This window comes from Nostoc sp. (assembly GCF_036916985.1).
Taxonomy (GTDB): Bacteria; Cyanobacteriota; Cyanobacteriia; order Cyanobacteriales; family Nostocaceae; genus Nostoc.
In genome coordinates this window covers 57,672-111,673 of record NZ_JBALFD010000037.1, presented here as the reverse complement: position 1 = coordinate 111,673, position 54,002 = coordinate 57,672, and the positions used below count along the sequence as shown (strand labels likewise).

Sequence of the window (54,002 nt, the reverse complement as noted above, 5' to 3'; positions counted from 1 at the left end):
GGTCAACCAGGGCTAAACGGACGTGATGGCGTTGACGGTCACAACGGTGTTGATGGTCAACCAGGGCTAAACGGACGTGATGGCGTTGACGGTCACAACGGTGTTGATGGTCAACCAGGGCTAAACGGACGTGATGGCGTTGACGGTCAACCGGGAACTAATGGCAAAGATGGAGTTGATGCAAAAGTGGAGTTTTCAACAATTGATGTTCAAGTTTTTGACAGTTGCGATACTTCTACTAAGCAGCCAAAATTCAAAACTGAAACGATTCAAGTGATTCAAGGAACTGAAGCTCAAGAATTACTTAATTTTCAAAGAACTGCTCAAATTGAAGCACAACAATGTAGTCAAACTGAGTATTATTCGGCTGTCCCAGAATGGTGGCAGATTCGTATAGAGGCAGGTAGACCACAAATGATATTTATGTTTGCACAAAAAATGGAAAACGGGAATTTTGGCTCACCTAAATACCCTTTGACTATTCCTCATCCTATCGTACAACATTACTCTACTTCACCTTTACCAGATTACAAAAAAGGACAGTATGAAGCACTCTTAACCTTAAAAGATAATTCCAAATTAATTATTAACGCTTTCTCTGTTGAAGAAGCACAAAAAATGCTTGATGCTTGTAAAGCTTTAATCCAACCAGAATATTTAGAAGGTGCAATCCAGCGCCCAATTGCTCCTCGCAAAGGGCCTGAATTATTAGAAATAGATGTTATTGCTAAACGGGCTGAATATTTTTCTACAGGCTTGAAAAATACAAAACCTGACTGGATTGATAGTTTTACGTAAAATTACTAGAGAGGTGATTGCTTTGGATAAACTTGTACGGATTTTTGGAAACTGTTATAGACCCTTATAGCGTTCAGCGAGAGTTAATATTTCGCATAGAGCCGGATAATTTTAGGTATGCTCTAAAACCTTATGTATCAATATTTTTCAGCTTTTCATGTGACAGCATGATAACAGATGTTGAATTAGAGCTAATAAAAAATATATGCCACGCAAAAAGCAGCGTTTTGGAAAACTGCATCAGACTCTTAAAGAAACTAATTATTCAGCAACAAGCGGAGCGGCTGGAGAATACCTGAACTATCTCAAGGGAACTAACAAACTTACGGTTGACCGCAAGCCGGATGCCAAATTTTTGAAAATTTTCAATGTTGGCGTCACACCTTTTGGAGAAGAACCCAATACAGGTTCAGGTGCTATTACTGCTATACAAGCCAGTATCACTGTGCAAGGGGATAATATTAAATCCCTATTTAGTGCAGCAACTGATGCTGCTTTTGGAATTGAGCGTGATTTTACTAAAATGCTCATTGATGCAAGTTTTTATGCGGCTGAATGCATTATTACCGTTGTTCCTACGGCTAGTCTTGCTCAAGCAAAAACACAAAAGCAGTCAAAAATCACTAAAAGAAATTACAAATCTTACGCAGGGGTACGCTCTGGTTCTGTTCCTTACGGTCGCACTACCACTGTCCCCGATGCTCAGACTGAAGGCGGCACAGCTACAACTCCAACTCTGGCAACCGTCAGTGAAGAAGATGTTCGCAAGTCTTTAATGGACGTTCTTAAAAAAGGCACAGTTGGCGGTCAATACACTGTTCTGGGATTACATTTTATTCCAGAAGAATTTGTTGAGGTACGTAGCTTTGATCGTGCCAAACCAACTGGTTCTAACTTGGCGACTGGTATTCCTGCTAGCTAATCTTAAATAAATAACCAATGAATATAGTAGCTAATCGACAAATCAGACAATGCTTCTCTGTGATTATTATTCCTCACAATCCACAGCAAGAGATGCAATCAGCTCTTCAAGCATCAATGATTGTCGACGAAGCTACTAAAGCAATGATTCGGGGGGATATTTCTCCCGATGATTTGCTAGAAATGGTTGAACCATACCTTGATGATGTCGATGAATACATTCAAGAGGTTGAAGACAATCTCAACGAAATTTATTTAGGAGATTAATTATGTCAGAAGAAAACCAAGAGAATCAACCAACTAAAAACGTTCAAGCATCTAAACAAGTTAGTAGTGAAAGTAGTGGTGAATCTTCCTCTACTCCTACACCAACACCTCAACGTAGCAAACGGCGTCGCAAACCTGGCGGACAAAATATTAGAGAAGCTTAAATATGAATTGGGTAGAAGTCAATAACATTGTTTTGAGTAATAGTTGGCAACTTCTTACCCAATCTCTTGTTGAGGGGAACTTATTTCGGGTAAGTCAAACTTGGGATATTTATCCTCAAGGGGCTAAGGCAATAATAGCTCAATCTTTAACTAATGAGCATTTTGAATTTTACAAGGTTAAAAGTTTTTACCCTTCAGATGATGTCAAAATTTTAGATTTAACAATTCCTACTGATTTGATATCCGCTGGATTCACTAGTAGATATTTAGTAATGAAGTTTTACAGCAGAAGACAATTTACTTTCAACTGGAATATTACTGTAGAAAAATTGATAGTTTAAATGCATCTTCATGAAAGCTATACAGGTAATAAGCTGTTATGCTGTCTATTTTACAACTTCACTTCATGAAAGTTAAAAACATATTGGCTGAAATTTTACAGTAACATTCAGTTTATCCTCAACTGCAATGTTGCTACAAAACGTCAGTTCTCAGGAGATTTTATGCGGATAAATGTTTCTACTCTTTTTCGAGTTATCACGTTGATTGCTCAAGATGTTGTGGCTTTTGAAGCTCAACAAGCTTCCGATAACAAAGTTTCGACTTTACCCTCTGAAACACCAGCGACCAATAGTCAAACTCCATCTCAATAAATAGGAGCAATTGCAGAAGTAATTATAGTTTATTTCTGCAATTGAACAATCAAATGGATCTTCATAACTCAGTTACTTTTGTGGTTGGACTAATCACAATATTCTCTGCTGTTTATAAACTGGCTCAAGTCGAGTCAAGCATAAATAGTAAAATTGCTAATTTAGAATCAAGCATGAATTCTAAGATTGCAAATTTGGAAGCAGCAAACTTTATTACAGTTGATAATTTAAAAGATAAGCTGAACGATAAACTTATTAATTTAGATAGAAAAGTAGATATTCATTTACAAGATTACACTAACTACAAAGATGCTCTTCTTTTGCAGCACAACAATCTTTTTGATGCCATTAAGCACAACTGGAGCAAGACTGAAAAGCTATTTAATGCCGAAAGGCAAAAACAATAATCTTTATGGCTGAAATTAGTAAACCTCTTGATCAAGAAAGATTGCGGCTGACCTTGGAACAGTTGCAGATCACGTTAGATCAGCTGCACATCAAGCTTGAGCAAATAATACAGATTAATCTCGTTCGGTACAGTCTTTTGGAAGAACGTATAAAAAAGTTAGAGTCTTGGCAGAGCGATCGCACTTCCTAGCTCACTGGGGATTCTGGGGTTCACTCCTAAAAATTATAAATCCCCCGCAAACTCGCCTTGCAGGGGATACACTGATGTTTAGACTATTGGCAAATTTTATTAGCTAAAGCCGCACTTCCAACGACAACTACTTTTCCACACTCTGAGCCATTTTTAAAAATTTTGATTTCTACTATACCCTGATTAACTGTTGCTCCTGCCGCAGAAATCAGGGTATTTTTTTGAGCGGAAAATTTAACCTTATAAGGAAGTATTGTTGTAACCTTTTCTACTCTCGAAGGTGTGCTAGGACTTCTGGAAATAATGCCATAGCTACCAAATAACTTGCTTCCATTAGTTCCACTCCACTGAATCTCATAAGTGTCTGAACCAAAACTCAAAAGATTTGACTGCATTATAGGTCTGTATCCTACTGCTAGCAGTATGCCTGCCACTGTTAGCCTTGCTAAGTAGTTTTTCATTTTGGTGAAAATTGTAAGTGCAAGCCTAACTTACCCAGTTACCCTTTTATTCTTGCTGGGGATTCACTCTAGTAATCTAGAGATTCCCTTAAGGTTGCAACATAAAGCAGGCATAAAAGTAGTTTAAAAATAACTGGCTGTTAACCGTGGTGGGAAAGCTATCCGCAGTCTCCTAGATTAGAGATAATGTTTCTATCATCAGTAATTCTCTATCATCTATGAACTCAAGCCATACCCAAGCTAGTAACCTTTGAGGAATTTGTCGATTGGCTACCCGAAAATCGACGAGTACGCTACGAATTACATAAGGGAGAAATTGTTGAGATGGCGCAACCAGTAGGGGAACACGAGGAAGTTAAAGGATTTTTGACAATAAAACTTAGTGCTTCAATTGACCGATTAAACCTCCCTTACGTTATCCCCAACCAAGCTATTGTTAGACCCCCTGAAAAAGATTCTGGTTACTTTCCAAATGTGTTGGTGCTAAACCGTGCAAATCTAGAAAACGAAAAATTATGGAAAAAACAATCTACCGTTAGTTTGGGTGCATCGATACCTTTGGCAATTGAGGTTGTATCAACTAACTGGCGAGACGATTACCATTTAAAATACGCTGATTATGTTCGCGTAGCGTCTCGAAGAGAAGAGATGGGTATCCTGGAATATTGGATTGTGGATTATGCTGCCTTGGGTGGGCGTAATTTTATCGGTAATCCCAAACAACCGACAATCTCTGTACTGTAATTTAGTTGATGGGGAATATCAGATCAGTAAATTTCGAGAAAGCGATAGCATTGTTTCTCAAACTTTCCCCGAATTGAATCTTACCCCAAACCAGATTTTTCAAGCTGGTTTAAATTCGTAATTCCTAATTCCCGAATACTGAATCGATCTCTAGTTAATTCCCCCCATTTCTGGAGGGAATATGTCGTCACAAAACTAACTAGATACTGAATTAGCCGTTTCCGAAGCCTTCTCGGCTGGTGGAAAGCCACCCATACGAATTTCAGAAGTGAAAGAAGTGATACTAAATCCACCAAAACTCTTGAGGACATTTACCCGCATTCGTAAATTGGGGCTAGCAAACCACAAGCGTTCCTCTGACGATATAGTTTCATCCTCTGTACTTAGGATCAAAGCACCGTCACTGTCAATTTTATAGCGTCCGGCAACTGGAGTTTTATTGGCATCAACTATTTCTCGCAGTAACTTACCTTGGGTGGGATTATCCGCATCAGGTACGGAAACTAACACAGTTGAACCACTATGTTTCACTTGATCCTTTTCTGTTGTGCCGTTCCAGGTAATTTTGGTAGCAGAGGAAGCAGAACTGGGATTAATTTTATACTTTTGACACAGTTTGATCGCTTCTGGATCATCTACTGCCAGCGTCTCAATGATGATGTCTGACTTGCTATTTTCCGATTGGTTAAAAGCCAAATGTTGACTAGTACGATGAGAAAACCATTTACCAGCGCTTAACTGAAAAAACTCTTCAATATTCATGAATGAAATTACCCTGCATCAAAATGCTAAAATTCCGACTTAATTATTATTAAAAGGTAGCAGGAGGTTTTAATATTAAGCTTGATTGCCTATTTCCTCAAGCTTCTTGAGGCCAATCCTGGCTGCCTCAGCAACGTTGAAATGATTGTCTTTTTCTAGGTATTTTAAAGCTGAGACACTCTTGGAAGTAGGAAGATTTCCCAAAGCTTCTGCCAAACGCTGCCTGACTAACCAATCATCTGATTGGGCGAAGCGCAGGATTTTATCTACAGACTCGATGTCTTTAATTTCTCCCAGCGCAGAGATTGCAGCTTGCTGCAACACTACTTCTTTACTATCTAATGCCTGAAGAAGAATTTGACGGGCACGAGGGTCTTTAATGTTACCTAAAGAAACAGCCGCACTGAAGCGTACTAGCCAATCAGTATCTTCATAGAATGCCCGCGATAGCGCCTCAAAGGCTCTAGCATCACCTAAATATCCTAAAGCACCGGCAGCATCGGCACGCATACCATAATCTGGGTCATTTTCGAGAATTTTTACCAAAATTGAATAACATTCTGGTGTCGGCTTGATTCCAAGGGCAAATATTGCCATCGATCGCAGTTGCAAAGATTCGTCGTCTAGTACCTTTTTAATCAAAGGGACTGCATCCTCAGGGGGAACATTACGCAGATTAGCAAGGGCTACCATGCGATCGCGTAAATTCGGACTTTCTAACTGAGTAGAAATTTCTTGTAAGCTTAGAGCTGCCATTTAGTTCAAAGCGTTTTCTTTACTTATCTTAATTTACCCGATCCGTTCATCAGGCTGTCGCCTAGTTAAGTAGGAGTTTGGCTACTTGACAAAATGCCTCAATTATGGTTGAACTGGGGATTGGGGACTAAGATTTGAATGAGGATTCAGATCCAAACCAAATCTTAAAAAAATTTCTTCTCAGTACCCAGTACCCACGACTTGACACATTTCACCCAAGCATTAGATAAGGCGATCGCATCTGGCAAAATTACACCATGCGAAAATCAGCTAAAACTGCCCGACAAAGACGTTAATCTCCCACAGCTAATTGTTGCTGCGTAGGCGTAGCCCGTCGTAGACATCGCAAAAAATATTGCCAAATAATTGTAATAATATTTAACATAGTCTAGGTTGTGTAATTTAGATTAACTATCGCAAAGAAATTATCTCGGAGTGAGTAGAATGACAAATACAACGAGGCAAGTCTTTTACGGATTAGTTACCCTAGAACTGTAGACTACGTTTTCAGTCTTGAGTTACTTCTGTATTTTGCCTCTGAGGCATACGAATCTAGACCACACTAAATCCTTCATTAAGAGCTCCCACAAATCATAATGTCTGTGATTGAGAAGAAAAGAACTCGCGATCTGCCCCAAATTAATGAACGAATTCGCTTCCCAAAAATTCGGGTCATTGACACTGACGGTGCCCAGTTGGGAATTATGCCCCCACTGGAAGCAATACATCTAGCAGAGGAAAAAGAGCTAGATTTGGTGCTAATCAGTGACAAAGCTGACCCGCCGGTTTGTCGGATTATGGACTATGGCAAATACAAGTTTGAGCAGGAGAAAAAGGCACGGGAAGCCCGGAAAAAGCAACACACCGCTGATGTCAAAGAAGTTAAGATGCGCTACAAAATAGAAGAACACGACTACAATGTGCGTGTTAAACAAGCAGAGCGCTTTTTGAAAGATGGCGATAAAGTCAAAGCGACTGTGATGTTCCGGGGTCGAGAAATTCAACACAGCGACCTAGCAGAAGATTTGCTCAAGCGAATGGCAACTGATTTGGAGCCTTTTGGTGAACTTCAACAAGCGCCAAAAAAAGAAGGGCGAAACATGATGATGCTCATCTCGCCCAAAAAATAATTTTCTAACTGTTTAATAGACCAAGTTTGGAAATCCCCTGGCTATACAGTCAGGGGATTTTGTCATTTTTTGTTTGGATGTAATTTCGCTGGGGAGTGAGTTTGGTTTACTGTTCGGTTAAGTCAAGAGACGCGATGAATCGCCGTCTCTACAATAATCAGACACGATGAATCGCATCTTTAGCGATCTAAAATTTTGATCAAAAAACCTTAACCGAACCGACCCCAGAGTGCTTTTTTAGGCAAACCTATGCAGTATAGAGGGAGCTAAAACAATTTAAATTTATCTCAAATCGATAGTCCTGAAGGCTGAGTGGGAAACATAATACTCAGTCGCTCAGGACTTTTGCTATTTCCAGGAGATGGGGTAGAAATCAATTCAAAATGACGCTCTCTGCGAGACGCTAAAAGCGTAGCTTGCTTCCCTGTAAGGGTACGCTGACTCGCTCTAAGCGTTCGCGCAGCGTCTCGTAGAGAAGCCATGCCGTTGGCAAAGCCTCTCGAAGAGAAGGCTTTACGCTGCGCTAGCAAAATTAAAAGACTCCTGCCCCCTACGGTTGAGCTATTCTGCCTCCTGAAACGGTGATACTACCAGAAACTAAAACTGCATGGAACTGAAAAATTACTGGTTGGCTGCAAATAAAAGTGTTCTAACACGATTACTACAGTGGGTGAATCTCCGGCCAGAGGAGAGCGAACGAACTCAGCTAATGTTTCTTTTTTACACAACCGTATGTGTAGGATTACGGTGGGCAGAAGACAGTACGGTGGCGCTGTTTTTGGATGAGTATGGGACTCATCTGCTGCCGTGGATGTATATTGCTAGTGCTGCGATGAGTGCTGGACTAGTTTTTTTATACTCTTGTCTGCAAAAGATGTTTCCCTTACGTCGGGTGATTGTGGCGATCGCACCCTGTATGTTAGTGCCATTAGTTTTACTAATTGTATTACGTTGGGGGTCTCATTTTTCCTACCTGGCAGTTATTTCGGTATTTCTGCTGCGGCTTTGGGTAGATGCACTTTATGTAGTTAACGACCTCAACATTTCTATCGTCGCCAACCAACTATTTAACATTCGGGAGATTAAGCGAACTTATCCATTGGTGAGTAGTGGTCTGTTGGTCGCAGATGTAATCAGTGGCTTTAGTTTGCCTTGGTTAGTACAATACACTACCCTAAATAGGATTGTCCTCATCTCCTGTGTAGTGATTTTATTCGGATCGGGGATTTTATTCTATTTAACTCATCACTATCGAGCAGCTTTTCCTGAAACCCCACAAAGACTAATTCCTGAAGAACAAGCTTCACGTCAGCGTTTCATTAAAAGTCCACTGAAACGGTATGTCTGGCAATTGTTTGCCTTTGTTGGTCTGTTGCAAGTTATTGGGTTGTTAATAGACTTTCAGTATTTGCGCGAACTCCAATCCAATTTGAACGACCGAGAACTCGCCAGCTTCTTAGGTTTATTTGGCGGGATGTTGGGACTGTGTGAGTTGTTGTTGCAGTGGTTTATTTCCAGCCGACTTATCGAACGAATGGGGGTATTTTTCACTGCTACACTTTTACCAATTACCGTTGGTTTTTCACTACCGGGTGTGCTGATATTGCTGCATTTAATTCCAGCCATCCAATCGCAAAGCTTTTTTTGGGGTTTGGTAATTGTTAAATTCTTTGATGAACTTCTGCGCTACACCTTTGTGATGAGTAGTGGCCCCATCCTGTACCAACCGATTCCAGAGGGAATACGCAGCCGGATGCAGACTTTATCTGGTGGAACCGCCGAAGCGATCGCCACAGGTTTGACAGGAGCGCTAATTTTTGCAACTCTATTATTCTGTGGACGGTTTGTACCTGTATCACTGCAAAAATGGGTGTTAGTAGCAGAAACAATGCTAATCGCTGGCACTTGCTTAACAGTAGTTTGGGAATTGCGATCGCGCTACGTTGAACTGTTAGTCTTGAGTGTGGCGCGGGGTCACTTAAGTGCGACCAATATGGGCTTACGATTCTTCAAGCAGGGAGTAATCAAAGCTTTGGCAGAAAAAGGCAGTGAGGCTGATAAACGCTCTTGTATTGAACTTTTAGCCCAAATGGATTCCCAAGGATCTGCCGAAATTTTAGCACCTCTACTAGTCAAGTTAACCCCAGATTTGCAACGCCAAAGTTTGGAGGTGATGCTGACGGGAGGTGCAAATCCGGCTTATCTAGCCGACATTCGTCCTTTATTAGAACAATCCCAAGAAACTAGCCCCGAAGTTTTTGCCTTAGCGCTACGCTACGTTTGGCTGGCTGAACCAAATCCCAATTTAGGCCTCCTAGAAGAATACCTGAACCCCCGGCAAAACTCACTCATCCGCGCCACCGCCGCCGCTTTAGTCTTACGTCAGGGAACGCCGATGCAAAAGGTAGCAGCTACCCAAACCATGCGCCGGATGCTGACTCATAAGCAAGAACGCGAACGGATAAATGGAGTTAGAGCGCTGAGAGAAGCAGTTTATTTGCAGGCGTTGCGGATTCACATCCCGAATTTATTACAAGATGAGTCATTACGAGTGCGCTGTGCTGTCTTGGAAATGATTGCAGCAACTCATTTAGAAGAGTACTATTCGGCACTGATTGCAGCACTTTATTACAAATCAACCCGCAGTACAGCAATGTCAGCCCTAACGCGACTAGAAAATGAAGCTTTAGAAATGCTGTTGCGGTTAGCTACGAATATTTACAAACCAGAAGTAGTGCGGATGTATGCTTGGCGCACCATTGCTCAAGTCGGCACTCAAGAAGCTTTGGATACTTTATGGGAAAATTTGGAGACATCCTGGGGTACTACAAGGGATCATATTCTTCGCAGCTTACTAAAAATACACAAACAACCAGGAATTAAAGGTTTAGTAGATCGATTTTATGAAAGTCGGGTAGAAAATTTAATCAAGCAGGAATTAAAATTTTTAGGTGAAATTTACGCCGCATACATTGACTTCCAAGCAGTAGACCAAAAAGAAAATTATCAATCTGGTGAGAAAATTGTGATTGTTTCTGAGTTACTGCAACGCGCCCTTTTAGAATTGGAATTGGATGTTAAAGAGCGGGTGCTACTATTATTGAGACTACTTTACTCGCCAGAAAAGATGCAGGCGGCATCCTTCAATCTGCGATCGCCCTCAGTGGTAAACTTAGCGCGGGGGTTAGAAATCTTAGAGCATACGGTAACTTTGTCTTCAAAGTCTTTATTGCTGAATATTTTAGATAACCGACCCCAGTCAGAAAAATTGCAACATCTGATCGAAGCCAAGGTCGTAGAATATGAGAACATGGTAGTTAGCGATCGCCTCCACAGATTGCTGATGTTGGGTAATTTCCTTTCTGACTGGTGTCTAGCTTGTTGTTTTCATTATGCTCAAGTTACCCGCATCCGATTGACCAGTTCTGAGATATTAGTGAGTTTGCGTCATCCAACCGGCTTTGTTAGAGAAGCTGCGATCGCATACTTAAATATGGTTTCACATCGCGTTCTCCTGCAAATTCTCCCCCAGTTACAGAAAGATACACATCCTTTGGTAGCCACTCAAGTTAAAGAGTTGCTCGAAAAATACCAATTCAAAAATTACAATTTTAAAGGAATGGACAATCAGAAAAACTAAGAATTCAGAATTCAGAATAGTTAAAGAATCAGGATAACAGTCATTGAGCATAGAGCATTGGTCTGACTTTTCACGGTATCTGGAAAACCTCTCTTCTATTTCTCTCTCCTTGTAGGCTACGGTGTACACACATCTTTGTATAAAACCAAAATCGTTGAAGATCCCCCTAAATCCCCCTTAAAAAGGGGGACTTTGACTCTGGTTCCCCCTTTTTTAAGGGGGGTTAGGGGGGATCTAAACGCTGTGAGGCAACTCTCAAAGACTTGTGTGTACACCGTAGCCTACAAGGAGAGAGACTTTGAAATTTCCCTCTTCCCGTTTCGGGAAGGGGGCTAGGGGGTTAGGTCAATCGTTAGCTTTTCCACATGACCTGAATTGTCAGAGCATTGGTAAGTCTAAACAAATGACCAATGACGAATTCATTTATTAGCTGCAAGTTTAGCAAGTACCCCACTGTACGATCCTTGTTAGCCTAGAGAGTGAAGTGAAGGAGTATTAAGAATATTCATGTACGTACTAATTGGTGGAGCAGGCTTAGTGGGCTTAAGTTTGGCGCAAAAGCTGGTAGAACTAGGACATACTGTTGCTGTAATTGATATTGATCCTATCGCTTGCCGCTACGCCCGTGAACAAGTGGGAGCAATGGCTTTTGAAGGCAGTGCTGTGAGTACAGAAGTATTGTTAGAAGCTGGAATTCGCAAAGCTGGTTCCTTGGCGGCGGTTCTGAGAAGTGATGCCTTAAACTTGGCAATGGTAACTCTTGCGAAACACTACGGTGTAACCCATATTTTAAGCCGGATGCGCCACCCAGATTTTGCCGAACCGTTGCGGATAGCTGGAGCTAACCACGTTATCAGTACTGTTGAACTATCAGTTTCAACAATGGTGAATGCCATTGAGTATCCACAAGTGGAATCAATGATGCATTTTGAGCAGGGACAGATTGAGGTTCTGAAACTTTCCATCCCCAACAATTGCTATGTTGCTGGTCGTAGCGTTGCCGAAATTGCTCAGGATTCCCAATTTCCTAGTGGTTCGCTAATTATTGGTTATCAATCCCATCCCCACGAAGATTTGATAATTCCTAACGGTAGTACAATACTGGAACCTCATTCAACTGTGCTGATTGTGACTAAACCAAGATGTTTACATCAAGTCATTGATTTTATTGAACAAAAATGTTGAGCGCAGTTCCTACCTAAACTGTTTATAAGAAGAATTCAGAACTCAGGAGTCAGAATTCAGTATGAATTCTGTACTAGTGGGTGATAGCGTCGGCGGCAAGCGAGTATTTTCGAGTCGCGTCTGAATATTGGTTAAAAGCGAGTGGAATGGTGGGCGAACAAAATTAAAATATTCTCGCCTTAAAACTCTATCTCTTTATGGGTAGAGTATTCTGACTCCTGTTTTATTAGGTAGGGTTAGCTACACATTTAACAAATAAAAAAATTGGTGAGTATTGATGAAGCCGTATCGATATATTTATTTAGCGATCGCTATTATTCTGGCATCTTGTGAATCCACAAATATTCCACCCAAGTCACAACCTAGTGCTATTCAAGCAACCCCAGTGCAAAAAGCAGTGACGCTGGATAAGAATTTTAAGATAGCTAGCGGTCAAACTCTTTATGTTCCAGTTTATTCTCATATCTATCATTACAATCGCCAGGAGATTTTTGAGTTAGCAGTTACACTCAGTATTCGGAATACAGATTTGACCAATCCGATTATTATTACTTCTGTACGCTACTACAACTCAGAAGGAAAATTAGTTAAGAAGTATTTAGAGCGCCCCATTCAACTTGATGCCCTGGCTTCTACAGATTTTTTTATCAATAGAAATGATAGCAGTGGAGGTTTAGGCGCAAACTTTATTGTTGAATGGGTAGCCCAAACAGAAATATCCGAACCCATAGTAGAGGCAGTCATGATTGGTACTGACTTTCAACAGGGAATTTCCTTTGTTAGTCCAGGTAGGGTAATTAAAAGCCAAAATAACGATCAGCGATCGCCTTTAAAATAATTCGTAATTCCCTCGTTCCTATGCTCCGCATGGGAATGCATTCATTGAGTCTCTGACTCAATCTCTTGCTGGAGGCAACACAATCCTAATCAGCCAAAGCTCAGAGGTTCATTCACAAAGCTCAGAGGTTCATCAACGAAGCTCAAAGGTTCATTCACAAAGCTCAGAGGTTCACTCACGAAGCTCAAAGGTTCATCAACGAAATTCAAAGGTTCACTCACGAAGCTCAGAGGTTCATTCACAAAGCTCAGACTATCCCCAGTCCCCAATCCCTAATCATCTTCCAATTTCAACAATTGTTCATCAAGAGTTTGTATCCGTCCACGCACAATTTCTTCCGAGAGAATTCGCTTCCGCATTGCCTCATTGAGCGCTCCTTTTTCTGCCAAGAGTAAACGTCGGCGAATAGCTTCAAGTTTACTGCTCTTGCCACTTCTACCTTCCACCTCATCAGGACGACGATTATATAGTTCCCGTAGCGTCTTTTCTGCACCGGCAATTCGCACCTGATAAGCTGAACGCATCTCCTCATAAACCGCTTTTGGTAACACCCCTGATTTCAACAGACTATCTAATTCATCTTGTGCTGCCTTACCCGTCATCAATTGGGCTTGTAATTCTTCAACTTGCTGTTGAACTTCCGAAAATTTGGATAATTTTAAGCGTTTTACCACCCAAGGTAAACTTAAACCCTGTCCCACTAAGGACACCAGCACACAGCCGAAGACTATAGCTATCAAAACTTCTCGTCCTGGCAGTGTCGTAGGTAAGCTCAACGCCAGAGCCATTGAGAGGGAACCTTTAATGTTGCCTAAAAATAGTAAATGTTGCCAGCGCAGTGGAATTGGGCGGTCAATCCAACGAATCCCTGCTAGCAACGGATAGACTGTAAGAACTCGCCCGACTTGATAAGCCAAAACTGCAAGTAGAATTGCAGGTAAAGTTCTCCAGAGCGTTACCAAGTTTATTTCTACACCAATCAACAGAAAAATAAAGGTGTTGACAGTAAAACTGGCATATTCCCAGAAACTCAACAAGGTAATGCGACTAGAAGCAGAAGTATTGCGAGAAAGTCCTAAATTCCCGAAAATTAATCCAGCGACGACTACAGCCACGGGGCCTGATACACCAAGAAATTGCCCAGCTTGAAAAGTTCCTAATGCAACTGCGACTGTCAACAAAAGACTGCTAAGAGCATCATCTAAACGGGCGAATACAGGTATACTCAAATAGCCTAAAACTAACCCGACAACGCAGCCTCCTAGAGAGATAAATAGCAGTTGTTGGATTCCCTCTAGAAATGTGAGTGAGCCTGTTGAATATACTTGCACAATCAGGTTGAAGGAAACTAGGGCAGCAGCATCGTTAAATAAAGTTTCTCCTTCAACGATGGTAGAAAGCCGGGATGGTACTGGTATATCCTTAAAGACGGCAATCATGGAAACTGTATCAGTGTTTGCCAGAATTACTCCGACAAATAACGCAGGTATCCAATCCAGCCCCAGCCCAAATTTCAACAGGACAGCAATAATACCACTAGAAAGCACAGCCCCAGGCCCAGCTAGTAGGGCAATTGGTTTAAAGGTGCTGCGTAGGCGGCTGACATCTGTATTAATACCAGCTTCAAAGATGAGAATTGGTAAGAAAAGATCCAAAACAAGGGTTGGACTTAAACCAACTCGACGAGATAATAGCTCAGTAATTGGCAAACCTGCTAATACCAAACCCGTAACATAAGGGATTCCCAGCCGTCGGGACAGCAGAGCGACACCTGTAGCAACAAGTAAGAGAATAATTGAAACTTTGACTAATTCTGTAACATCCACTATTACGTTTTAGAAAATTAATTTGACTTGACTGATAGATTCTCCCCTCATTCATGCCAAATTAGCAACTTGAGAATGTAGATTCGGGACTGAATGGGGCAGTACCTCGCTACTGTAGTTAGGCAATTCCAGCAGTTAACCCAGAGTAAAGGCGATCGCTACTGCTAATATAAAAATTTGTAGATAAATCTAGACAATCTTTCCTCTAACCCTCAGTATTAACATCAAACAGCGATCGCCTTAATCTTTTTTAAGACTTCCCAATCCCAATCCCCAGTCTATCGACATTCAAAAATATCGGTGAGCGCGATGCCAAAAATCATCCTGCATCAATGGGAAGTTTCTCCCTTTTGTAACAAGGTTCGTAAGATTCTTAAGCACAAGCATCTTGCCTATTCTGTTGTCAACTATAACGGTCTGCTGGCGGTGGCAGCTTCCCGATTGTCATCTGTGGGCAAGCTTCCCGTGATTGAATACGATGGTGAGAAGATTCAAGACAGCTCGGAAATTGCAGAATTTTTGGAAGCCCGACATCCAGAACATCCACTTTACCCAGCAGATAGCAAAGATTTAGCACAAGCCTATTTGTGGGAAGACTGGGCAGATGAATCATTGTACTGGTTTGAAGTATATTTTCGCTTCCGCTATCCAGATGCTCTCCAGTTAGCGACTAGCTTACTATGTAAAGGACGATCAAAGTTTGAGCAAGTAATTTTTGCTCCTCTAGCTCGCTACACCTACGAAAAGCAATTGAATGCTCAAGGAATTGGTCGCATCGACAAGAACCGCGTTGAAAAAAAGTTTTTCAACCATCTCGGCAACCTTGATACTATCCTCAGTCAGCAAGATTGGTTAGTGGGAAGCCATCAGAGCATAGCGGATTTAGCTGTCGCTGCACAAATAGATGAGATACTTCGCACTAGTCCGCTTAAAGAGCGGATTTTGTCATATTCTCATGTCAAATCTTGGTTTGAACGCATCCAATCGTAATTTTGCAGGTTGTTTTTCTACAATAGACATCATGATATTTCTGAATGTTGATGAGTCGAGGAAATTGAATATCTGGAGATAAATCTAATAATTTGATTAGGGATAATCGATGATTTTTAGTGAACTCAGCTAAAGGTTTATATCCCCAATATCCTGTACAACTACCCAACAAAACTATAGTTAGTATTATCCAAAGTCTATGTCTAATCCCTCTGGCCTGTCGATAATCGGGAACCCCTTGGATTGCTTCGATTAAATTCATTCCCAACTTTCCTCTGGTTTTGGTGTTTTTCTCAAGGAATCATCCTTCCATGTTATATTTTCTCTCTCGACAATTAATCCACCCTGCTGACTTGAAAGTGCTGAGTGCTGAGTGCTGAGTAAAAATACTAGTTCCCAGTCCCCAGTCATTCTTTCATTCAAGGCTGTGAAACTTGTTTGATCAGGACTGCCTTAATAAGGGGGGCAAAAAGCTCGTAAAGTCCCCCCCTTATTAAGGGGGATTTAGGGGGATCTAAAACGTTTTGCTACGGAGAAGAGGCCTTTTCAAATATCCTCTTAACCGAATCGTATTGAGAGTCTCCTGATTTGCAAAACGAGATGTATCTTTTGGTGAATGAACCTCAAAGCTTCGTCGATGAGTCTTTAATACTCGCCCACGAGTATTAAAGACTCTCAATCAGGAATTAGGAATTGCAAGGTTGTTATTATACCCATAGCCGCGTGTAATCTGCCGCCTTGCCCCCAATTATGCTCACCATACCCCGACATACCAGCAAGCTCCCTGTCTTTTTCCTTTTCTGTTTCACCCTACTCCTGACTCTCTTCCTCTGTCTACCTTGGGTAAATGCTGAAGAAAAACCTAAGCTAGAAGCATGGCAGATTAACGGTTTTATCGCAGCCCTAAAAGACCCAATACCCGAAGTCAGGGCTAAAGCAGCAGAACACTTGGGTGAATATCAGCTAGATAACCCTAAAACCCAGATAAAAAACTATGATGAGCTTGTAAAACAGTTTGTCAAACAGTTGCAGGATAAAGATTCAGCAGTTTCCCGCCAAACAGCGGCACAGGCACTAGGGCAGATGCAAGCCAAGGAACAAGCTCCACAAGTTGTCCTACTGCTCAAAGATTCTGACTCTGGTGTCCGTAATGCAGCAGCACAGGCACTAGGGCAGATGCAAGCCAAGGAACAAGCTCCACAAGTTGTCCTACTGCTCAAAGATTCTGACCCTGATGTCCGTAATGCAGCAGCACAGGCACTAGGGCAGATGCAAGCCAAGGAACAGGCTCCACAACTTGCCCTCCTCCTCAAAGATTCTGACTCTGGTGTCCGTAAAGCAGCAGTACAGGCACTAGGGCAGATGCAAGCCAAGGAACAAGCTCCACAACTTGCCCTCCTCCTCAAAGATTCTGGCTGGTATATTTGTGAAGCAGCAGCACAGGCACTAGGGCAGATGCAAGCCAAAGAACAAGCTCCACAACTTGCCCTCCTCCTCAAAGATTCTGACTCTGGTATCCGTGTTGCAGCAGTAAAGGCACTAGGGCAGATGCAAGCCAAAGAACAAGCTCCACAATTTGTCTTGCTGCTCAGAAATAATGACCCTAATGTTCGTGGTGCAGCAATAGAAGCACTAGGGCAGATGCAAGCCAAGGAAGTAGTTCCACAAATTGTCCTGCTGCTCAAAGATTCTGACCCTGATGCCCGTTATGCAGCAATAGAGGCACTAGGGCAGATGCAAGCCAAGGAAGTAGTTCCACAAATTGTCCTGCTACTCAAAGATTCTGAAGTCTATATCCGTTATGCAGCAATACAGGCACTAGAGCAGATGCAAGCCAAGGAAGTAGTTCCACAAATTGTCCTGCTGCTCAAAGATTCTGACCCTGGTGTCCGTATTGCAGTAGCACAAGCACTAGGGCAGATGCAAGCCAAGGAACAAGTTCCACAAATTGTCCTGCTGCTCAAAGATTCTGACTCTGGTGTCCGTAAAGCAGCAGCAGAGGCACTAGGGAAGATGCAAGCCAAGGAAGTAGTTCCACAACTTGTTCCACTGCTCAAAGATCCTGACTCTGGTGTCCATAAAGCAGCAGTAGAGGCACTCACGAAACTAGGGCAACAAGATTTGCCAGTTGTTGTGCAAGTTCTAGATTCAGTTCACTTTTATCCTTCTGAGATTGATCAATTCAGGTTTTTAGCTCATTTTTTGGGAGGTGGTGAACCAGAAGTAGAAACTCTTATGCAATGGGTTGGTAAGCCTAAAATACCACCAGAGAAACCGACATATAAAGAGGGAGTGGAAGCACTGAAAGTTTTCCAGGAAGCCTGGAAAGATTGTAATTCTCTGTCAGATATGCGAAGAGAACTAGCAGAACAAATTTCCGAAGTTGCCACTAACAAAAACATTCCTTGGAGATTACAAGATATTGGTTTATTGCAAAGCCATTACAACAACCTCAAAAAAGTCAACTCCACCAATGCTAATGCGGTGCAATCAGCAATAGATAATTTGGAAGGGTGGCAGTGGTTTATCAGTAGCAGAAACACCATCCTCATTCATGCTCTCTTTTGGCTAGCCCTGATCTTTGCCTACCCCAAATTTCCCCAAGTCCAAGCCATCTTCTTCTGGAACCCTTGGGTACGCCGGATTCTCGGCGTGGGCTATGTCGGCTTTCTCCTCACCTGGTTTCCACCCTTCCGCCGCAAATTATTTGAACCCTTCAAACCTTCCCTATTAGCCGACGCCGGCTTAGATAATTTTTATGAGCAATCATACTTCCCAGAATCTCAAGTCAAAGTTCCCCCTTCTGGAGACATCCAGCCAATTACCGCAGCCTTACCCAGTATTCAAGGACAAATTATCTTAGAAGGCGATTCCGGCTTAGGCAAATCGATGTTTCTCCGTCATCTGTTGCAAAACTCCCAGCGCATAGTCGTTTATCTCCCCGCCCAAAAATGTCATAAAGGCGTAATTGAAGCCATCCAAGACAAGCTACACGGTCAAGCCCAAGATGCCGGCTTCCTGAAAAACCTGATTTACAGTGGCGCGATAGATATCTGCATCGACGGACTCAACGAAGTCACCGCCGAAACCCGCGCAAAAATCTGCCAGTTTGTCGAAAGCTATTTCCGGGGCAACATTATCATGACAACCCAGCCCCTAGAGTGGACACCACCCTCAACAGCCAAAACTTACTACTTGCAGCCCCTTGAACAACAACAAATTCAAGAGTTTTTGATCTCCCGTCAGCCGCGACTCCCTAAAGATGCCAAAATTCAAGGTGCTGATTATGCCCAAGCCAGCACCAACTATTTAACAGAAGTCCTCAAAGACCAGCAATCCCAAGAAGAGTTAGATGCTGTCCGCCGAATTCTTTCCAATCCAATGGATCTAACAGTGGTAGCGCTGATGTTATCACAAGGTAAACATCCAAACTTGTTCCGCCTGCAAGAACAGCAATACAACCTGATGGCAACAGAATACCTGCAAGAATGGAAACAAGAATTTCCGCTCAAAAGATTTTCCGCCGCCATCTACCGAATGCGACTCGAAGACAAACAAGCCTTACCTGGGGATGAATTTCACCAAGTTGTCATGTCTTTAGAAGACGATAAATACAAAATGGTAGTCAGCCGTCAGTGGCAAGATGAAAAAGGCGAAGCGAAGAAAGAATGGTACTTTCGCCACGATAAAATCATGGATTTCTTCTTAGTGCAAAACTTTCTGGGCGAAACTGATGCCGCCGAAGGACTATTAGTTGATAGAATGGGCGATCCGCGTTTTCGTGGTGTTTACTTCTTGCTAGCAACGTTGCTTCCTTTAGATGCAGCCAAAGAACTGCGAGAAAAATTGATTCAATACGCGGCTGACACTAAAGACAATACGGTGAGTAATACCTTTGTGCAATTGTTACGGACTAGGTAAGTGGGCATGGGGCACACAAGCGAGAACCGCTATAATTACTTGCTCTATACTACAATCCCAAGATTCCTCAGTCTTTGCTCCTTATTGTAGCTAGTGCGATCGCACTAGCTGCGGTAGCTAAATCTTGTTCATCTATAAATAACGATGTATGGTATATGTAAGGCACAGTAATCCTACCAAGGATCTGTAGATTTAGTTGCAGAGGTACAGCGGCAGTGGGCATAGTAGTTGAGAACGTCTCCAAACAATTCGGGAGTTTCAAGGCAGTTGATGAGGTCAGCCTGGAAATTAAGAGTGGTTCGCTAGTTGCGTTACTCGGGCCATCGGGATCAGGTAAATCTACGCTATTACGATTAATTTCAGGCTTAGAAATGCCAGATAGCGGCAAAATCCTGCTGACCGGTAAAGACGCTACATACCAAAGCGTGCAAGAGCGAAATATTGGGTTTGTGTTTCAGCACTATGCCCTATTCAAGCATTTGACTGTCAAGCAAAATATTGCCTTTGGCTTAGAAATTCGTAAGGCACAGCCAAAGAAGATTAAGGGGCGGGTAGAACAGTTACTCGAATTGGTGCAATTGACTGGATTAGGCGATCGCTATCCATCACAACTTTCTGGTGGTCAAAGACAACGGGTAGCATTAGCTAGGGCACTGGCAGTAGAACCGGAAGTCTTGTTGCTAGATGAACCCTTTGGCGCACTTGATGCGAAAGTCCGCAAAGACTTACGGGCATGGTTACGCCGCCTCCATGATGAGGTTCATGTTACCACGGTTTTCGTCACCCACGACCAAGAGGAAGCAATGGAAGTCTCCGATGAGGTTGTGGTGATGAATAAAGGGCGTGTGGAACAGGTGGGAACACCATCTGAAATTTACGATGATCCTGCTACAGCTTTTGTGATGAGCTTCATTGGCCCAGTGAACGTATTACCTAGCAGTTCAAAGATTTTTAAAAGTAGCGGATTTGATGCACCACATCCACAAGTGTTTTTGCGTCCGCAAGATGTAATTTTTGAAACTACTGCCACCGATGCCACGACACCTGCGACAGTGAGTCGGTTAGTACATTTGGGTTGGGAAATTCAGGTGGAATTAACTTTCGATGATGGACAAATATTGACAGCCCATTTAACACGCGATCGCTTTAATGACCTAGAGTTAGAAGCGAAACAGCGAGTGTATGTGAAGCCAAAAGGTGCAAAATCATTCCCAGTGTCTTATTCTATTTAAAATGGCAATTTTAAATCATTCGTGAAAAATGAGATCCCCGACTTCTTTAAGAAGTCGGGGATCTTAATTATTGCAATTTTTACAAATCAAATTGCATTGCTATTTATCTGAGGTAATTAGCCGCCCTTGGTTACAGCATCTCCAGGTCCAGTGGTGACAATCACTAGATTTTCTGGCTTAATTAAATCTTCAATTGCCTTTTGGATGTCAGCCATAGTCACTGCTTGAATCCGATTGGGAAACTCTCGGATTTCCGATCGCGAAAGCCCCAAGACAGCATTATCCAAAATGATGCTGGATACATCACTGGGATTAGCTAAATCTACTGGGTAGCTATTAGTAATTGAGCGTTTTGCGGTGTTGAATTCAGCCTCAGTCACTCCTTGTTCGCGCAATTGCTTGAGCAAAGCGAGAGTACTGGCGATCGCTTTTTGGGCATCTCCAGGAGCAGTTTGCATTTGAATCAAGAATGGGCCGGGATTGATGCCGGCGGCAAAAGCACTGTATATACCGTAAGTTAAACCTTGGCGATCGCGCACTTCCGTACCCAGGCGGCTCGATAAGGTATCACCACCCAAAATTTGATTTAGCACCAGCGCCGCATAATAACGTGGATCTTTCCGAGAGATGCCACTGTAGCCGATGTATGTTACAGCCTCAGATTTACCGGGAATTACTTTGTTGAGACGTGTCAAAGTTTGCGGTAATTGTACGGACTGTATTTTGAGAATAGGTGGTTTACCCGTGGCTTGCCATTTACCAAACACTTGATTTAGCAAAGCTTTTACCTTAGCTGGCTCAAAGTCTCCAACTATTGCGATCGTCGTGGTATCTGGTCGATAGTGTGTCTTGTAGAAGCCAAGCAAATCATCACGAGTAATACTCTTTAAACTCTCGGCTGTCGGAAAGCTGTGGAATGGATGGTTTGCAGGGTAAATTGCCTGCTGGAATACTTGTCTTCCCAGTCCTCTAGGGTCATCTAGCTGGACTTTTAGACTTGTCAACGCTCTTTGGCGACTCAGTTCTAACTGCTCGGCTGGGAAAGTGGCATTTTCTAACACATCTGCCAAAGTTTGAATCAATATTGGCAGATTTGCTGAAAGTCCCTCACCACTGACGCTAGTTCCCTCACGGCTAGCACTGAAGCTCAAACCGGCTCCCCGGTCTTCCAAGGTTTTTGCTAGAGTCAGAGCATTTTTAGTCTGCGTCCCATTCAATAGGTTGCTTGCAGTTAGATTCGCTAATCCAGCTTTTTGATTGCCGTCAAATTCAGTACCAGCGTTAATTTGTCCACTCAGGTTAATGACAGGAAGGTTGCGATCGCTTAATAGCAAAACCTTCAAACCATTATTTAAGGTAAACTCTTCTGGTAGTGATTGTTTAGCTGAATCTGTTTCTGATGTCGCAGGTGGCAGATATTTAGCCAGTTCTGCCGGATCTACAGGCTTACCAGGGCTGAAATTCTCCACTGTGCGTCCAGAACCAGCGCTAGAAGTCCCTGGTTTACCATCTGGTTGAGTCGGCTCAAAGAAACCGATAGTTTGTTGAGCCGGATTGAGGTAAGTTTTTGCAGCTTGTTGGACTTGAGCCGGAGTAACTTTGGCGATCGCAGCCAGATACCTTTCAATAAAACGATAATCCCCTGCGATCGTTTGGTTATACCCCAGTTGATTAGCTTGACTAGTAATATCTTGGTTCCCCAAAATATATGAGGCTTGCAGCTGCGTTTTTGCTCGGTTCAACTCTTCTGAGGTGACAGGCTGCTGTTGCAATTTTGTTAAAGATTCCTGGAGTACCTGGGCAATTTTCCCTAACTCTTGACCTGGAGCCGCTGTAGCATCAATTTGATACCAACCTGGTTCGATGAGTTCGGCAGCACCACCACTTACTGAACTGGCAAGTCCAGATTCCACCAAAGCCTGATAAAGCCGAGAACTACGCCCACCTGTGAGAATAGCATCCATCACATCAATTGCTGGCACATCAGGATGTTTGATGTCTGGCAGAGGATACACTGCTTGCAATAGTGCAGCACTTCCAGGTTGCTTGAGGACAATCGGTGCTTTTTTAGCAACAGAGGTAGATGGGGAAGCGTTAGCGAGGGCAGAAGATGCCGAGGCATTATTGATTACCGTGTCCTTTTTTGCTCGTTGCGATAACTTGCCAAAAGTTTCTTTTACAACTTTGAGTGCTGGTTCTGTGGCAAAATCCCCAGTAATTACTAAGGTGGCATTTTCTGGGCTGTAGTAGGTTTGGTAATAATTCCGCACCTGCTCTACCGTGAATTTCTCGACATCGGCTTTTGTGCCTCCCACCGATAAGCCATAGGCTCGATTAGGAAAAGCAGCTCGCATCACTTCCCGATCTAGACGATAGCCTGGTGAATTTTCGTACCCCTGTAACTCGGAAATCACCACCCGCTTTTCACTGGTGAGTTGCTCAGTCCCAACTAAGGAATTTTTCATGCGATCGGCTTCCAGTGTCAGCAGTGCTTCCAATTTGTCTCGCTGCACTGTGCCAAAGTAAACTGTTTCGTCATAACTAGTAAAAGCATTGAACTGGCTACCCAAAGCACTAAACAACCGTCCAAACTGTACTGGACGGTCAGTTGTACCTTTGAACATCAAATGTTCTAGCTGGTGAGAAATGCCATTCTCTCCCTTAACTTCGTTGCGTGAACCAACTTTATACCAAACTTGCACACTCACTACTGGAGCAGTATGAACTTCCTTTGTTAATACTGTTAAGCCATTATCCAATAAGGTTTTTTGTACCCCTTGGGTGAATGAGAGAGCAGATACAGGTGTAACTGCTGTTGGTGTTGCTGCATTGGTAAAATTGCCCGAAAAAGGCACGATAGTTAAGAGAAGGCTGAGAAAAAATCCTATAAGCATGTATGAGCGCCGTTTCATAAGCAATGCAAAATTTCCAATTTTTAAATAAAACCCCAAAGGGTATTTCAACATCTAAATCTAACTCAAGTTACTCGTACACTGTGGCGGAGTTTGCCTACCTTGAACAAGTTGCTTGAGCAAATTGTCTAGTTAATTGAGATGGTAGCTGGATTTACATCGTCAAATTTACTGAGGGCAATGAGATTTGCAGATGAACTTTTTACAAAACTCAGAAATTATTGCAAGTATATTAACAACCTTTACAATGTATTCCATTTGACACGATTTTCCGAATATTCCCTTTTAACATTAGTTTGATACCTGTTGTCACGCCATTAGGGCAGGTATCTCTGTCAAACTAGCAATAACTTTTTGAGATATGCAAACAAGAAACTTAATTGGATCGTTTACATTAGGTATGCTGTTAACGGCAATACCTGTATTATCAGCTAAAGCCTCAGAAGCAGTACCAGACTTGTATCAGTTACAAGGGAAAAATGTCAGCGTTACTTACTCAACCACAAGCTTTACTGGCAAGCCCCTTTTTACCTATAAAGATAAGGAACAGACATTAAACTTTACAGGTAATGAGCAGATCCGTACTGTAGAAACAGAAATTGGTACACTAGTAACCGTAACTATCCGCCAGACAGTAGATACTGGCAATACTTCGTTTACTTTGATCGTACCCCGTGTAAACCTTGGAAACAGCCAATCAGCCACAGTTGAAACTAAGGGAATCACAACAACAAACCGCTTTTCTGTGATCCCTAAATTTAACCAGGGGCAAACACAAACCTATACCATAATTCATTTGACTGGTACAGCCCAAGCTGTTGCCTTTTAACTACACAACTTGGATAAATAGGTTGGTGTAAATAATTATCGTTGGGATAAGACAGGGGGCAGAGAGAAAAGGGGTTTTAGCCTTATTTACTTTTCTCCACACAGTTTGCTTTTATTGTGCCGATTTACTTAAGAACTGTTCGCTTAAGGCAAGAGACGCAATGAATCGTCGTCTTTACAATAATCAGTCTTTCGTCTTGGGGAACTCCAAGAAATAAATTATCCAATATTGTGGGGTGGGCATCTTGCCCGCCTAGTTTATATGGCAGGCAAGATGCCCATCCCACAGGAGTTAATTGGATATTTTTTTATTTGTCAGTCCCTTGACAGCGATTTATCGGATCTTTGCGCTCTATAATTTTCATCAAAAAAGCTTACTTAACCGAACCGTATTGACATTTCTCCTGTCAAGTCTGCCTGTATTTGCTGCTTGATTCTTCCAGAAGTCTATGATAATATCCATGCAATTAGTAAAATACTGCAACTCGATTGATTTACCGTAGATTAAAATCTGATCGAGATTATGCACCGTTTTCAAAGCTGCTTAATTAAATTTATCAGCTAAAAGTTTCATTTGTTTCTAACCAATTGCCAGTAGTGCAAAGGGCAGATATTGTGCTGCTTTTACCCCTTCGGAAGTTAAGCCTTAAGCATTTACAGTAAACCTTAAACATCAGAAAATTGTCATCATATTATGGTAGCTAAAAAACGCAACTTTCTAATATTATTAATGGCTGGAGTTTTTACCCTATCCACGACTCTAGTTAGTTGTAAAACACCGAATACACCAGAGAAAGCTGCCGTCGCCGCTTCTAATGGCATTAAAACAAAGGTGTTACGAATAGGTTATTTTACTGCTGCGGACATAACTAGATCGAGACAAGTTTTAGAGAAACGCTTGAATCCATTGGGTATTAAGGTAGAGTGGGCACAATTTACCGCCGGGCCACAGCTTTTAGAAGCGGTGAATGTGGGCAGTTTAGATATTGGTGCTGTTGGTGAAACTCCACCCATCTTTGCTCAAGCAAGTGGTATTCCTTTTGTTTTGCTTGCTAATACTATACCGGGTACTGGTGAGGGTTCTGCGATCGTAGTCCCAGAAGACTCTCCGATCAAGACTATAGCTGATTTAAAAGGTAAGCAAATCGCCTTTCAAAGAGCTACTGCTAGTCAGTATTTTGTGGTCAAAGCTTTGCAGGAAGGAGGACTAGAGCTAAAAGATGTCAAACATCTCAATCTCATAGCACCAGAAACTCGTGCAGCGTTATTGCGTAAGAGTATTGATGCAGCTGTATTAGGAGATCCCCACCTGGCTATATTTCAAAGAACAGAAAAAGTTCGGATTCTTCGCAATGCTAAAGGGCTTTCAACCCAAGGAGGCTACTGGTTAGCTGCACGTAGTTTTGTTAAAGAAAACCCTGAACTAGTAAAAATTGTCCTTGAAGAAGTCTACAAATTAGGCAAATGGTCTGAAGCAAATCCACGAGAAGTAGCCCAAATTATCGGGCGTGATGCCAAGCTTGATTTACCAACGTTGGAAACAATGGTCAAACGACGGCGTTTTGGCTTGAGGCCGATTACTGATAAGGTCATAGCAGGACAGCAAGAAATATCTGACTTGTTCTATAAGCAAAAATTCATTAGCAAGAAGATTAATGTTAAAGATGTGACTCTCACGCCTGAAGAATATGCTGCGATAACCCCACCAGAAATCAAGCCTTAACTTTGGTGATGGCGATATTGAATATTGCTAGGACTTACGCAAAAACTCTCTGAAACTCCTATTCCTTCGTGTCCTTCTCTGACGAGACGCTGCGCGAATGCGTCCTTCTCCCTTGGCACTAGCCCCTCCCTTTGGGAGAAGGGGAGACGTTGCGCGTAGCTTGCTTCTCCGTAGGAGTATGCGGTTCGTTTTCTCATACTTTTGCGTAAGTCCTGAAATAAAGTTAAGCGATCGCAGCTTCAGTGACAGCCGCAACTTTGCTAAACTGATTTATCGGACGAGGTAAACCAAGATTCTCGCGTAGGGTTCGTGCTTCATACTCTGTACGGAACAGACCGCGACGTTGCAATTCAGGAATTACCAAATCTACAAACTCATCCAATCCTCCCGGCAACCAAGGTGGCATGATATTAAAGCCATCTGCCCCGCCATTGACAAACCAATCTTCTAATTGATCGGCAATTTGTTCAGGTGCGCCTAGAATCTGACGATGCCCACGCGCTCCAGCAATCCATAAATACAGTTGTCGAATCGTTAAATTCTCTCTGCGAGCCAGATCAGTCAAAAGTTGCTGACGGCTTTTACCGCCATTAGTCTCTGGTAAATCCGGCAATGGCCCATCCAACGGATAGCCAGATAGGTCAAATCCACCAATCATTGAACCAAGCAAATTTAAGCCGACCACCGGATCGATCAACTCTTGAATCTGATCGAATCTGTCCTTAGCTTCTTGCTCAGTTTTGCCGATGACTGGAAATACACCAGGCATGATCTTGAGATGGTCAGGTGAGCGTCCGTATTGAGCTAGTCTCCCCTTCACATCTTGATAAAATGCCTGAGCTTCTGCCAAAGTCTGCTGGGCAGTAAAAATTACCTCCGCCGTTTGTGCAGCCAGATCCTTACCATCCTCGGAAGACCCAGCTTGAATAATCACCGGATAACCCTGAATGGGACGCGCCACATTTAGCGGGCCGCGTACTGAAAAATGTTCGCCTTTGTGGTTGGGAACGTGCAGTTTATTGGGATCGAAGTAAATACCGGACTCTTTATCATGTAAGAAGGCATCATCCTCCCAACTATCCCAGAGTTTGGTGACAACATCTACAAACTCTTTGGCACGCTCATAACGTAGGGTATGCTCCATGTGCTTTTCCCGATTGAAGTTCAGCGCTTCAGCTTCAGTGGCGGAAGTGACGAGATTCCAACCGGCACGACCGCCGCTGAGATAATCTAGTGATGCAAACTTGCGGGCGAGGTGATAAGGCTCGTTGTAAGTGGTCGATACTGTTGCTGTCAAACCAATGTTTTCTGTGACTACAGATAGAGCCGACAATAGGGTGAGAGGTTCAAAGTGGACGAGTTTACCGTTACGGCTCAAAAGGTCGGGGCTTTGATTGCGATCGCGGACAGCCACGCCGTCTGCAAAGAAGATCATGTCAAATTTGCCGCGTTCTGCCGTCTGTGCCAGCCTTTTATAATGCTGAAAGTTCAAACCAGCGTCAGCTTGCGCTTCGGGGTGTCGCCATGATGCTACGTGGTGGCCGGTGCTGGGCAAGAATGCACCTAGTCTAAGTTGAGGTTTTTTTGTACTCATGCTTTTTTCTGTTTGGTAAGAAGTGTTTTTAAACGCAGAGGCACGCAAAGTAAGCGCAGAGGAACGCAGAGTTTTGCCGAATTTATGGAATGTTGTACTTTTGAATTGCTTACACTGGCTGGGGTTTGAGTAAATCTGTTTTGGTAACAAATTCACTAAATGTACTTGCAACTTGTTGTGGTAGTGCGATGCCTGCGGCGGGCGTAGCCAACGCTGGTGTTTGCACTGGTAAGCGAGGAAAGAGTAATTCTGCAACTCGATAAGCTTCTTCGAGATGGGGATACCCTGAGAAAACGAAGGTATCAATTCCTAAATCGGCATATTCCAACATTCGCGCTGCAACTGTGTCTGGATCTCCAACTAAGGTAGTGCCAGCACCTCCACGCACTAAGCCTACGCCTGCCCATAAGTTGGGGCTAATTTCTAGGTTTTGGCGATTACCTTTATGCAGTTGAGCCATGCGGCGTTGTCCTTCTGATTCAGACTGAGCAAACCGCTGATGTGCAGCAGCGATGGTTTCATCATCGACATACTGAATCAGTTCATTGGCTGCATCCCAAGCTTGTTGCGTAGTTTCGCGGACTATAACGTGCATCCGAATCCCAAAACGTACCGTTCTACCTTGTTCGGCGGCTAATTGGCGTACCTTAGCAATTTTTTGAGCAACTTGATCTGGTGGTTCACCCCAAGTTAAATAGACATCAATGTGTTTGGCAGCAACTTGGAGCGCCGCATCTGAAGAACCACCAAAATATAAGGTGGGATAAGGCTTTTGTACGGGAGGAAATTGGAGTTTAGCGCCTTTAACTTTGAGATGACGGCCATTAAAGGTTACTTCATCACCTTGCATGAGCGATCGCCAAATTGTCAAAAACTCATCTGTGAGTTCATAACGCTGATCGTGATCTAAGAAAATTCCATCTTTAGCAAGTTCTTTGGTGTCCCCACCTGTCACCACATTCAGAATAATTCGACCGTTAGAAATCTGGTCAAAAGTCGCAGCCATCCTCACTGCCAAAGAAGGCGACATAATTGCCGGACGAAAAGCGACAAGAAACCGCAAGCGTTCTGTAACTGAAATTAAGGAAGTCGCGACAATCCAAGTATCTTGTTTTTGTCCAGTACCAATCAACATCCCGCCATAGCCCAATTTATCAACAGCTTGAGCGATTTGCTGCATATAGGGATAAGTGGCTGCTCGTCTGCCAATTGTAGTACCTAAATAACGTTCATCTCCCTGTGTCGGCAAATACCAAAAAACTTCCATGTTCCTATCTCCTGTCCCTATTTCTGACTGATCGTTTCTGGTGTGATGGCTGCATATTGTTCGCTAGTCAGCATCGCTTCCTTAATACTGATGGGTTTAGGAATCACTTTTTCTTTGGCAAACAAATCTGCAATCTTCTGTTGATTTTCCATGATTTCTGGGGTAATTGGTCTTAACCCATAAGTTCGCCTTTCAACCGTTGTTGTTAAAATATCTTCATCAATTTTGAGATGAGGAATAGTCAGTTTTACAACTTCTGCTCGGTTTTGCTCACCCCATTTACCTGTGTTATCGATTTCCTCAAGAACTAATCGCACTAATTTCGGATTTTCTGTGGCAAATTTTCGCGCCGCCATATAATATCCGCCCTGAGTAGCAATACCACTAGCATCTCGCAAAACGCGAGCATTGGCCTTCTTTTGGGCTACAGCTAAATAAGGGTCCCAAGTTACCCAAGCATCAATTTTTCCTTGAATAAAAGCATCACGGGCTTCTGAAGGAGGCAGGCTAATGGCTTGAATATCACTATATTTCAAACCAACCTCTTCTAAAGCTTTTATCAATAAGTAATGCGAAGCAGAACCCTTTTGAAAAACTACTTTTTTACCTTTGAGGTCGGCTAAAGTGCGAATTGGTGAATTATTTTGGACGATAATTCCGCTTCCTTTACCAGTACTGGGTTTATTACTAGCAACATAGACTAAAGATGTACCAGCCGCTTGGGCAAAGATTGGGGGAGTTTCGCCGACAGAACCAATATCAACCCTACCAACATTCATCGCTTCCATTAGTTGTGGCCCTGCGGCAAATTGTGCCCATTCCACGGAAACACCTAAAGGCTTTAGACGTTTTTCAATCAATCCTTTCAGTCTGACAAGATCCCCAGAGCTTTGATATCCCATCCGCACAACTTTGGCTTTCAAATCGGTAGTTTGATTTTCTGAGTTTGGGGTTTGGACTGAGCAACTGATTAAGGTTGTTGAGATTGTTAATAATCCAGGTAGTAGGAATAGTGAAAAACGTTGGAAAATCTTAACTTTTGGCTGTTTGAAGGCGGTAATCATGGATGTGATACTTTGTTGTTATCTGACTTTGACTATTTGGTTAATACTTGCCGATTTTCAATCGTAGAGGCGCACATTTGTGCGCCTCTAGCGAATAGCCCTGGCGAATAGAATTCGCGGCTACACTGGCAAAGTCCGCCTCCTCGGACTAAGGTCAAATTAAGGTTTTGAAACCCAGGATCGGTAGCTTTTGTTTGTGTAGACGCGGTTTCTAACCGCCCGTTTCGGGTTAAGTTGACACTTTTTGAAGCTGAAGGTTCTTTTGGAACAATTCTTGAACGTTTTTCCAAGCATCGGCAGCAGCTTCGGCATTGTAGCTGGCGCGATGGTTGCAGAAAAAGCCATGTCCTGCTCCTGAATAGCGGAAGATCGCATGGGGAATCTGATGTTTCTTCAATTCAGCCTCAATTTGTTCTGTTTGTTCTAAGGGGATTCCCTGATCGTCAAGACCAAAGAAGGCGTAAATAGGGCCTTTAATATCGGCAGTGCGGGTGATGGTTGGTTCTCCACCGCCGGGAGTTGAGTTGGGAATACCGCCACCGTAGAAGGAGGCTGTAACTTTGATATCTGGTAAAGTGGCAGCTAGGTAAACGACGTGGCCGCCAAAGCAGAAACCAATGGAGCCGATCGCATCTCCTTGAACATTTGGTAAGGTTCTTAAGTAAGCGATCGCAGCTTTAATATCGCTCAATATTTCTTCTGCTGTTGTCTGCTCCTTATAACCTCTCCCTTGCTGCACATCCTCAGGAGTGTATCCACCCTCAAAACCAGGGGCAGTGCGTTGAAATAAAGTTGGTGCGATCGCCACATACCCGTCTTTGGCAAATTTCTCAGCGACTTCCCGAATGTGAATATTCACCCCAAAAATTTCCTGAATCACGATCACGGCTGGGTAGGTTCCCTTTTGGACTGGTTCAGCTAAGTAAGCATCAATCTGCAAATCTCCGTTAGGGACTTTAACTTGAGCGGTGCGAATTTCTGTGTTTGTCATCTTTCTTAGGGATTAGCCTGTAGTTGCTTTAAGGACGAAATGTTTTATGGTAAGTTTTGTACAATACTACCCAAACAATACCGATTTACCGTAGTTTCAAGAGTAGTATTTCACAAACAATGTGCAAAGGCAAGTCATTTGATTGAGATGTAGATGAATATCAGACCGTACCAAGAATCTGATGCTGAATCAGTCAGTGCGCTATGGGATGAGGTGTTTCCTAATAACCCGTCGCACAGCAGCCCAAAATTGGTAATCAGTCAGAAGCTTGCTGTACAACCTGAGTTGTTTTTCGTTGCTGAGATTAACTCTGTAATTGTAGGTACGATCATGGCGGGATATGACGGACATCGCGGTTGGCTATACACAGTTGCAGTCAGCCCTCACTATCAACGGCAGGGTATTGGTAGCAAGCTAGTGCAGCACGCAGAGAGGGTATTGATAGCGATGGGATGCCTCAAAATCAATCTTCAAGTTCGTGTCTCTAACGCAGAAGTAGTTGAGTTTTATAGAAAACTTGGCTATCTCGTCGAAGAACGCATCAACATGGGAAAGCTTGTCACATAAGCTTTCGGTGAGTTGGAACAGAAAAACTTGAGAAATACCCCAGTAATACTACAAAAAGTGATTGTAGCGTTGCCAAAATTAACCCAAACTAGGAGAAAAATTTATGAAACTTGATGCAGTTCATCATATTCAAGTAACCTATCCGCTTGAGGTGGAGGATGCAATGCTGTTTTTCTACAGCAAAGTTTTGGGATTGACTGAAATTCCCAGACCTGAAGTAATTAAAAACGATTCAGGAGCATGGTATAAATTGGGAGATATTGAACTGCACATTAGTACAGAGAAAAACTCTAATAACCAAGCATCTAGACGACATTATTGTTTCCAAGTCGATAACTTGAACGCATTTGAGGAACACCTAAAAAGACATGGGGTAGAAATTATTCCCGATCAACGACCACTTCCCGGATACGTGCGATTTTTCCTCCGCGATCCCGGTGGGAATCGTATAGAAATTACAGAGTTTATCAAGAATACTTTTGAACAGCTACAAACAGAGGAGTTACTATTAGAAAGACATTCAGTAACATTGTCTTAGATACCAAGATAATTGGAAGTCGCACGCCAGTGGCTATGATCATTTAAAGCTTCTGGCGAGCGTCTAAAAAATCTTGGTTTTCTGCCAGTTGGCATAGGTGAATTAATTATGTGGCTTGAACGTGCAACTGCTAAACACCAGATATCCTTTAAGGACTGGGGTAAATTTGACCGCATAGAAACAAAAACATGTCGTCCTATTATTGATGGTCAAAGAATTACTATAAGTGATAAAACAATAATTTTTGCTTTTCTTATTGATGGATTAGAAGAACCTGTAGGAAGATTCAGATATTTTGATATTAACCCACGAAATCGTTCGGCAGAATTTGGATATACCATCAACCCAAAATTGCGAAACCAGGGTTTAGGCACAAAAATGCTGATTACTGCTATCGATTACCTGTTGACAACAACAGAACTAAATAAATTATATTGTCAGACTGCGGCTTTCAATATTGGCTCAGTTAAACTACTTGAAAAACTCGGTTTTCATAGAGATGGAATTTTAAGAGAACATCATGAGTTAGACGGTAAACTATGGGATGATTATATTTACAGCATTTTACGGAGTGAGTGGGAAATTAGCAGATTTTTCAATAATTAGCTGTTTAATTAATTTTAATTATTAGTAATTGCAATGACAATTTGTAACCTGAGTTTGATATAACTTGCACATTTGGGATGCTTCCAAAAATCAGGGTTTTCGAGTTGTACAGAGTTTTTTGAAACTATAGAATAATAATTCTAGATTTTTTGTCAGTCTCACACTAAAGGTAGAAGTATTTTCGGAATGCTTGTACACATCTGTATACTCATAAATGGTCAGATTAATTTAGAGGAAAATAACTGATGTCTAATTTAATTAACAAACAAATTATTCTTAAAAGTCGTCCAGTTGGCGAACCGAAAGAGAATGATTTTGCTTTGCTAGAAACACCAACTCCCGAACCGGGTGAAGGCGAAATTCTTAGCCGCACCATTTATCTATCTCTTGACCCTTATATGCGTGGTCGCATTAGTGCAGGCAAGTCTTATGCTGCATCAATAGAATTGGGTTCAGTTATTGTCGGTGGTACAGTCAGCCAAGTAATTAAATCAAATCATCCTCAATTTCAAGTAGGGGATTTTGTTCTTAGTGGTAATGGTTGGCAAACTTATGGTGTATCTAAAGGTGAGACACTGCGTAAACTTGATCCCACTCAAGCACCTTTATCCTATAGTTTAGGTGTACTGGGTATGCCTGGTTTGACTGCTTATGCTGCTTTACTTGATATCGGTCAACCGAAAGAAGGTGAAACCGTTGTGGTTTCAGCTGCTTCTGGTGCTGTGGGTGCGGTAGTAGGTCAAATCGCCAAAATTAAAGGTGCGCGAGTAGTGGGAATTGTTGGGAGTGACGATAAGCGGGATTATATAGTTAAAGAATTAGGTTTTGATGTGGGCATTAATCGCAAAACTCAAGAACTTGATTCAGCGCTCAAAGAAGCAGCCCCTAATGGCATTGATGTTTACTATGACAATACCGCAGGTGTAATTTTAGAAGCTGTGTTGCAGCAGATCAACCTTGGGGCAAGAATTCCACTAGTAGGTTTGATTTCGGAGTATAACGCTACATCTACTCCACCAGGGCCTAATTTAAGACCATTGCTAGTCAAACGGGCTTTGATTAAAGGTTTTTTAGTTGGCGATTACCAACATAGATTTAACGATTTTTTACATGATGTTTCTGGATGGTTACAGTCTGGTCAACTCAAGTATAGAGAAGATGTAGCTGATGGTTTAGAGAAGGCTCCTGCTGCATTCATCGGTTTACTTCGAGGTGATAATTTTGGCAAGTTGATTGTTAAGGTTAATGACGACCCAACAGCAGCTTAAAAAGATCCCGACTTCTTGAAGAAGTCGGGGATCTGAATCTCTCAAATTATTTCCAAATGGGAGCAAATTGTTGAAAATCAGCGTCAGGAGTAGATAATTAAAGTAAAGTTTTAGGTGTAACTAGATGCACAATAGTTTTAGGAGTAAGCTACCACTACTGCTGACATTCTGCTTATTTACTAGCTTGTTGCCTGCCTCTGGTTCAGTTTTATGTCCAGCCGTTGCCTCTGATGAATACTATAAAATAGCTAGAAATTATCGCAGAGACGGACGCACAGGAACCGATGGGCGATCGGGTAGAGATGGTGGTAGCGGTGAAAACCAAAATATTTTTGTCAATGGTTCACCTGTAAATCTTGATTTATCGGGTAAAGATGGTGAAGACGGGGAAGATGGGGAACATGGCGATCAAGCTGACTGTGGTTCCCAACGCGATGCCGTCAGCCACGATATAAGCGCCCCAAATGGTGGTAATGGCGGTAACGGTGGTAGAGGAGGAAATGGGGGAAATGGCGGTTCCCTGACAGTGTATTACAACAATTTGGCAGATTTACGAAATATTTCCATTAGGGCAACTGGTGGAAAAGGTGGGCGCGGCGGTAGAGGTGGCAACGGTACGCAGGGTTGTAACTGTCACAGACGAAGATGGGAAGTAAAAACCTGCCAGGGAACCCCTGGTAGCCCTGATTATAAGTGTACTGAGAAAGTTTATCGATGTAGTGACGGTAGCGATGGACGAGATGGCAGTGATGGTAGCGATGGTAGCCAAGGACGCTTAGGAACTTTGAGTATTGTCAATAGCAAACAAGCTTTGGCAGCTGATAATCCAACTGTGCAGCTAGCAATTTCGCAACTGGTAAACAAACAATTCAACCTCTCGAAGAACAAGTGGAATCAACGTATAGGGGCAGCTTCTCTACTTGCGCCTGGTGCTGCGATCGCTGATAATTACCTTGAGTTTGAACAACGACTAGAAGAGGCTTTTCAAATAGTTTGGCAAGAAAGACAGCCAATCACCAGCTTTGGTAATCAAGCTGTAACACTAAAGTTAACTGATGACAAACAAGTAGAAATTACTTTTTCTGAGGAATTATGGGTTGAGGGAAGTAGCAAGAATGAGGCTAACTTAACAACATTTACCGTTAACCATGCCATTGCCAAAAAAGATGTCACCCGGTTGGCTGTGGCAGAATTTGCCGATGCCGGACAAAACCTGAACTTAAAAATAGTGGATTTGGCAGCCAAGTCTGATGCCATTAATACTCAGTTTCGCGTGAAATTCCGCTCCCAGGATAGCTTACACGGTTTTTCTGGCTACAAAACTGAATACGAAGGGGATATTCCTAACGAACTTGTGACTCGTGACTACAATCGTTTTACTCTAGCTTTAGGCAAGCTGAAAATTCCTGACGACGCTTTACGCCCTGGTGTCAATGTTGATATTGAAGTTATAGCAACTCGTTCATTGGGAATACGTTCTGCCAAGCAAACTATTAGCTGGCAAGGTGCAATCCGCAAGCCTAGATAAAGTTTAAGAAGGTTTTTTGCCATCTGAAACCATTTGCGAGAGAATATAAGCTGCGAAATCTAGTAACTGATCCAGCAAAAAGCCAATAATCCCGATGTAGATGATTACCTGGATTACATAATCAGTATTGCCAGCTTTATAAGCCTCCCAAAGAGTAAAGCCAAGTCCTTTGGGACCTGTTAACATTTCTGTGGCAATAACTATAAACCAGGCTACCCAAATACTAACTTTCAAGGCATGAAATATATGAAAAATAGCTACTCGAAAGTTATTATTCTGTCTCTGAAAATGCCGCATACCTATTGCTGTATTAATAATCATCGTCCAGAGAGTTCCTAGAAAAACTACTATAATAGCAGCCGTATCGCTCTCTTGAAATGCTATTAGGGCAATAGGTAGCAAAGCTATAGGAGGAATACTGTGCGGTATCTGAAATATCAGTCTAAACATCTGATAAATCACGCTATTCATACCGATGAAATATCCAACGAAACTACCCAATACAACGGCTGGAATGTAACCAACAAATAACCGTTGTAGGCTAGCTACAATGTCTAAAAACATATTATTTTCTCTGCCTCAGTTCTCATAGAAAACATTTGGGAAATACTGCGGCATCAACACAAAACAGCAAATGGAAAAGGTATTTAATTACACCTGATTTTTGATTTCTACAAGATTTTTTATCGTAAATTAAAGGGTTTAAGAACCTGCAATCTACATGTAGCACCCATTTAAGTCGGGGTTTGTCTTGAGAAATCGCTCCACTTGGGCAAAGCCCAAAACCGCGTTTCTCGCTAAATCCTCGTCTAAAATGTCTTTAATTTTGAATTTTGAATTTTGAATTTTTAAATCTTCTCCTTATTAATGGCTAATTAAAAAAACTAGGTATGATTACGATTTGAGAGGAGTAGTACAAAGAAGAGGTAAAATTTATCTTTACTAAACTTTATCAGAAAAGCAAATCGCGATTAGTAAATTCAATACAATTTCCATAATTTACTTGCTTGATGATTATACTAAGTATGAATATCTACAACTTTTAATACTAAATAAATAGCAAAGTTTGTTATTAGCAATACAGAATATAGCGCAATACTTTAAGTTAAGAAAAATTGTAGGTTGGGTGAAGTAAAGCGCAACCCAACAAAGCCCTGGAAATGTTGGATCTACGTTCCTCAACTCAACCTATACAACTAAAGGTTTTTGACACTAACCCAAGCGTATCAACTTTAAAGTGAAATGGTATTAGAGGCTGTTTGAAAAGTCTAATTTAATACCAGCCCTGGCGATTATAAATCGCGACTACACAAACAAAAACTACCGATCCTGGGTTGAAGAAGTTTAATAAGTGCCTAAAATCACAACAAGTCACTTTTAAAACAATCTCTAAGATTTAGTTAGGAGGAATCGATGGATTGCTCTCTGGTGGATTGTCTTGTTTTGTTAAAATGGGTAGTTCAGATAAGTTATCTTCTTTAGATGAAGATTCTGGATTTTTTGTCATACCATGCTGTTCTTGCCCTCTAAGTCCAAGATATGTTGCAGAACTGATTCCTTGTAGTGTCAGAAGTGTATCATCAAATTCCGGCATTGCCAGATTTTTAATCACTTCCAAAACAAAGAATAATCCGATCGCAACTGTCCAAATAAATGTTTGGAACCGATGAAAGTTGATTCCATTAATATCCGATAATATATCAGTGAAAAAACCTTCAGAAATTCCTTGACTACCTTTTCTATTTTCCTCATTACCCTGGCCATCAATTAACGAAGTACCAAATGCAGTTACAGAGTTAATTCCTAATAAAATTAGTGATTGTCGAGTCAAAATATTAGCATAATCTCCTGTGATGCCGTAGATAATCAGGTAAGAACCAAAAATTAGAAACGTCCAAAAAGCAAGTTGAGATATCGAGAGACTGAAGGGGTTTTTGTACAATTTTTTTCTACCAAGAAAAAATTGAGCAATTCGGCTTTTCCGAGTTTGTTTTTGAACTTCAAGCTTTTGTGGGATTAACAGTTCCCCACTAGGGATTACTTCTTTTTTAGAGTAAACCCCTTCTATTCCAGGGCTACGAAGGGCATTTCGGCAATATCTAACGAATATTAATGCAATAGCCAGAAGTAGAAGCAGAGACAGCCAAAATCGCCATGATAACAGAACTATTTTTAATTTAGGAGGTGATAAAGGATTGCTCACCGGAATCGCCAGTTTCTTGGGACAGCCTACTCCCGGAATCACGTTAATACTATATCTGCTTCCTTGACCAAGAAGCGTATTCCATGCAGCTTGAGACGAGTTGGTACGTTTCAGGAGAAATGCTAACCAATTATCATCAACAATTTTGCTTTGATCTTTACCCGGAATCAGGACGGTGACTGGTTCTCCGTGGACATCCTCTAGTTCATAGCCATCTAGATACAACACTAATTGGCGAGGATCAAATGGATTTTTAGCCGTTGCATTTCTGGTTGCTGCTGCTAATCCTTCAACTCTTATCCTGATGCGATCGCCCATTGTAACTTGGGTGCGATCGTTGTCAGCAATGACTTGTTGAGTTTTAAGATTAGGGGGCACTGAACAGACTTGAGGCGATGCAAAATTCACAGCAGGGACATCTGAACTATCTTGAGCAATTACTGCAAAGTTGATAGAAACAATCAACAGAAAAACCAACAGAAAAATAGCAGTAAATTTTTTAGCGTTTTTATACATCGCTCGGTATTCCACCAACAGTGATTACTATGTCGGTAGTGTAACCATACTTGAGTGATTCTGTATATTAAAAAACTTGTCATGCGCTCTCCAACTTATCTTTATAACCCAATACGCTTGGGTTAAGGGTTACTGGTGTAGATAATTGGTATTTCAAGAGGCTATTTATCGCGTCTCTACATCAGCCCCTACACCTTGCAATATAACGTTGTACCCATCTGAATGAGAAACGTTATAGCACATCGTAGAAATTACTGGATTTTACTCTCTTATGGATAGCAAGAGGATACAGAAGCAAAGCAAGCTAAAAATTTTATTTTATAAATGAAAATTTAATTTTCTTGATTTGTTAGGTAACTTTCACTATTTCAAATGTATAATCTATTATTTATTAAGATTTGTCGAATGTATAATCTATTGTTCACTCTTATTTAGATTCACCTCTATTACTTGCTTCCCGGTTGAGATTGTGAAAGATAAAGTATCCTCTTTGAAAACATACGACAGTATCACCTAGTACTCATTTATTGACGGAGTTAGTAAAGCTGTAATTGCCTGAACTTCTACTTCAAAAATCATGAGCCATTATATGGATAGTTAGCACTTTCCTGGCACTATCCAATGTCTCAAGACTTATTAAACTCCTTTCAAGAAGCATACAGCAATCTCGAACTATTTCCGTTGATGGAACGGAACGAAATGGAAAGATTTAGAGTCGAATATGGTGATGATTTAATTGCAGACCTGAACCAATTAGTGGAAGATAGTCCTAATGGAGATGGCAAAATAGTCTTTACAGGACATCGAGGATGTGGTAAGTCTACTTTGTTAGCTGAGTTTAGCAGACAAATTCAAGATAAATATTTTGTGGTTCTGTTTTCTATTGCTGACAAAATTGAGATGTCGGCTGTTAATCATATTAATATACTATTTGCGATCGCAGTTAATTTAATGACAGAGGCAGAAGCACGTAAAGTTGATATTCCGCAATCTACGAAAGAAGCTCTTTATAAGTGGTTTGCTACCCGTACTCGCACTGAAGAATTAAATTTGCAAGCAGAAGCTAGTATAGGTTTTGACCTCTTAAAATTGATTAGCTCTAAATTAAAAGCTGATGCAACCGTCCGGGATGAAATTAAGCAAGAATTTGAACGCAAGTTATCAGATTTAGTTGCCAGAATTAACGAAATTGCGGCTCTAATACAAGCTGCAACTAAACAAAACGTTTTAGTAATTATTGATGATTTAGATAAACTAGACTTAGGTAGAGTTAACGAAATTTATCGAGATAACATTAAAGCTCTTTGTCAACCTAACTTTCAAATTATCTACACCATCCCCATTGCAGTCCTTCGGGAAACATTTATTAGCACAATAATTGCCACTGAAACCAACGACCAGGTTGTGGTAATGCCTGTATTAAAAATCTTTGAGAAAGGTAAAAATCGCTTCCCTAATGCTCAACCTCGCCCAGAAGCAACAAAGATTCTCGGTGAAGTTTTACAAAAACGGATTCCCAGTGAATTAATCGCGGCAGAAACTGCTGAAAAAATTGTGATTTATAGTGGTGGTGTATTGCGAGAAGTAATTCGGATTTCTAAGGAATGTTGCCGCATTTGTTTGCGGACTATTCGGCGAAATCCCTCAGCAAAAGTTATTATTGATGATAAAATTCTCCTGCAAGCGATCAATAAAATCCGCAATGACTTTTCTATCCGGTTAGGAAAAGTTGATATAGATATTTTGCAGAGTGTTTATAAACAATTTATGCCCAATGACCCCAAACAACCAGAGTTTTTGGATTTGCTACATGGGCTATATGTTCTTGAATATCGCACTGATGAAACTTGGTACGATGTTCATCCAATTATTATCGAAACCTTGAGAAGACAGGGAGCTATTAATGTTAAATGAGGAATTATTAGATGATGAGGGAGAAAATCAAGATGCGTATGATGATTTAATTGTTTCTATTGAAGCTCAAAAGCGGGGTTTAAATTTACTAATTGCGGTTTGCGATGATGCTAGCTTTCGTGATGAAATTATTGCCCAATATGAAGCCGAACTACAACATAAGTTTCGTCCATATCGAGTGACTTTAGCACGTCAGGAACCGAGCCTGAAAGCTGCTCTTAACCAACTAGTACAACAAGAAGAATATCTTCGTCAGCAAAACCCGGTGGTAATTACTGTGACGGGTGCTGAACAACTTTATTTTCTCAGATTGGGAAATGAGCAATCAGAACAGGAGAAATTTTTTGGTTACTTACAGTGGACAAGGGAAGGATTGCGCGAATTTCCTTTTGCGATCGTACTTTGGGTAACTAACCAAATTTTAGTTAACCTGATTAAAAAAGCGCCTGATTTTTGGAGTTGGCGTAATGGTGTATTTCGGTTTGAATCTCAAAAGACAAATGCTATTACTGGTAAAGAATTAGAAAATATCCGCTTTGTTTTTCGAGATACAGAATTAGCCAGCACAGATACTAATAAAACTAATCAATTTTTCTTACCCATCCAAGATTTGCAAAGGCTAATAGAGAAAGTCGAACAGGAACAAGGAACTAAAGATCCCACCTTGGCTACTTTATATTCAAGGTTAGGTGATATTTACCGCAGCAGATTAGAGCGTGGTGAATCTCAAAATTATCAAGAAGAACAAGAATTAGCAATTAAATATTGGCGTCAGGCGAGTGAATTACAAAATGAATTAGGTTTGCAGATAGACTTAGCTACTAGCCTCAACAATTTAGCAGGAATATATCGTGCAATCGGAAACTACAGCGAAGCCGAACCCTTATATAAACAAGCTTTAGAATTGAGGAAACGCCTGCTAGGAGACAACCATCCTTCTTTTGCGACTAGCCTGAATAATTTGGCAGGACTCTATAAATCTACTGGACAATATAGTAAAGCAGAACTTTTATATCAACAAGCTTTGGAACTGAGGAAACGCCTGTTAGGAGAAAACCATGCTGATGTTGTCGCTAGTCTGAACAATTTGGCATTACTATATGATGAACAAGGACGTTATGACCAAGCAGAACCTCTATATCTGCAATCATTAGAACTCGAAAAACGTTTGCTTGGCGAAAATCATCCTTCTTTTGCTCTCATACTGAATAATTTAGCGCTACTTTATTATCATCAAGGACGTTACAGTGAAGCTGAACCGTTATCGCAACAAGCAATAGAATTAGATAAGCGATTTTTGGGAGAAGAGAATCCTGATGTTGCAACAGATTTGCACAATTTAGGTTTAATATACCGCGCTCAAGGACGCTACGATCAAGCCGAAGCATTGTTTTTGCAATCATTAGAACTCAAGCAGCGTTTATTGCAAAAGGCGCATCCCCTTTTAGCAGATACTATCTACGCTTTGGGTTATATGTATAGAGAACAGGGACGTTACAATGAGGCGGAACTCTTATGTATAAAAGCCTTAGAACTTGATAAGCTTTTGTTGGGAGAAAATCATCCTAATGTTGCGGAAAGTCTCAACAATTTGGCAGAAATTTATCGTGCAACGGGGCGTTATGCTGAAGCAGAGCCGCTTTATTTGCAAGCTTTAGATATTTGTGAACGAGTCTGGGGTGTAAATCATCTCCGTAGTGTCACTGTTCGTCAAAATTTAGAAAAACTTACCGCAGCAATGCAGAATGATGGAGAGTGCGATCGCATAAAATAACCTTGTTGTAGAAAGTGCGATCGCATTCACTCATCAAGTTACACAGAATATAATCGTATAAAATCAGCGTAGATTGGCAAGTGCGATGCCTACGGTGGTAAACTACGCAACTTTTTATTTAATCTACTTTATCAGTTAACGGATTCTGATAATTCCTGATACAGCAGATAAATTGCGAGTGAAATTACCACTGGTATTTCCTCTATTACCTTCAGAAGTCTTAATGACAGAACTTCCTTGAGAATGCGCTCTGATAATCCCAATATGATTAAAGTCTCCAGGAGCCTGAGGCCAGTCATTAGATAATGGGTTAAATTCAGTGCTGATGAAAAACTCTCGCTAGTTGTGGTGAAGATGGCACTATTAGACTGTGGAATACTAAAACTTGGGAATGTTTTAAAACGCTACAGGAACATCAGAGTTGGGTTTACTCGATTGCCTTCAGTCCAGATAGTAAAATGTTGATTAGTGCTGGATCTGACTTGAGTGTGAAGTTATGGGATATCCATACAGGCAATTGTCAGCAAACATTGTCAGGACACACAAAAATGGTCACTGGTGTTAAGTTTAGTCCTGATGGTAATATAGTTGCTAGTTGTATTCACGATCGCACCATCAAACTTTGGCATACACAGATAGGAAGATGCCTGAAAACACTGTTAGGACACAGCCATTGGATTTTGGGAATTGCCTTCCACCCAAAAGGACAAATCTTAGCTAGTGCTTGTCAAGACCAGACAATTAGACTTTGGGATGTAGATACAGGAGAGTGTCGGGAAATATTGCGATCGCCACGCCCCTATGAAGGTATGAACATCACAGCCATCACAGGTTTAAACACAGCACAAAAAGCAACCCTAATGGCATTGGGAGCAGTAGATTATAAAAATGCTGATAAAAACCCCAGGAGGAAGGGGGTTTATTAAATTAACGTGAGTTCGATGAACCTCTCCCTCGCAACCTCCCGAAACGGAAAGAGAGGAGCAACGAAAAATTAAGCTTTTTGCTCCCCTCTCCGAAACGGAGAGGGGCTGGGGGAGAGGTCAAATAAGACTTGTCGAACTCACGTTAAATTATTCGCAGAAAGTCAGAAACCCCCCAGCTTGAAGCCGGGGATGAGTTAAGTCACATCTTCGAGGGCTTTCAGCCTGTCTTCTTGTAAAATAATGCAAACATACAACATAGTACAAAAGTCACAATAACTTAGTACAAAAGTCACAAGAGTTTAACAACAATTTCCCTCCAAAAGGGGTAGGCGAAAAAAATAATTATTAGTACACTAATGTTTAGCTTAACTAACAATTATAACTTTCTAACTAAAATTAATCGCAACCCATCATTTTGCGGAAAATGCGATGTCTAATTACAAGCTAGTACATGTGTGTGCTTCCCCCTTTCCCCAGATTGTTGATATGCGCTGTTTAGACCCTTTTCAGACGATAAAGCTTGCTCAAACTATTCCTCGTTTTCAGAGGGTTATTCAAAGAGGGCGGTTCTCGCTACTTGTATTAAGTTTGGCCTACTTGTGTAGTGCCTGTAATGCTTCCGAAGCCGAATCAAGCGGTAAAGAAGCAGGAAAAAAACGAGCTGTGCCAGTGGTGGTTGCCACTGCGACTCAAAAAACGATTCCAATACAGCTATCGGCTACGGGAACAGTTGAATCATATTCAACGGTATCTGTCAAGTCTCAAGTCGGTGGACAACTGACTGGCGTCTATTTTCGGCAAGGGCAGAACGTTAAAAAGGGAGACTTGTTATTTAAAATTGATTCTCGTCCTCTACAAGCCGCGCTGATGCAGGCTAACGCTGCTAAAGCCAAAGATTTAGCGCAGGTGAAACAAGCACAGGCAAACGTGTTAAAAGCGATCGCTCAAGTGAACCAGGCAAAAGCGAACGTAGTGAAAGATAAAGCCCAGGCAACAAATGCAGATGCACAAGCTCAACGTTATACTAGTTTGCTCAAGCAAGGGGCAATCAGTAAAGAACAGGCTGAACAATATCAAACCAGTGCTGATGCTCAAAAGGCGACAGTAGAGGCGGATCGAGGTGGAGTAGCAAATGCTCAGGCAGCAGTAGCAGCAGCCCAAGCAGATGTCCAAAACGCTCAAGCAGCAGTAGCATCAGATGAAGCTGCCATTGACAACGCCAAAGTTCAGCTTTCCTACAGTTCTATCTACTCACCAATTGCCGGACGCACAGGCAGCCTAAAGCTAAATCAAGGGAACTTAGTACAGGCAAATGCCACTGATCCGCTAATGACAATCAGTCAAATTCGCCCGATTTACGTCAACTTTTCCATTCCCCAGCGACTACTGCCAGATATTAAAAAATACAGTGCTAATAACGGCAAGCTAGAAGTCGATGCTTTACCTCCGAAAGATGCAGGGCATCCGGTACGAGGCGAACTCACCTTTGTTGATAGTGGAGTCAATACCCAAACAGGAACTATACAACTAAAGGGTACTTTTGCCAACACTGACGAGCGCTTGTTTCCGGGGCAGTTTGTCAATGTAGTACTCAAACTGAGCGAAGAACCAAATGCAATTACTGTTCCTTCTCAGGCGGTACAAAGTGGACAACAGGGACAGTTTGTGTATGTAGTTAAACCCGACAAAACAGCAGAAATGCGTCCAATTACTCTCGGTGACACCGTTGGAAACGAAACGGTGATCAAACAAGGATTGAAATCAGGTGAAGAAGTAGTCATTGATGGACAATTCAACTTAGTGGCTGGTGCCACAGTCCAAGTGAAACCGAAAGTAGGAAGCAGAGAGCCAGAGGGAAAATAAGTAGGTGGGCGTCAATATTTATCGTTGGGATAAGGCAGGGGGCAGGAGGCAGGAGGGTTTTAGCCTTGTTTATTTTTGTTAACATAGTTTGGTTTTATTCTGCCGACCTACTTAATAACTCCTAACTCCTAACTCTTCACTCCTAACTCCTAACTCCTAACTCTTCACTCCTAACTCTTCACTCAGCACTCATTTAAGGGAACGCGATGAACATTTCCGAGCCATTCATCCGGCGTCCAATCATGACGACTCTAGTTATGGTTGGCATTTTGATATTTGGGCTGCTCAGTTACCAACAGCTACCCGTTAGTGACCTGCCCAATGTAGATTATCCGACACTTCAAGTAACAGCTAACCTGCCTGGAGCTAGTCCAGAAACAATGGCTGCCTCAGTCGCAACCCCCTTAGAGCAGCAGTTTTCTAGCATAGCGGGATTGAGTTCGATGAACTCTACCAGTTCTTTGGGTACTACACAACTGACGCTGCAATTTGACCTAAATCGGGATATAGACGGCGCAGCTCAAGATGTACAGTCTGCTATTTCTAAGGGAGCGAAACAATTACCGACGAATATGCCTAATCCTCCGTCTTACCGAAAGGTAAATCCGGCGGATCAACCAGTGCTTTATATCTCCCTCAATTCGTCTATTCTGCCTCTGTCAACTGTAGACAAGTATGCTGAGACATTGTTGGCACAACGCCTGTCAATGGTGGATGGAGTGGCACAAGTGCAGATTTTTGGCTCCCAAAAGTACGCAGTACGAATTCAGCTTGACCCCGAATCGCTGAGTGTAAAGGGAATAGGAATCGATGAAGTAGCTGATGCGATCGCTGACGGAAATGTTAATCTCCCTACTGGCACACTTTACGGTCAGCAACAAAATTCTACCATTCAAGCAAACGGTCAACTCAATGATGCTGCCAGCTATCGCTCCCTGAATGTGGCCTATCAAAACGGCGCACCAGTGCAGCTAGGTGAACTAGGTCAAGTTCTGGATAGTGTGGAAAATGATAAGATTGCGAGTTGGTATTTTCCTGTCAAGAAGGAGAGTAAGGGAGCAGGGGAGCAGGGGAGCGTAGAAGAGAAGTCCCAATCTAAAATCCAAAATTCTGGCGTTCGGGCGATCGTTTTGGCAATTCAGCGCCAACCGGGAACTAATACTGTTCAAGTAGTGGATGCAATCAAGAAACTGTTACCCAACTTTCGGACACAGATTCCGGCAGCCGTGAACATGGATATTCTCTACGATCGCACCCAGTCAATTCGCGAGTCGGTAGATGATGTACAATTCACGCTGTTGCTCACCATCGCTTTGGTAGTGCTGGTAATCTTTCTGTTTCTCCGTAATATCTCTGCAACAGTTATTCCCAGTTTGGCAGTACCACTTTCGATAGTAGCGACTTTTGGGGTCATGGTGCTGCTGGGCTTCTCCCTCGATAACCTGTCACTGATGGCGTTAACTCTTTCAGTCGGTTTCGTGGTAGATGATGCCGTAGTCATGCTAGAGAACATTGTCCGCCACATGGAAATGGGCGAAAGCCGCATGGAAGCAGCCCTAAATGGTTCTAAAGAAATTGGTTTCACAATTTTATCTATGACCATTTCCTTAGTAGCGGTATTTATCCCGATACTGTTCATGGAAGGCATTCTGGGGCGACTGTTCCGCGAGTTTGCCGTTACCATCAGCGTTGCCATCTTGGTATCTGGCGTAATTTCCCTCAGCTTAACGCCAATGCTGTGTTCCAGATTCTTGAGTCCACCTCATCATGAGGAAGATGAGAGAGCAGGGGAAGCAGAGGAAGCAGGGGAAGCAGGGGAAGATGAGGGAAAAATTCTCAATTCACAATCCAAAATCCAAAATCCAAAATCCAAAATCCAAAACTTTAACCGTCGTCTCTACAACTTTTCGGAAAACATTTTTAATGTGATATTGGGTGGATACGATTGGAGTTTGAAGAAATCACTCAAGTATCACCGCACAACGATGGTGATTTCGGGAGCGATTCTTGTAGCGACAGTATATCTATTTATTATTGTGCCTAAAGGGTTTGTTCCCAACGCAGATGTTGGACAAATTACGGCAACTACTCAAGCATCAGAGGATATATCCTTTGATGAGATGGTAAAACATCAACAGGCTGTAGCTGCGATCGCTTACCGTGATCCGAATGTCGATTCCATCAACTCCAGCGTCGGGGCTGGTGGCCCCAATGCTTCCGCTAACTCTGGACGAATTTTAATCGAACTCAAGCCCCGCCATGAGCGCCATCTCAGTGCTGATGAGGTTGTGCAGGAACTCCGACCGAAGTTGTCAGTTGTGCCAGGAATTAAGGTTTTCTTGCAAAATCCCCCAGCCATCAATGTCGGTGGACAACAGACAAAAGCGCAGTATCAATTTACCCTGCAAACTCCCAATATTCAAGAACTTTACCAGTATGCTCCAGCTTTAGAAGAAAAACTGCGATCGCTCTCAGATTTACAAGATGTCAACAGCGATTTGCAAATCAAGAATCCCCAAGTCAAAGTAGACATTAACCGCGACCATGCTTCGGCTCTAGGTTTAACCGCCAATCAAATCGAAACTGCTCTGAGTAATGCTTATGGCACTCGCCAAGTTTCCACCATCTACGCCCCCGATAGCCAGTATCAAGTAATTATGGGTGTGGAACCCAAATATCAGCAAAATGCCAACGCCCTAGATTTACTCTCAGTTCGTGCGCCCAGTGGACAACTTGTACCTCTCAACGCTGTCACCACCTTGAGCAAGGATGTTGGCCCCTTAACCATCAACCACAAAGGGCAGCTGGCATCTGTCACCTTCTCCTTTAACCTCAAGCCAGGAGTGTCACTCGGTAACGTCACAGGGAAAATTGAGGAACTCGCCCGTCAAACTCTGCCACCTACTATTAGTACAGCCTTCCAAGGTTCAGCACAGGCATTTCAATCTTCAATTCAGGGGTTAGGATTGCTACTGCTGATTGCCATCCTGGTGATTTATATCGTGTTGGGGATTCTCTACGAGAACTTCATTCACCCACTGACAATCCTTTCTAGCTTACCCTCTGCTGGATTTGGGGCAATACTCACCCTGTTGCTGTTTCAAGTTGACTTGAATATTTACGCCTTCGTGGGGATTATTCTGCTGGTTGGTATTGTGAAGAAAAACGGCATTATGATGGTTGACTTTGCAATTATTGCCCGTCAAAACGGCAAAACTCCTTATGATGCAATCTATGAAGCCTGCTTGGTGAGGTTCCGCCCAATCATGATGACAACAATGGCAGCACTCATGGGTACGCTACCCATTGCCCTTGGTTTGGGAGCCGGAGCAGATACACGCCGTCCCCTTGGTTTAGCTGTAGTTGGGGGGTTGTTGTTCTCGCAGTTTCTCACGCTTTATTTAACACCCGTTTTCTACACCTACATGGAGTCTTGGCAAACAAAGCTCAAAAAACGCAATTGGCGCAAACAGGCAGCGTAATTTGTAAATGCAGCTTACAGCAGTTTTCATGTATTTGAACCAGATGGTCTATTTACCTCGTTCCCAGTCTCCGACTGGGAATGCCGTCCTAGAGGCTCCGCCTCCCTTGTTGGAGCTGCTCTAAGGTGCTAACCTTGCCTTACCTAGACGCTGCTTTTCATACCATTGTGCGATCGCAGGTGTCCAATCTTCAAAATGAGGCCACATCATTTCACATAACTTTTGAATTTCAAGTTGAGCATCTTTTTTATTTCTCAGGTCACAAAAATGCAAAAAAGACCTTAAATTGAAACTCACTACAAAATGCTGACGATAATCAAAAGGCACTTTACCTCTTGCATGTTCTTCAGACATCCCAGCCTCAAAATCAGCTTTATATCGTTTAGCCGCTTCTAGACACCATTGCAAATCTGCTCCTCGTTGCTCTGGTGAATAGTGGTACTTTTTGCCTTGTCTATCAGTGTAATAACCAACGGGACGTAGATAAAAAACATCTTCTATGTCTTTCTTACCTTCTACTACGTCAATAAATTGGTTGCCCGTATATCTAAAAGATTGTACATCGAATGATACAGAAACACGATGAGTACGCGCCTGCTGCATGACACTGTGGGGAAAGTAGCCACAGTTAAAAACAATCTGGGGATGCTCTAAAGGCCCATAATGTCCCCTCTCACCCGCTAAAAGCCGCTTAACAATAACTTCGCCGCTTTGTGACTCTGAAGGCCAGGAGTCGCGCTCGTCAAACACAAACCCATCAGTATAGTCTTGGTGCATCGCGGCATAAATTACCTGCTGCGGGTTTGGTGTTTTGGCAATAACCTCTACTCGAAATCGATGCATTAGCTGTTAGGGAATGAATTTGTGACTGAAAGTGCTGACAAATAACGAGTAGAGCCTGTTGCTTAGACATGGCTGTGAACTCAATTCATTATCATATCTCTTCTCTGGCATATCTCTTCTCTGGCTTGGACTTCTAAGCTGTTGTGATTACAGTTTGCACATTGGGGCGGCAGGGGAGCAGGGTGCAGGGAGCAAGGGAGAGGATGATGCCTAATCATGCTTGTGATGCAATTTGCAGGCGCAACAGCTGACTCGATCGGATTAAGATACTTTACAAATATTAATGAGTTTGTTACAGTTATTTACATAAAAAGAAGACAGGGAAGAAACCATGCGTACAAACACTGCTATAATTGACGACCAAGGCAAATTGAACAACTTTGCGATCGAGCCAAGAGTTTATATAGATGAGCAAGGCGATCGCACTGGCTTCACTACCTATGCAGAATTACTCAATGGTCGTTTAGCAATGATTGGTTTTGTCTCTCTGATAGCATTAGAAGTATTCACAGGACACGGTATCGTTGGTATTTTGGCAAATCTGTAAAAACTAATTTATTTAAACTCCTAGCAAAATTAAGAGACGGTAGATATACCGTCTCTTAATCTATGGAAAACTTAGTGCTAGAGTAAAACTATACTGATAGCAAAAGCCGTTAGTTATCAGCATTAAGTTATCAGGTAAATTATGGTTTTAACTGCTTCAACTATGTTGCCATTAGGCACTAAAGCACCAGATTTTCATCTACCAGAAGTGGTATCTGGAAAGGCAACTTCACTTTCCACTTTTGCAAATAAAAAAGCACTCTTGGTAATGTTTATTTGTCGGCATTGCCCGTTTGTAAAACATGTCCAAAACGAACTAGTGCAGTTAGGAAAAGATTATTTTACAGGTGATTTAGCGATCGTTGCCATTAGTGCTAACGATGCCAAAAATTATCCAGATGATGCGCCAGAGTCGTTACAAGCATTTTCCACGGAATTAGGATTGAATTTTACCTTATGCTACGACGAGAGCCAGGAAACTGCAAAAGCTTACACAGCAGCTTGCACGCCAGATTTTTTTGTATTTGATGACCAACGCCAACTTGTTTATCGGGGACAACTAGATGATAGCCGCCCCAGTAATGGTAAACCCGTAACAGGGGCAGATTTACGCGCAGCCATTGAAGCAGTGCTAGCGGGTAAACCTGTTACGAGTGAGCAAAAGCCAAGTGTTGGTTGCAATATTAAATGGAAACCTGGAAACCAACCCAATTATTTTGGTTAAAAGGGATTGGGTATTGGGCATTGATAAAGAGGCAGAGGGGCAGGGTGCGGGGGGCGGAGGGGAAAACTCTTCTCCCTTGTTCCCTACTCCCTACTCCCCATAACTATCAATGTTTAATTTCCAAATTCAGTATGTAGCATCCTAATTGGACTTTTTCTGCCCACAATTCATATTCCAAACGCAAATGCTCCGGCAAGGGATGTCCGTTGAGAGTTAGGTTACTAGTAAAATTTCTTAAACGAATAGGATTGTTAGGTTGCAATGATTCAGTTGGCAACCAATAGCGACTAATGCCATAAACGCCCTGTTCCCAAAAGTGACGGTAACTCACTTGGCCGTTACCTTGCATAGTCATAATTACCCGATAAGGAGAAATCTCCAGCCACAAAATTCTGGGACTGTTAGGGGTATAAGCTTTGCTCTTACTTTGGGGTAGTGTGTCTTCTGGACTCAGGACACTCTCTACTTCGCAGCTAATTAGAGGCGGTGCGGTCAGCAGTAAATGGAATCTATCAGTATCTTTTTGATACAATGTCGCAGCGGTTTCGACAACAGACCAAATTGGTAGGTCAGTGGAAATAAGTGATAAGCACACGGGCTTGCGGTGATGGGTCAGCATGGGAGCGATAAGGGCTAAAAGCTATTGAACAAAATGAAATGAACACACTAGGCAGTCTAATAGGTCAGGGTAAGAAACTAAATAGTAAAGCAGGCTTAATATTAATGAATCCGCTGATTTGTTAATAAGCTACACAAAGCCGCATAGAAACAGGTAGAATATCAGCTTACACAGCAAAAACGGTATTTTTTCTAGAAAGAGCTAATTCGTAAGTAAAGCTTGTAAATATTCTAAAGCTATAGCCTCACAGCGGGAGTCGTTCCGGTGTATTCAAAAGCCAGTGTATCCTAATGTCGGCTTTTGTTATAACCGTAGAAACTCACGAAGACCTTTCTCATAAGTTAATTATTTAGCGACCCTCTTTTGCTGTCTCTAAGGGTTTGCATCTAGGCACTTGGCATAAATCTATCTTTGACTGTGCTTTGATGTTGGGCGCTTTAGCTCAAGGTTAAATCACATAACTCTGCGACAATACTATGATGATTTGTCACATCTCAACTAAGGCTATTAATCAAACCGATTAGCTCTTTATCAGTCAAAGCTTATAAAAAAAATAAACCCAGCAGGAGCCGTATAACAAGACCGCCTGCCAGGAAGGTATAGTATATTCCGGCCATGTTTGATTAGGTTAGCGCTTATTTGTAAAAAATAATTGCGTATCCCTAGATACAATAACTAAATACTTTGGCAAACACAGTTAAGAAAAGTTACTAAATAGGTTAATTTCCAATTAAAATTAACAATTTCTCGAATCAGGGAGTAAGGGAGCAGGGAAGATGCAAGGGAGCAGGGGGCAAGGGAGAAGAGTTTTCCCCTCCGCCCCCCGCACCCTGCCCCTCTGCCTCTTTTCAATACCCAATGCCCCATAATATAAGAAAGCGCTTCACACTTCTTAAATAATCAGCTTTATTAGAACAATGGCGAGAGACTTGCGGGGATTCATTAAAATATTGGAAGAGAAGGGACAATTACGGCGAATTTCAGCTTTAGTTGACCCAGATTTAGAAATTGCTGAAATTTCCAACCGGATGCTGCAAAAAGGTGGGCCGGGGTTGTTGTTTGAAAACGTCAAAGGCGCTTCCTTTCCGGTGGCGGTGAATTTGATGGGAACGGTGGAAAGGATTTGCTGGGCGATGAATATGCAGCATCCAGAGGAGTTGGAAACTCTGGGAAAAAAATTAAGTATGCTGCAACAGCCAAAACCGCCGAAGAAGATTTCCCAGGCGATAGATTTTGGCAAAGTGCTGTTTGACGTGGTGAAAGCAAAACCAGGACGTGATTTTTTCCCGGCTTGTCAACAAGTTGTAATTCAAGGTAATGATTTAGATTTAAACAAATTACCTTTAATACGTCCTTATATTGGTGATGCTGGCAAGATTATCACGCTGGGATTAGTAATTACCAAAGATTGTGAGACGGGTACGCCAAATGTAGGCGTGTATCGCTTGCAACTACAATCTCAGAATACGATGACAGTTCACTGGTTATCGGTGCGGGGTGGAGCAAGGCATTTGCGAAAAGCGGCCGAACGTGGGAAGAAATTAGAAGTTGCGATCGCACTTGGGGTAGATCCTCTAATTATTATGGCAGCTGCCACACCCATCCCTGTAGATTTATCAGAATGGCTATTTGCTGGACTTTATGGTGGTTCTGGTGTGCAATTGGCTAAGTGTAAAACTGTAGATTTGGAAGTTCCCGCAGATTCCGAATTTGTCTTGGAAGGAACGATTACACCAGGAGAAGTTTTACCAGATGGGCCCTTTGGCGACCACATGGGTTATTACGGCGGCGTGGAAGATTCGCCATTAATCCGCTTTGAGTGTATGACACACCGGAAAAATCCGATTTACTTAACAACATTTAGCGGCCGTCCACCGAAAGAAGAAGCGATGATGGCGATCGCACTCAATCGCATTTATACTCCCATACTGCGGCAACAAGTCTCAGAAATTGTCGATTTCTTCTTACCAATGGAAGCTTTGAGTTACAAAGCGGCGATTATTTCCATTGATAAAGCGTATCCGGGACAAGCACGAAGGGCAGCCTTAGCGTTTTGGAGTGCTTTACCACAATTTACATACACAAAATTTGTAATTGTTGTAGATAAAGATATAAATATTCGCGATCCGCGTCAAGTTGTGTGGGCAATTAGTTCCAAGGTTGACCCAGTGCGGGATGTCTTTATTTTACCGAATACACCTTTTGATACGTTGGATTTTGCCAGTGAGAAAATTGGCTTAGGTGGACGTATGGGAATTGATGCAACTACAAAAATTCCACCAGAAACAGACCATGAATGGGGTTCGCCTTTGGAATCTGACCCTGATGTGGCGGCGATGGTAGAGAGACGATGGGCGGAGTATGGTTTGGCAGAGTTGCAGTTAGGAGAAGTAGACCCAAATTTATTTGGTTACGATATGAGGTAATGTGCTAGCTCAACTTTACCGGACAAGTTACACACATTCCAATACTGTTCGGTTAACGTGAGTTCGACGAACCTCTCCCTCCCAACCTCCCTCTCCGAAACGGAAAGGGAGGAGCAACGAAAAATTAAGCTTTTTGCTCCCCTCTCCGACACGGAGAGGGACTGGGGGAGAGGTCAAATAAGACTTGTCGAACTCACGTTAAATTAAAGGGTTTAAGACCCCTATATCTACATGTAGTAGCCATTTCAGTCGGGGTTTATCTTGAGAAATCGCTCCACTTGGGATGCATCCCAAGACCGCGTTTCTCGCTAAATCCCCCGTTAGCGCTAGCGTAAAGCCTTCTCTACGAGAGGCTGCGCCAACGGCATGGCAACGCTGCGACGGAGGAGCGTCA

General features: G+C 42.2%; 47 protein-coding genes and 3 pseudogenes. 33 read left to right on the top strand and 17 right to left on the bottom strand.

Features of this window, described 5'->3' with window-relative positions; genetic code table 11:
• The 8 genes and pseudogenes from V7L07_RS14010 to V7L07_RS13975 all read left to right on the top strand — a co-directional run.
• Window positions 1–798 (top strand): annotated as a pseudogene (locus V7L07_RS14010) (hypothetical protein); the annotation flags it as partial.
• 205 nt (window positions 799–1,003) lie between these two features.
• Window positions 1,004–1,720 carry a hypothetical protein gene (locus V7L07_RS14005; protein WP_335058697.1) on the top strand — a complete coding sequence of 239 codons (717 nt, stop codon included), beginning with the start codon at window positions 1,004–1,006 and terminating at the stop codon, window positions 1,718–1,720.
• A gap of 17 nt (window positions 1,721–1,737) precedes the next feature.
• Window positions 1,738–1,986 carry a hypothetical protein gene (locus tag V7L07_RS14000; protein ID WP_335058695.1) on the top strand — a complete coding sequence of 83 codons (249 nt, stop codon included), beginning with the start codon at window positions 1,738–1,740 and terminating at the stop codon, window positions 1,984–1,986.
• 2 nt (window positions 1,987–1,988) lie between these two features.
• Window positions 1,989–2,150 (top strand): hypothetical protein, encoded by a 162-nt coding sequence (locus V7L07_RS13995; RefSeq protein ID WP_335058693.1) that lies wholly within the window; start codon window positions 1,989–1,991, stop codon window positions 2,148–2,150.
• Window positions 2,151–2,152: 2 nt separating this feature from the next.
• Window positions 2,153–2,491 carry a hypothetical protein gene (locus tag V7L07_RS13990; RefSeq protein WP_335058691.1) on the top strand — a complete coding sequence of 113 codons (339 nt, stop codon included), beginning with the start codon at window positions 2,153–2,155 and terminating at the stop codon, window positions 2,489–2,491.
• A gap of 162 nt (window positions 2,492–2,653) precedes the next feature.
• The gene (locus tag V7L07_RS13985; RefSeq protein ID WP_335058689.1) at window positions 2,654–2,803 is read left to right on the top strand and encodes a hypothetical protein; all 150 of its coding nucleotides are present in this window, start codon (window positions 2,654–2,656) and stop codon (window positions 2,801–2,803) included.
• A gap of 53 nt (window positions 2,804–2,856) precedes the next feature.
• Window positions 2,857–3,210: a hypothetical protein gene (locus V7L07_RS13980; protein ID WP_335058687.1), complete on the top strand. Its 354-nt coding sequence runs from the start codon at window positions 2,857–2,859 to the stop codon at window positions 3,208–3,210.
• Between the two features lie 5 nt (window positions 3,211–3,215).
• The gene (locus tag V7L07_RS13975; protein ID WP_335058685.1) at window positions 3,216–3,401 is read left to right on the top strand and encodes a hypothetical protein; all 186 of its coding nucleotides are present in this window, start codon (window positions 3,216–3,218) and stop codon (window positions 3,399–3,401) included.
• Between the two features lie 83 nt (window positions 3,402–3,484).
• Here the strand turns inward: V7L07_RS13975 and V7L07_RS13970 are convergent, their stop codons facing one another.
• Complete coding sequence (locus tag V7L07_RS13970) at window positions 3,485–3,862, bottom strand: hypothetical protein (RefSeq protein WP_179066111.1); 378 nt, start codon at window positions 3,860–3,862, stop codon at window positions 3,485–3,487.
• Between the two features lie 231 nt (window positions 3,863–4,093).
• On the opposite strand from V7L07_RS13970, the pseudogene V7L07_RS13965 reads away from it, so the two are divergent.
• Window positions 4,094–4,727: pseudogene (locus V7L07_RS13965) on the top strand (Uma2 family endonuclease).
• 74 nt (window positions 4,728–4,801) lie between these two features.
• Here V7L07_RS13965 and V7L07_RS13960 read toward each other — a convergent pair.
• Together V7L07_RS13960 and V7L07_RS13955 are read right to left on the bottom strand one after the other, a co-directional pair.
• On the bottom strand, window positions 4,802–5,368 hold the full coding sequence (locus V7L07_RS13960) for a phycobiliprotein lyase (protein ID WP_335058683.1): 567 nt from the start codon (window positions 5,366–5,368) through the stop codon (window positions 4,802–4,804).
• A gap of 75 nt (window positions 5,369–5,443) precedes the next feature.
• Window positions 5,444–6,124, bottom strand: a complete 681-nt coding sequence (locus V7L07_RS13955) for a HEAT repeat domain-containing protein (RefSeq protein WP_179067936.1) — start codon at window positions 6,122–6,124, stop codon at window positions 5,444–5,446.
• A 201-nt stretch (window positions 6,125–6,325) separates the two neighbouring features.
• On the opposite strand from V7L07_RS13955, the gene V7L07_RS13950 reads away from it, so the two are divergent.
• From V7L07_RS13950 to V7L07_RS13930, 5 genes are all read left to right on the top strand, one after another.
• On the top strand, window positions 6,326–6,448 hold the full coding sequence (locus V7L07_RS13950) for a hypothetical protein (protein ID WP_335058681.1): 123 nt from the start codon (window positions 6,326–6,328) through the stop codon (window positions 6,446–6,448).
• Window positions 6,449–6,720: 272 nt separating this feature from the next.
• Window positions 6,721–7,254, top strand: coding sequence for a translation initiation factor IF-3 (gene infC, locus V7L07_RS13945; RefSeq protein WP_335058679.1), 534 nt, complete (start codon window positions 6,721–6,723; stop codon window positions 7,252–7,254).
• 607 nt (window positions 7,255–7,861) lie between these two features.
• Window positions 7,862–10,894 carry an MFS transporter gene (locus V7L07_RS13940; protein WP_335058677.1) on the top strand — a complete coding sequence of 1,011 codons (3,033 nt, stop codon included), beginning with the start codon at window positions 7,862–7,864 and terminating at the stop codon, window positions 10,892–10,894.
• Window positions 10,895–11,401: 507 nt separating this feature from the next.
• On the top strand, window positions 11,402–12,079 hold the full coding sequence (locus V7L07_RS13935; RefSeq protein WP_334981277.1) for a potassium channel family protein: 678 nt from the start codon (window positions 11,402–11,404) through the stop codon (window positions 12,077–12,079).
• 277 nt (window positions 12,080–12,356) lie between these two features.
• The gene (locus V7L07_RS13930) at window positions 12,357–12,917 is read left to right on the top strand and encodes a DUF3124 domain-containing protein (RefSeq protein WP_335058675.1); all 561 of its coding nucleotides are present in this window, start codon (window positions 12,357–12,359) and stop codon (window positions 12,915–12,917) included.
• 89 nt (window positions 12,918–13,006) lie between these two features.
• Here V7L07_RS13930 and V7L07_RS13925 read toward each other — a convergent pair whose 3' ends face one another.
• Both V7L07_RS13925 and V7L07_RS13920 read right to left on the bottom strand, forming a co-directional pair.
• The gene (locus V7L07_RS13925; RefSeq protein ID WP_335058673.1) at window positions 13,007–13,159 is read right to left on the bottom strand and encodes a hypothetical protein; all 153 of its coding nucleotides are present in this window, start codon (window positions 13,157–13,159) and stop codon (window positions 13,007–13,009) included.
• A 30-nt stretch (window positions 13,160–13,189) separates the two neighbouring features.
• A complete protein-coding gene (locus V7L07_RS13920; RefSeq protein WP_335058671.1) occupies window positions 13,190–14,743 on the bottom strand; it encodes a cation:proton antiporter in 1,554 nt (517 codons plus the stop codon).
• Between the two features lie 309 nt (window positions 14,744–15,052).
• Between V7L07_RS13920 and V7L07_RS13915 the strand changes: the two genes are divergently transcribed.
• Window positions 15,053–15,733 carry a glutathione S-transferase family protein gene (locus tag V7L07_RS13915; protein ID WP_335058669.1) on the top strand — a complete coding sequence of 227 codons (681 nt, stop codon included), beginning with the start codon at window positions 15,053–15,055 and terminating at the stop codon, window positions 15,731–15,733.
• Here the strand turns inward: V7L07_RS13915 and V7L07_RS33490 are convergent.
• Both V7L07_RS33490 and V7L07_RS13910 read right to left on the bottom strand, forming a co-directional pair.
• Window positions 15,702–15,995: a transposase family protein gene (locus tag V7L07_RS33490; RefSeq protein WP_442936054.1), complete on the bottom strand. Its 294-nt coding sequence runs from the start codon at window positions 15,993–15,995 to the stop codon at window positions 15,702–15,704. The two genes, V7L07_RS13915 and V7L07_RS33490, sit on opposite strands and share 32 nt — an antisense overlap.
• On the bottom strand, window positions 15,992–16,156 hold the full coding sequence (locus tag V7L07_RS13910) for a hypothetical protein (protein ID WP_335058668.1): 165 nt from the start codon (window positions 16,154–16,156) through the stop codon (window positions 15,992–15,994). Before V7L07_RS13910 ends, V7L07_RS33490 begins: the two co-directional genes overlap by 4 nt.
• Before the next feature lie 327 nt (window positions 16,157–16,483).
• Here V7L07_RS13910 and V7L07_RS13905 point away from each other — a divergent pair, with 327 nt between their 5' ends.
• The gene (locus V7L07_RS13905) at window positions 16,484–19,654 is read left to right on the top strand and encodes a HEAT repeat domain-containing protein (RefSeq protein WP_335058666.1); all 3,171 of its coding nucleotides are present in this window, start codon (window positions 16,484–16,486) and stop codon (window positions 19,652–19,654) included.
• Window positions 19,655–19,721: 67 nt separating this feature from the next.
• Here V7L07_RS13905 and V7L07_RS13900 read toward each other — a convergent pair whose 3' ends face one another.
• Window positions 19,722–19,877 (bottom strand): hypothetical protein, encoded by a 156-nt coding sequence (locus tag V7L07_RS13900; RefSeq protein WP_335058664.1) that lies wholly within the window; start codon window positions 19,875–19,877, stop codon window positions 19,722–19,724.
• Between V7L07_RS13900 and V7L07_RS13895 the strand changes: the two genes are divergently transcribed.
• Window positions 19,870–20,886 carry a sulfate/molybdate ABC transporter ATP-binding protein gene (locus V7L07_RS13895; RefSeq protein WP_335058662.1) on the top strand — a complete coding sequence of 339 codons (1,017 nt, stop codon included), beginning with the start codon at window positions 19,870–19,872 and terminating at the stop codon, window positions 20,884–20,886. The two genes, V7L07_RS13900 and V7L07_RS13895, sit on opposite strands and share 8 nt — an antisense overlap.
• Before the next feature lie 116 nt (window positions 20,887–21,002).
• Here V7L07_RS13895 and V7L07_RS13890 read toward each other — a convergent pair whose 3' ends face one another.
• Window positions 21,003–23,780: a M16 family metallopeptidase gene (locus V7L07_RS13890; protein WP_335058660.1), complete on the bottom strand. Its 2,778-nt coding sequence runs from the start codon at window positions 23,778–23,780 to the stop codon at window positions 21,003–21,005.
• 379 nt (window positions 23,781–24,159) lie between these two features.
• Here V7L07_RS13890 and V7L07_RS13885 point away from each other — a divergent pair, with 379 nt between their 5' ends.
• Together V7L07_RS13885 and V7L07_RS13880 are read left to right on the top strand one after the other, a co-directional pair.
• Window positions 24,160–24,627, top strand: a complete 468-nt coding sequence (locus V7L07_RS13885) for a hypothetical protein (RefSeq protein ID WP_179065792.1) — start codon at window positions 24,160–24,162, stop codon at window positions 24,625–24,627.
• A gap of 693 nt (window positions 24,628–25,320) precedes the next feature.
• Window positions 25,321–26,349 carry an aliphatic sulfonate ABC transporter substrate-binding protein gene (locus V7L07_RS13880; protein ID WP_335058657.1) on the top strand — a complete coding sequence of 343 codons (1,029 nt, stop codon included), beginning with the start codon at window positions 25,321–25,323 and terminating at the stop codon, window positions 26,347–26,349.
• Window positions 26,350–26,572: 223 nt separating this feature from the next.
• Here V7L07_RS13880 and V7L07_RS13875 read toward each other — a convergent pair whose 3' ends face one another.
• The 4 genes from V7L07_RS13875 to V7L07_RS13860 form a co-directional block, all read right to left on the bottom strand.
• Window positions 26,573–27,943: an LLM class flavin-dependent oxidoreductase gene (locus V7L07_RS13875; protein WP_335058655.1), complete on the bottom strand. Its 1,371-nt coding sequence runs from the start codon at window positions 27,941–27,943 to the stop codon at window positions 26,573–26,575.
• A gap of 109 nt (window positions 27,944–28,052) precedes the next feature.
• Entirely contained in the window at window positions 28,053–29,210 is a 1,158-nt protein-coding gene (gene ssuD / locus V7L07_RS13870; RefSeq protein WP_335058653.1) for an FMNH2-dependent alkanesulfonate monooxygenase, read from the bottom strand.
• Window positions 29,211–29,227: 17 nt separating this feature from the next.
• On the bottom strand, window positions 29,228–30,274 hold the full coding sequence (locus V7L07_RS13865) for a sulfonate ABC transporter substrate-binding protein (RefSeq protein WP_335058651.1): 1,047 nt from the start codon (window positions 30,272–30,274) through the stop codon (window positions 29,228–29,230).
• Between the two features lie 229 nt (window positions 30,275–30,503).
• Window positions 30,504–31,265 carry a dienelactone hydrolase family protein gene (locus tag V7L07_RS13860; protein ID WP_335058649.1) on the bottom strand — a complete coding sequence of 254 codons (762 nt, stop codon included), beginning with the start codon at window positions 31,263–31,265 and terminating at the stop codon, window positions 30,504–30,506.
• Between the two features lie 153 nt (window positions 31,266–31,418).
• Here V7L07_RS13860 and V7L07_RS13855 point away from each other — a divergent pair, with 153 nt between their 5' ends.
• The 5 genes from V7L07_RS13855 to V7L07_RS13835 all read left to right on the top strand — a co-directional run bounded on the left by V7L07_RS13855 (window position 31,419) and on the right by V7L07_RS13835 (window position 35,772).
• Window positions 31,419–31,832 (top strand): GNAT family acetyltransferase, encoded by a 414-nt coding sequence (locus tag V7L07_RS13855; RefSeq protein ID WP_335058648.1) that lies wholly within the window; start codon window positions 31,419–31,421, stop codon window positions 31,830–31,832.
• Window positions 31,833–31,935: 103 nt separating this feature from the next.
• Window positions 31,936–32,370, top strand: coding sequence for a VOC family protein (locus V7L07_RS13850; RefSeq protein ID WP_335058646.1), 435 nt, complete (start codon window positions 31,936–31,938; stop codon window positions 32,368–32,370).
• Between the two features lie 108 nt (window positions 32,371–32,478).
• The gene (locus tag V7L07_RS13845; RefSeq protein ID WP_335058644.1) at window positions 32,479–32,976 is read left to right on the top strand and encodes a GNAT family N-acetyltransferase; all 498 of its coding nucleotides are present in this window, start codon (window positions 32,479–32,481) and stop codon (window positions 32,974–32,976) included.
• A 245-nt stretch (window positions 32,977–33,221) separates the two neighbouring features.
• Window positions 33,222–34,244, top strand: coding sequence for an NADP-dependent oxidoreductase (locus tag V7L07_RS13840; RefSeq protein WP_335058642.1), 1,023 nt, complete (start codon window positions 33,222–33,224; stop codon window positions 34,242–34,244).
• A 124-nt stretch (window positions 34,245–34,368) separates the two neighbouring features.
• Window positions 34,369–35,772, top strand: a complete 1,404-nt coding sequence (locus V7L07_RS13835; RefSeq protein ID WP_335058640.1) for a collagen-like protein — start codon at window positions 34,369–34,371, stop codon at window positions 35,770–35,772.
• A gap of 3 nt (window positions 35,773–35,775) precedes the next feature.
• Here V7L07_RS13835 and V7L07_RS13830 read toward each other — a convergent pair whose 3' ends face one another.
• Both V7L07_RS13830 and V7L07_RS13825 read right to left on the bottom strand, forming a co-directional pair.
• Window positions 35,776–36,336: a nitrate transporter gene (locus V7L07_RS13830; protein ID WP_335058638.1), complete on the bottom strand. Its 561-nt coding sequence runs from the start codon at window positions 36,334–36,336 to the stop codon at window positions 35,776–35,778.
• A gap of 832 nt (window positions 36,337–37,168) precedes the next feature.
• Window positions 37,169–38,491 (bottom strand): hypothetical protein, encoded by a 1,323-nt coding sequence (locus tag V7L07_RS13825; protein ID WP_335058636.1) that lies wholly within the window; start codon window positions 38,489–38,491, stop codon window positions 37,169–37,171.
• Window positions 38,492–39,112: 621 nt separating this feature from the next.
• On the opposite strand from V7L07_RS13825, the gene V7L07_RS13820 reads away from it, so the two are divergent.
• From V7L07_RS13820 to V7L07_RS13795, 6 genes and pseudogenes are all read left to right on the top strand, one after another.
• A complete protein-coding gene (locus V7L07_RS13820; RefSeq protein ID WP_335058634.1) occupies window positions 39,113–40,405 on the top strand; it encodes an ATP-binding protein in 1,293 nt (430 codons plus the stop codon).
• Entirely contained in the window at window positions 40,395–42,179 is a 1,785-nt protein-coding gene (locus V7L07_RS13815) for a tetratricopeptide repeat protein (protein WP_335058632.1), read from the top strand. The genes V7L07_RS13820 and V7L07_RS13815 overlap by 11 nt, the downstream gene beginning before the upstream one ends.
• Before the next feature lie 332 nt (window positions 42,180–42,511).
• Window positions 42,512–42,793: pseudogene (locus tag V7L07_RS13810) on the top strand (WD40 repeat domain-containing protein); the annotation flags it as partial.
• Window positions 42,779–43,105, top strand: a complete 327-nt coding sequence (locus V7L07_RS13805; RefSeq protein WP_335058703.1) for a WD40 repeat domain-containing protein — start codon at window positions 42,779–42,781, stop codon at window positions 43,103–43,105. The pseudogene V7L07_RS13810 and the gene V7L07_RS13805, both read left to right, overlap by 15 nt.
• A 429-nt stretch (window positions 43,106–43,534) precedes the next feature.
• Window positions 43,535–44,968 carry an efflux RND transporter periplasmic adaptor subunit gene (locus tag V7L07_RS13800; protein WP_335058630.1) on the top strand — a complete coding sequence of 478 codons (1,434 nt, stop codon included), beginning with the start codon at window positions 43,535–43,537 and terminating at the stop codon, window positions 44,966–44,968.
• 206 nt (window positions 44,969–45,174) lie between these two features.
• Window positions 45,175–48,450, top strand: a complete 3,276-nt coding sequence (locus tag V7L07_RS13795) for an efflux RND transporter permease subunit (RefSeq protein ID WP_335058628.1) — start codon at window positions 45,175–45,177, stop codon at window positions 48,448–48,450.
• Between the two features lie 120 nt (window positions 48,451–48,570).
• Here the strand turns inward: V7L07_RS13795 and thyX are convergent, their stop codons facing one another.
• Window positions 48,571–49,293, bottom strand: a complete 723-nt coding sequence (thyX, locus tag V7L07_RS13790; RefSeq protein ID WP_335058626.1) for an FAD-dependent thymidylate synthase — start codon at window positions 49,291–49,293, stop codon at window positions 48,571–48,573.
• 331 nt (window positions 49,294–49,624) lie between these two features.
• Here thyX and V7L07_RS13785 point away from each other — a divergent pair, with 331 nt between their 5' ends.
• Together V7L07_RS13785 and V7L07_RS13780 are read left to right on the top strand one after the other, a co-directional pair.
• Window positions 49,625–49,840 (top strand): chlorophyll a/b-binding protein, encoded by a 216-nt coding sequence (locus V7L07_RS13785; RefSeq protein WP_335058624.1) that lies wholly within the window; start codon window positions 49,625–49,627, stop codon window positions 49,838–49,840.
• A gap of 141 nt (window positions 49,841–49,981) precedes the next feature.
• Window positions 49,982–50,563: a thioredoxin family protein gene (locus V7L07_RS13780; RefSeq protein ID WP_335058622.1), complete on the top strand. Its 582-nt coding sequence runs from the start codon at window positions 49,982–49,984 to the stop codon at window positions 50,561–50,563.
• Between the two features lie 106 nt (window positions 50,564–50,669).
• Here V7L07_RS13780 and V7L07_RS13775 read toward each other — a convergent pair whose 3' ends face one another.
• Entirely contained in the window at window positions 50,670–51,182 is a 513-nt protein-coding gene (locus V7L07_RS13775) for a hypothetical protein (RefSeq protein ID WP_335058620.1), read from the bottom strand.
• A 917-nt stretch (window positions 51,183–52,099) separates the two neighbouring features.
• Here V7L07_RS13775 and V7L07_RS13770 point away from each other — a divergent pair.
• On the top strand, window positions 52,100–53,608 hold the full coding sequence (locus V7L07_RS13770; protein ID WP_335058618.1) for a UbiD family decarboxylase: 1,509 nt from the start codon (window positions 52,100–52,102) through the stop codon (window positions 53,606–53,608).
• Window positions 53,609–54,002 lie beyond the last annotated feature (394 nt).

Excerpts from the sequence above, each read along its gene's own strand:
- V7L07_RS13850 (WP_335058646.1), top strand. The coding sequence starts at position 31,936 with ATGAAACTTGATGCAGTTCATCATATTCAAGTAACCTATCCGCTTGAG.
- V7L07_RS13835 (WP_335058640.1), top strand. The coding sequence starts at position 34,369 with ATGCACAATAGTTTTAGGAGTAAGCTACCACTACTGCTGACATTCTGC.
- thyX (WP_335058626.1), bottom strand. The coding sequence starts at position 49,293 with ATGCATCGATTTCGAGTAGAGGTTATTGCCAAAACACCAAACCCGCAG.
- V7L07_RS13820 (WP_335058634.1), top strand. The coding sequence starts at position 39,113 with ATGTCTCAAGACTTATTAAACTCCTTTCAAGAAGCATACAGCAATCTC.
- V7L07_RS13970 (WP_179066111.1), bottom strand. The coding sequence starts at position 3,862 with ATGAAAAACTACTTAGCAAGGCTAACAGTGGCAGGCATACTGCTAGCA.
- V7L07_RS13860 (WP_335058649.1), bottom strand. The coding sequence starts at position 31,265 with ATGACAAACACAGAAATTCGCACCGCTCAAGTTAAAGTCCCTAACGGA.
- ssuD (WP_335058653.1), bottom strand. The coding sequence starts at position 29,210 with ATGGAAGTTTTTTGGTATTTGCCGACACAGGGAGATGAACGTTATTTA.
- V7L07_RS14000 (WP_335058695.1), top strand. The coding sequence starts at position 1,738 with ATGAATATAGTAGCTAATCGACAAATCAGACAATGCTTCTCTGTGATT.
- infC (WP_335058679.1), top strand. The coding sequence starts at position 6,721 with ATGTCTGTGATTGAGAAGAAAAGAACTCGCGATCTGCCCCAAATTAAT.
- V7L07_RS13980 (WP_335058687.1), top strand. The coding sequence starts at position 2,857 with ATGGATCTTCATAACTCAGTTACTTTTGTGGTTGGACTAATCACAATA.
- V7L07_RS13985 (WP_335058689.1), top strand. The coding sequence starts at position 2,654 with ATGCGGATAAATGTTTCTACTCTTTTTCGAGTTATCACGTTGATTGCT.
- V7L07_RS13775 (WP_335058620.1), bottom strand. The coding sequence starts at position 51,182 with ATGCTGACCCATCACCGCAAGCCCGTGTGCTTATCACTTATTTCCACT.
- V7L07_RS13900 (WP_335058664.1), bottom strand. The coding sequence starts at position 19,877 with ATGCCCACTGCCGCTGTACCTCTGCAACTAAATCTACAGATCCTTGGT.
- V7L07_RS13955 (WP_179067936.1), bottom strand. The coding sequence starts at position 6,124 with ATGGCAGCTCTAAGCTTACAAGAAATTTCTACTCAGTTAGAAAGTCCG.
- V7L07_RS13940 (WP_335058677.1), top strand. The coding sequence starts at position 7,862 with ATGGAACTGAAAAATTACTGGTTGGCTGCAAATAAAAGTGTTCTAACA.
- V7L07_RS13815 (WP_335058632.1), top strand. The coding sequence starts at position 40,395 with ATGTTAAATGAGGAATTATTAGATGATGAGGGAGAAAATCAAGATGCG.
- V7L07_RS13840 (WP_335058642.1), top strand. The coding sequence starts at position 33,222 with ATGTCTAATTTAATTAACAAACAAATTATTCTTAAAAGTCGTCCAGTT.
- V7L07_RS13795 (WP_335058628.1), top strand. The coding sequence starts at position 45,175 with ATGAACATTTCCGAGCCATTCATCCGGCGTCCAATCATGACGACTCTA.
- V7L07_RS13875 (WP_335058655.1), bottom strand. The coding sequence starts at position 27,943 with ATGAGTACAAAAAAACCTCAACTTAGACTAGGTGCATTCTTGCCCAGC.
- V7L07_RS13975 (WP_335058685.1), top strand. The coding sequence starts at position 3,216 with ATGGCTGAAATTAGTAAACCTCTTGATCAAGAAAGATTGCGGCTGACC.
- V7L07_RS13930 (WP_335058675.1), top strand. The coding sequence starts at position 12,357 with ATGAAGCCGTATCGATATATTTATTTAGCGATCGCTATTATTCTGGCA.
- V7L07_RS13785 (WP_335058624.1), top strand. The coding sequence starts at position 49,625 with ATGCGTACAAACACTGCTATAATTGACGACCAAGGCAAATTGAACAAC.
- V7L07_RS13880 (WP_335058657.1), top strand. The coding sequence starts at position 25,321 with ATGGTAGCTAAAAAACGCAACTTTCTAATATTATTAATGGCTGGAGTT.
- V7L07_RS14005 (WP_335058697.1), top strand. The coding sequence starts at position 1,004 with ATGCCACGCAAAAAGCAGCGTTTTGGAAAACTGCATCAGACTCTTAAA.
- V7L07_RS13780 (WP_335058622.1), top strand. The coding sequence starts at position 49,982 with ATGGTTTTAACTGCTTCAACTATGTTGCCATTAGGCACTAAAGCACCA.
- V7L07_RS13800 (WP_335058630.1), top strand. The coding sequence starts at position 43,535 with ATGTCTAATTACAAGCTAGTACATGTGTGTGCTTCCCCCTTTCCCCAG.
- V7L07_RS13865 (WP_335058651.1), bottom strand. The coding sequence starts at position 30,274 with ATGATTACCGCCTTCAAACAGCCAAAAGTTAAGATTTTCCAACGTTTT.
- V7L07_RS13885 (WP_179065792.1), top strand. The coding sequence starts at position 24,160 with ATGCAAACAAGAAACTTAATTGGATCGTTTACATTAGGTATGCTGTTA.
- V7L07_RS13995 (WP_335058693.1), top strand. The coding sequence starts at position 1,989 with ATGTCAGAAGAAAACCAAGAGAATCAACCAACTAAAAACGTTCAAGCA.
- V7L07_RS13830 (WP_335058638.1), bottom strand. The coding sequence starts at position 36,336 with ATGTTTTTAGACATTGTAGCTAGCCTACAACGGTTATTTGTTGGTTAC.
- V7L07_RS13770 (WP_335058618.1), top strand. The coding sequence starts at position 52,100 with ATGGCGAGAGACTTGCGGGGATTCATTAAAATATTGGAAGAGAAGGGA.
- V7L07_RS13960 (WP_335058683.1), bottom strand. The coding sequence starts at position 5,368 with ATGAATATTGAAGAGTTTTTTCAGTTAAGCGCTGGTAAATGGTTTTCT.
- V7L07_RS13915 (WP_335058669.1), top strand. The coding sequence starts at position 15,053 with ATGCCAAAAATCATCCTGCATCAATGGGAAGTTTCTCCCTTTTGTAAC.
- V7L07_RS13935 (WP_334981277.1), top strand. The coding sequence starts at position 11,402 with ATGTACGTACTAATTGGTGGAGCAGGCTTAGTGGGCTTAAGTTTGGCG.
- V7L07_RS13825 (WP_335058636.1), bottom strand. The coding sequence starts at position 38,491 with ATGTATAAAAACGCTAAAAAATTTACTGCTATTTTTCTGTTGGTTTTT.
- V7L07_RS13855 (WP_335058648.1), top strand. The coding sequence starts at position 31,419 with ATGAATATCAGACCGTACCAAGAATCTGATGCTGAATCAGTCAGTGCG.
- V7L07_RS33490 (WP_442936054.1), bottom strand. The coding sequence starts at position 15,995 with ATGAATTTAATCGAAGCAATCCAAGGGGTTCCCGATTATCGACAGGCC.
- V7L07_RS13845 (WP_335058644.1), top strand. The coding sequence starts at position 32,479 with ATGTGGCTTGAACGTGCAACTGCTAAACACCAGATATCCTTTAAGGAC.
- V7L07_RS13990 (WP_335058691.1), top strand. The coding sequence starts at position 2,153 with ATGAATTGGGTAGAAGTCAATAACATTGTTTTGAGTAATAGTTGGCAA.
- V7L07_RS13905 (WP_335058666.1), top strand. The coding sequence starts at position 16,484 with ATGCTCACCATACCCCGACATACCAGCAAGCTCCCTGTCTTTTTCCTT.
- V7L07_RS13890 (WP_335058660.1), bottom strand. The coding sequence starts at position 23,780 with ATGCTTATAGGATTTTTTCTCAGCCTTCTCTTAACTATCGTGCCTTTT.